Origin of the sequence: Rhodococcus sp. AG1013, assembly GCF_003350365.1 — a bacterium.
In the GTDB taxonomy this organism is placed as follows: Bacteria; Actinomycetota; Actinomycetes; order Mycobacteriales; family Mycobacteriaceae; genus Prescottella.
The window spans coordinates 261904-318782 of the sequence record NZ_QQAT01000001.1; the positions used below are offsets into that span (position 1 = coordinate 261904).

General features: G+C 68.3%; 52 protein-coding genes and 3 pseudogenes (2 of these 55 only partly in view). 28 read left to right on the forward strand and 27 right to left on the reverse strand.

From position 1 onward, the window contains the following. The 4 genes from DEU38_RS01295 to DEU38_RS01305 form a co-directional block, all read right to left on the reverse strand. Positions 1–552 carry the 5' portion of an alpha/beta hydrolase family protein gene (locus DEU38_RS01295; protein ID WP_258557591.1) on the reverse strand. Its footprint begins 399 nt before the window's first position, so 552 of the gene's 951 nt are visible here — the first part of the coding sequence; the start codon lies at positions 550–552; the stop codon falls past the left edge of the window. A gap of 568 nt (positions 553–1120) precedes the next feature. Further along, positions 1121–1318 carry a hypothetical protein gene (locus DEU38_RS27980; protein ID WP_147283441.1) on the reverse strand — a complete coding sequence of 66 codons (198 nt, stop codon included), beginning with the start codon at positions 1316–1318 and terminating at the stop codon, positions 1121–1123. A gap of 123 nt (positions 1319–1441) precedes the next feature. After that, on the reverse strand, positions 1442–2950 hold the full coding sequence (locus tag DEU38_RS01300; RefSeq protein WP_114718312.1) for a wax ester/triacylglycerol synthase domain-containing protein: 1509 nt from the start codon (positions 2948–2950) through the stop codon (positions 1442–1444). A gap of 111 nt (positions 2951–3061) precedes the next feature. After that, entirely contained in the window at positions 3062–3730 is a 669-nt protein-coding gene (locus tag DEU38_RS01305) for a hemolysin III family protein (protein ID WP_114718313.1), read from the reverse strand. Between the two features lie 180 nt (positions 3731–3910). Between DEU38_RS01305 and DEU38_RS01310 the strand changes: the two genes are divergently transcribed. Next, entirely contained in the window at positions 3911–4678 is a 768-nt protein-coding gene (locus DEU38_RS01310) for an isoprenyl transferase (protein WP_114718314.1), read from the forward strand. 7 nt (positions 4679–4685) lie between these two features. Here DEU38_RS01310 and DEU38_RS01315 read toward each other — a convergent pair whose 3' ends face one another. Continuing rightward, positions 4686–5351, reverse strand: coding sequence for a TetR/AcrR family transcriptional regulator (locus DEU38_RS01315; protein WP_258557592.1), 666 nt, complete (start codon positions 5349–5351; stop codon positions 4686–4688). 147 nt (positions 5352–5498) lie between these two features. Here DEU38_RS01315 and DEU38_RS01320 point away from each other — a divergent pair, with 147 nt between their 5' ends. Both DEU38_RS01320 and DEU38_RS01325 read left to right on the forward strand, forming a co-directional pair. Beyond that, positions 5499–6833: an NAD(P)/FAD-dependent oxidoreductase gene (locus DEU38_RS01320; protein WP_114718316.1), complete on the forward strand. Its 1335-nt coding sequence runs from the start codon at positions 5499–5501 to the stop codon at positions 6831–6833. Then, positions 6830–7969, forward strand: coding sequence for a serine hydrolase (locus tag DEU38_RS01325; RefSeq protein WP_114718317.1), 1140 nt, complete (start codon positions 6830–6832; stop codon positions 7967–7969). The genes DEU38_RS01320 and DEU38_RS01325 overlap by 4 nt, the downstream gene beginning before the upstream one ends. A gap of 50 nt (positions 7970–8019) precedes the next feature. Here the strand turns inward: DEU38_RS01325 and coaA are convergent, their stop codons facing one another. Further along, positions 8020–8952, reverse strand: coding sequence for a type I pantothenate kinase (gene coaA / locus DEU38_RS01330; protein ID WP_114718318.1), 933 nt, complete (start codon positions 8950–8952; stop codon positions 8020–8022). Between the two features lie 150 nt (positions 8953–9102). Here coaA and DEU38_RS01335 point away from each other — a divergent pair, with 150 nt between their 5' ends. The 4 genes from DEU38_RS01335 to kstD all read left to right on the forward strand — a co-directional run bounded on the left by DEU38_RS01335 (position 9103) and on the right by kstD (position 15262). Then, entirely contained in the window at positions 9103–10371 is a 1269-nt protein-coding gene (locus DEU38_RS01335) for a DUF885 domain-containing protein (RefSeq protein WP_114718319.1), read from the forward strand. Between the two features lie 42 nt (positions 10372–10413). Then, positions 10414–11724, forward strand: coding sequence for a serine hydroxymethyltransferase (gene glyA, locus DEU38_RS01340; protein WP_114718320.1), 1311 nt, complete (start codon positions 10414–10416; stop codon positions 11722–11724). Positions 11725–12026: 302 nt separating this feature from the next. After that, positions 12027–13337, forward strand: a complete 1311-nt coding sequence (locus DEU38_RS01345; RefSeq protein WP_114718321.1) for a PhoH family protein — start codon at positions 12027–12029, stop codon at positions 13335–13337. 221 nt (positions 13338–13558) lie between these two features. Continuing rightward, the gene (gene kstD, locus DEU38_RS01350; protein ID WP_114718322.1) at positions 13559–15262 is read left to right on the forward strand and encodes a 3-oxosteroid 1-dehydrogenase; all 1704 of its coding nucleotides are present in this window, start codon (positions 13559–13561) and stop codon (positions 15260–15262) included. Here the strand turns inward: kstD and DEU38_RS01355 are convergent. The 6 genes and pseudogenes from DEU38_RS01355 to glpX all read right to left on the reverse strand — a co-directional run bounded on the left by DEU38_RS01355 (position 15249) and on the right by glpX (position 20979). Further along, positions 15249–15662 (reverse strand): carboxymuconolactone decarboxylase family protein, encoded by a 414-nt coding sequence (locus tag DEU38_RS01355; RefSeq protein WP_114718323.1) that lies wholly within the window; start codon positions 15660–15662, stop codon positions 15249–15251. The two genes, kstD and DEU38_RS01355, sit on opposite strands and share 14 nt — an antisense overlap. A gap of 142 nt (positions 15663–15804) precedes the next feature. Continuing rightward, positions 15805–16920 (reverse strand): hypothetical protein, encoded by a 1116-nt coding sequence (locus tag DEU38_RS28940; RefSeq protein WP_114718324.1) that lies wholly within the window; start codon positions 16918–16920, stop codon positions 15805–15807. 201 nt (positions 16921–17121) lie between these two features. Next, complete coding sequence (locus DEU38_RS01365) at positions 17122–17547, reverse strand: limonene-1,2-epoxide hydrolase family protein (RefSeq protein ID WP_114718325.1); 426 nt, start codon at positions 17545–17547, stop codon at positions 17122–17124. Beyond that, positions 17544–18221: pseudogene (locus DEU38_RS01370) on the reverse strand (serine hydrolase); the annotation flags it as partial. The pseudogene DEU38_RS01370 and the gene DEU38_RS01365, both read right to left, overlap by 4 nt. Before the next feature lie 210 nt (positions 18222–18431). Further along, positions 18432–19841 (reverse strand): class II fumarate hydratase, encoded by a 1410-nt coding sequence (locus DEU38_RS01375; protein WP_114718327.1) that lies wholly within the window; start codon positions 19839–19841, stop codon positions 18432–18434. A 97-nt stretch (positions 19842–19938) separates the two neighbouring features. Continuing rightward, the gene (gene glpX / locus DEU38_RS01380; RefSeq protein WP_114718328.1) at positions 19939–20979 is read right to left on the reverse strand and encodes a class II fructose-bisphosphatase; all 1041 of its coding nucleotides are present in this window, start codon (positions 20977–20979) and stop codon (positions 19939–19941) included. Between the two features lie 182 nt (positions 20980–21161). On the opposite strand from glpX, the gene DEU38_RS01385 reads away from it, so the two are divergent. After that, on the forward strand, positions 21162–21731 hold the full coding sequence (locus tag DEU38_RS01385; RefSeq protein ID WP_114718555.1) for a DUF4245 domain-containing protein: 570 nt from the start codon (positions 21162–21164) through the stop codon (positions 21729–21731). Positions 21732–21762: 31 nt separating this feature from the next. On the opposite strand, the gene DEU38_RS01390 is transcribed toward DEU38_RS01385, so the two are convergent. From DEU38_RS01390 to DEU38_RS01400, 3 genes are read right to left on the reverse strand one after another with little or no spacing between them, the layout of a single operon-like run. Further along, positions 21763–21996, reverse strand: coding sequence for an exodeoxyribonuclease VII small subunit (locus DEU38_RS01390; protein WP_114718329.1), 234 nt, complete (start codon positions 21994–21996; stop codon positions 21763–21765). Between the two features lie 6 nt (positions 21997–22002). Further along, positions 22003–23265: an exodeoxyribonuclease VII large subunit gene (gene xseA, locus DEU38_RS01395; RefSeq protein WP_114718330.1), complete on the reverse strand. Its 1263-nt coding sequence runs from the start codon at positions 23263–23265 to the stop codon at positions 22003–22005. Further along, on the reverse strand, positions 23262–23876 hold the full coding sequence (locus DEU38_RS01400) for a lipid droplet-associated protein (RefSeq protein ID WP_114718331.1): 615 nt from the start codon (positions 23874–23876) through the stop codon (positions 23262–23264). Before DEU38_RS01400 ends, xseA begins: the two co-directional genes overlap by 4 nt. Before the next feature lie 110 nt (positions 23877–23986). On the opposite strand from DEU38_RS01400, the gene DEU38_RS01405 reads away from it, so the two are divergent. Continuing rightward, positions 23987–24991 carry a 4-hydroxy-3-methylbut-2-enyl diphosphate reductase gene (locus DEU38_RS01405; protein WP_114718332.1) on the forward strand — a complete coding sequence of 335 codons (1005 nt, stop codon included), beginning with the start codon at positions 23987–23989 and terminating at the stop codon, positions 24989–24991. Positions 24992–25058: 67 nt separating this feature from the next. Here the strand turns inward: DEU38_RS01405 and DEU38_RS01410 are convergent, their stop codons facing one another. Then, positions 25059–26000 carry a DUF6542 domain-containing protein gene (locus DEU38_RS01410; protein ID WP_114718333.1) on the reverse strand — a complete coding sequence of 314 codons (942 nt, stop codon included), beginning with the start codon at positions 25998–26000 and terminating at the stop codon, positions 25059–25061. A gap of 173 nt (positions 26001–26173) precedes the next feature. Here DEU38_RS01410 and DEU38_RS01415 point away from each other — a divergent pair, with 173 nt between their 5' ends. Together DEU38_RS01415 and DEU38_RS01420 are read left to right on the forward strand one after the other, a co-directional pair. After that, positions 26174–27370 (forward strand): exonuclease SbcCD subunit D, encoded by a 1197-nt coding sequence (locus tag DEU38_RS01415; RefSeq protein ID WP_114718334.1) that lies wholly within the window; start codon positions 26174–26176, stop codon positions 27368–27370. Beyond that, positions 27367–30348, forward strand: a complete 2982-nt coding sequence (locus DEU38_RS01420; protein WP_114718335.1) for an AAA family ATPase — start codon at positions 27367–27369, stop codon at positions 30346–30348. The genes DEU38_RS01415 and DEU38_RS01420 overlap by 4 nt, the downstream gene beginning before the upstream one ends. Here the strand turns inward: DEU38_RS01420 and DEU38_RS01425 are convergent. Continuing rightward, on the reverse strand, positions 30345–31556 hold the full coding sequence (locus DEU38_RS01425; RefSeq protein ID WP_254622960.1) for an AI-2E family transporter: 1212 nt from the start codon (positions 31554–31556) through the stop codon (positions 30345–30347). The genes DEU38_RS01420 and DEU38_RS01425 overlap by 4 nt on opposite strands. A gap of 183 nt (positions 31557–31739) precedes the next feature. On the opposite strand from DEU38_RS01425, the gene DEU38_RS01430 reads away from it, so the two are divergent. After that, entirely contained in the window at positions 31740–32207 is a 468-nt protein-coding gene (locus DEU38_RS01430) for a hypothetical protein (RefSeq protein ID WP_309473061.1), read from the forward strand. Between the two features lie 9 nt (positions 32208–32216). On the opposite strand, the gene DEU38_RS01435 is transcribed toward DEU38_RS01430, so the two are convergent. Next, a complete protein-coding gene (locus tag DEU38_RS01435) occupies positions 32217–33794 on the reverse strand; it encodes an FMN-binding glutamate synthase family protein (protein WP_114718557.1) in 1578 nt (525 codons plus the stop codon). A gap of 97 nt (positions 33795–33891) precedes the next feature. Here DEU38_RS01435 and DEU38_RS01440 point away from each other — a divergent pair, with 97 nt between their 5' ends. From DEU38_RS01440 to DEU38_RS01450, 3 genes are all read left to right on the forward strand, one after another. Continuing rightward, positions 33892–34323, forward strand: a complete 432-nt coding sequence (locus DEU38_RS01440) for a MarR family winged helix-turn-helix transcriptional regulator (RefSeq protein ID WP_114718336.1) — start codon at positions 33892–33894, stop codon at positions 34321–34323. A gap of 76 nt (positions 34324–34399) precedes the next feature. After that, the gene (locus DEU38_RS01445) at positions 34400–34855 is read left to right on the forward strand and encodes a MarR family winged helix-turn-helix transcriptional regulator (RefSeq protein WP_114718337.1); all 456 of its coding nucleotides are present in this window, start codon (positions 34400–34402) and stop codon (positions 34853–34855) included. A 71-nt stretch (positions 34856–34926) separates the two neighbouring features. After that, complete coding sequence (locus DEU38_RS01450) at positions 34927–36603, forward strand: MDR family MFS transporter (protein ID WP_114718338.1); 1677 nt, start codon at positions 34927–34929, stop codon at positions 36601–36603. Positions 36604–36616: 13 nt separating this feature from the next. On the opposite strand, the gene DEU38_RS01455 is transcribed toward DEU38_RS01450, so the two are convergent. Then, positions 36617–37366, reverse strand: a complete 750-nt coding sequence (locus tag DEU38_RS01455) for a hypothetical protein (RefSeq protein ID WP_258557593.1) — start codon at positions 37364–37366, stop codon at positions 36617–36619. A 33-nt stretch (positions 37367–37399) separates the two neighbouring features. On the opposite strand from DEU38_RS01455, the gene DEU38_RS01460 reads away from it, so the two are divergent. The 5 genes from DEU38_RS01460 to DEU38_RS01480 all read left to right on the forward strand — a co-directional run bounded on the left by DEU38_RS01460 (position 37400) and on the right by DEU38_RS01480 (position 42193). Then, the gene (locus DEU38_RS01460) at positions 37400–37987 is read left to right on the forward strand and encodes a bifunctional 2-polyprenyl-6-hydroxyphenol methylase/3-demethylubiquinol 3-O-methyltransferase UbiG (protein ID WP_114718339.1); all 588 of its coding nucleotides are present in this window, start codon (positions 37400–37402) and stop codon (positions 37985–37987) included. Between the two features lie 63 nt (positions 37988–38050). Continuing rightward, complete coding sequence (locus tag DEU38_RS01465) at positions 38051–38458, forward strand: CD225/dispanin family protein (RefSeq protein ID WP_114718340.1); 408 nt, start codon at positions 38051–38053, stop codon at positions 38456–38458. Positions 38459–38529: 71 nt separating this feature from the next. Continuing rightward, complete coding sequence (ychF, locus tag DEU38_RS01470) at positions 38530–39609, forward strand: redox-regulated ATPase YchF (protein WP_114718341.1); 1080 nt, start codon at positions 38530–38532, stop codon at positions 39607–39609. A gap of 295 nt (positions 39610–39904) precedes the next feature. Continuing rightward, the gene (locus DEU38_RS01475; RefSeq protein ID WP_114718342.1) at positions 39905–40792 is read left to right on the forward strand and encodes a diiron oxygenase; all 888 of its coding nucleotides are present in this window, start codon (positions 39905–39907) and stop codon (positions 40790–40792) included. Positions 40793–40804: 12 nt separating this feature from the next. Continuing rightward, the gene (locus DEU38_RS01480; protein ID WP_114718343.1) at positions 40805–42193 is read left to right on the forward strand and encodes an FAD-dependent oxidoreductase; all 1389 of its coding nucleotides are present in this window, start codon (positions 40805–40807) and stop codon (positions 42191–42193) included. A 75-nt stretch (positions 42194–42268) separates the two neighbouring features. On the opposite strand, the pseudogene DEU38_RS28945 reads toward DEU38_RS01480, so the two are convergent. After that, positions 42269–42436, reverse strand: a pseudogene (locus tag DEU38_RS28945) (pseudouridine synthase); the annotation flags it as partial. A 144-nt stretch (positions 42437–42580) separates the two neighbouring features. Here DEU38_RS28945 and DEU38_RS01490 point away from each other — a divergent pair. Next, complete coding sequence (locus tag DEU38_RS01490) at positions 42581–43567, forward strand: glycoside hydrolase family 43 protein (protein ID WP_114718344.1); 987 nt, start codon at positions 42581–42583, stop codon at positions 43565–43567. A gap of 1111 nt (positions 43568–44678) precedes the next feature. On the opposite strand, the gene DEU38_RS01505 is transcribed toward DEU38_RS01490, so the two are convergent. The 4 genes and pseudogenes from DEU38_RS01505 to DEU38_RS01520 all read right to left on the reverse strand — a co-directional run bounded on the left by DEU38_RS01505 (position 44679) and on the right by DEU38_RS01520 (position 48457). Beyond that, positions 44679–45170, reverse strand: a complete 492-nt coding sequence (locus tag DEU38_RS01505; RefSeq protein ID WP_114718346.1) for a hypothetical protein — start codon at positions 45168–45170, stop codon at positions 44679–44681. 198 nt (positions 45171–45368) lie between these two features. After that, positions 45369–46328, reverse strand: coding sequence for a pseudouridine synthase (locus DEU38_RS01510; protein ID WP_114718347.1), 960 nt, complete (start codon positions 46326–46328; stop codon positions 45369–45371). 136 nt (positions 46329–46464) lie between these two features. Next, positions 46465–46935, reverse strand: coding sequence for a hypothetical protein (locus tag DEU38_RS01515; protein ID WP_114718348.1), 471 nt, complete (start codon positions 46933–46935; stop codon positions 46465–46467). A gap of 89 nt (positions 46936–47024) precedes the next feature. Next, positions 47025–48457: pseudogene (locus DEU38_RS01520) on the reverse strand (PLP-dependent aminotransferase family protein). Between the two features lie 80 nt (positions 48458–48537). Here DEU38_RS01520 and DEU38_RS01525 point away from each other — a divergent pair. Further along, a complete protein-coding gene (locus DEU38_RS01525) occupies positions 48538–49173 on the forward strand; it encodes a pyridoxamine 5'-phosphate oxidase family protein (protein ID WP_114718349.1) in 636 nt (211 codons plus the stop codon). Between the two features lie 202 nt (positions 49174–49375). Further along, positions 49376–49750 (forward strand): hypothetical protein, encoded by a 375-nt coding sequence (locus tag DEU38_RS01530; protein ID WP_114718350.1) that lies wholly within the window; start codon positions 49376–49378, stop codon positions 49748–49750. A gap of 123 nt (positions 49751–49873) precedes the next feature. Here the strand turns inward: DEU38_RS01530 and DEU38_RS01535 are convergent, their stop codons facing one another. Beyond that, a complete protein-coding gene (locus DEU38_RS01535; protein WP_114718351.1) occupies positions 49874–50143 on the reverse strand; it encodes a GlsB/YeaQ/YmgE family stress response membrane protein in 270 nt (89 codons plus the stop codon). Between the two features lie 389 nt (positions 50144–50532). On the opposite strand from DEU38_RS01535, the gene DEU38_RS01540 reads away from it, so the two are divergent. The 4 genes from DEU38_RS01540 to DEU38_RS01555 are packed head-to-tail and all read left to right on the forward strand — an operon-like array spanning position 50533 to position 54180. Beyond that, positions 50533–51543 carry an ABC transporter substrate-binding protein gene (locus DEU38_RS01540; protein WP_114718352.1) on the forward strand — a complete coding sequence of 337 codons (1011 nt, stop codon included), beginning with the start codon at positions 50533–50535 and terminating at the stop codon, positions 51541–51543. Beyond that, positions 51540–52379: an ABC transporter permease gene (locus DEU38_RS01545; protein WP_114718353.1), complete on the forward strand. Its 840-nt coding sequence runs from the start codon at positions 51540–51542 to the stop codon at positions 52377–52379. The genes DEU38_RS01540 and DEU38_RS01545 overlap by 4 nt, the downstream gene beginning before the upstream one ends. Next, on the forward strand, positions 52352–53086 hold the full coding sequence (locus DEU38_RS01550) for an ABC transporter ATP-binding protein (RefSeq protein ID WP_114718354.1): 735 nt from the start codon (positions 52352–52354) through the stop codon (positions 53084–53086). The genes DEU38_RS01545 and DEU38_RS01550 overlap by 28 nt, the downstream gene beginning before the upstream one ends. After that, on the forward strand, positions 53083–54180 hold the full coding sequence (locus DEU38_RS01555) for an LLM class flavin-dependent oxidoreductase (RefSeq protein WP_114718355.1): 1098 nt from the start codon (positions 53083–53085) through the stop codon (positions 54178–54180). Before DEU38_RS01550 ends, DEU38_RS01555 begins: the two co-directional genes overlap by 4 nt. Before the next feature lie 62 nt (positions 54181–54242). Here the strand turns inward: DEU38_RS01555 and DEU38_RS01560 are convergent, their stop codons facing one another. Both DEU38_RS01560 and DEU38_RS01565 read right to left on the reverse strand, forming a co-directional pair. After that, the gene (locus DEU38_RS01560) at positions 54243–54914 is read right to left on the reverse strand and encodes a hypothetical protein (protein ID WP_114718356.1); all 672 of its coding nucleotides are present in this window, start codon (positions 54912–54914) and stop codon (positions 54243–54245) included. Between the two features lie 71 nt (positions 54915–54985). After that, a complete protein-coding gene (locus DEU38_RS01565) occupies positions 54986–55903 on the reverse strand; it encodes a carboxymuconolactone decarboxylase family protein (protein ID WP_114718357.1) in 918 nt (305 codons plus the stop codon). A gap of 165 nt (positions 55904–56068) precedes the next feature. Here DEU38_RS01565 and DEU38_RS01570 point away from each other — a divergent pair, with 165 nt between their 5' ends. Continuing rightward, a protein-coding gene (locus DEU38_RS01570) for an RtcB family protein (protein ID WP_174909003.1) crosses the window boundary here: on the forward strand, positions 56069–56879 show its 5' portion. Its footprint extends 386 nt past the window's final position; the window shows 811 of its 1197 coding nt (coding positions 1–811); the start codon lies at positions 56069–56071; its stop codon lies beyond the right edge, outside the window.

Consider the following 56879-nt stretch of genomic DNA (forward strand, 5'->3'; position numbering starts at 1 on the left):
GGTGACGTAGCAGCCGCTGTAGCCGACGACTCCGTCGTACACCTGTGGTTCGCGTGCGGCCAGCATCACGGCTCCCTGTGCCCCGGAGGAGATTCCGCCGATGACGTTGCGGCCGTTGGTGTCGAGTTGGGCATCGATGAGTGGGGGCAGTTCCTTCGACAGGAACGTCTCCCACTGGGTCCGCCCGAACTTCGGGTGGTCCTGGGTCCAGTCGGTGAAGAGAGTTCCGGTACCGCCGACCGGTAGGACGACATTGACGTTCTTGTCGGCGAAGAAGTCCTCCGCGTTGCCCCTGGTTCGATCGAGCCAGTTGCTGCTCTCGACCTGGCCGGAGTTGCCGTCGAGGAGGTAGAGCGCACCGCGGGGTTGACTCCGATCGGCGGGCAGCAGCACGTTGACCGGCACTTCGCGGCGCATAGCCGGAGACGCGACCTGCAGAAGTAGTAGTCGATCGTCCACCGTCGTGATGCTGGTGATCGACGGTTGCGCGTCCGCGGCTACCTGGACGTATTCCGGTACGACCGTCCCGATCTCGGGTTCGGCTGCTGCCACTGAAGGAAGCGCCGTGAGGAGTCCTACAGTCAGCAGTCCCGCGGACAGTGCTCGAATATTCTTCCGCTGCATACTTGTTCGATCTCCCCAGCTCGACGCGTTCAGATGCCTGGTGGCCGTGCGATCATCGGTCACGAGTGCATGCAAGTTCTCATCGCAGTATCCCTCCACGAGTGGGAGGCTGCGGGACGGAGGTCGGTGCGGCTCGGGTCCTGCAGGCGATTGCTTCCCCGTGGGTCCGTCGCCATGCATTTCCGGTGCCGTACAGACACAATCGGGGCCCGCGCACACAGCGCGAGCCCCGATGAGGTGCCCAGGGCACCAGTGTCTTACTGCTTCGGCAGTCCGTCGGGGTAGCCGCTCAGCGTGAAGAGGGACCCGATGCCCTTCATGATCTGCGCGCTCAGGCTCCCGGTCACATTTCCGAGTACTTCGTAGATGGATCCCATGACTCTCCTTAGATCAGACGATTCCGAGCGATTGTCAAAGCTGGATCGAGGCGGGCCGTATCACTCGATGCTGCCCGCCGCGGCTAGTAATCGCGGGGTTGGTAGGCCCGGTTCAGCTATTAGCCCTTGGCCGGAGGCGCCGAGAAGCTGTCGATCGAGCCGAAGCCGATGGTGACGAGGTCACCCAGCGAGCCGAGGGCATCGGTGATGCTGGTCTGAGCGGAGCCGAGGAATGCGGGAAGCAGGCCATCGGCCGCGAGGGAGTTGAGCCCACCGTTTCCCAAGATCGCTCCCATAAGTCCTTCGAGTGAACCCATTTGTGCCTCCTGAAGACGTTATGTGTTGCCCGGTACCGAATCCCGCACGCAATTCGGATCGCACACCGGTTTTCCGTGTATCACGAGCGGATTGCCTGTGATCAAACGAACGGTAACAACGTGTCACGGGATGGCGGGTCGGTTTCGAGAAAGTTTTCGGGAATCGGAGGAAGGTCCTTCGGTCTCTGGGAGCGTTGCGCGCTCGACCAGTGCGCGGAACGACTCGGTGAGGAGGGCCTTGTAACGATCGGTGTCCGGCATCATCGCGGTGTCGGTGCAGAACGAGATCTCGATCTCGTCGCCGTGGTGCGACACGATCAGATGTCTCAGTCCGACCTTGTCGATGATTCCGAGAATGCCGAAGCTCTTGACGAGAGGCGCACCGCGCAGGACCATGTCGTTACCGGTCCATGGGATGTTGCTGACCATCGTGTTGATGGTTTCGACGGTTCCCTCGGGCTGTTTGCGTAGACCCATCAGGCTTATGACGAGCTTCAGGAGCCAGGCCGGCGATGTGTCGATCCTGGACGCGGCTTCCTGGACATCCGGGTTCCGGTGCCGCTCCTTCTCGGCGCGGACCGATGCGTTGATGGCTCGGAGTCGTTGCACCGGGTCGTCGATATCGGTGTGGAGATCCACCGCCATCAGCGCGAGATGGTTCGCACGGTTCCCGTCCGGATGGTCGGCCACGCCGGGGCGAGTGCCTCGCAGCGACATCGGCACCAGCGTCGATAGAGAACTCGGCGGGGTTTCGCCCTTCTCGGCCAGGTAGGCGGCGAGAGCGCCGGAAATCGTAGCCAGGAGAACGTCGTTGAAGGTGACGCCCTCGACCGCTGCCTGCACGGCGCGGATGTCCTCGGGCGGGAAGCTCACGACGTCGAACGTGAGGTCAGGGGTGATGGCCGTGTTGAAGCGGGTTGCGGGTCGCCGTGGCGGTGCCGGGGCGATCGTGCCGGCCTCGACCTGTTCGGTGACTCGGCGCGCCGCCTCGCCCGACGTCGTGAGCCCCTGGCGGAAGTCGCGCCACTGCTGGGGGAGCCGGCCGATGGCCTTGACGAATTCTGCGGGCGTGAACCAGTTCACCGACGTCGTCGGAACGGGCGGGTGAGTCTCCGAGCGACCGAAGATGCGCAACGCCAGGTCGCGGGCGGCCAGGCCGTCCCCGGAACTGTGATGGCAGCGCAGGACCGCGACGGTCATCCGGTCGGGCAGTCCGTCGATGCCAGTAACACCGGTGAGGAAATGCAGCTTCCACGGCGGCCTGGTGAGGTCGAGTGATTTGCCCGAGAATCGGGCGATGTGGTGTCGCAGGGCATCCCATCCCGGCCCGTCGACCGGCTCGACGATCACGTGCTGTGCGAGATCGAGGGTGGGGTCCGGAACCCAGAATGGATAGTCCAGCGCCAGAGGAATGTGCCGCAGACGTCGGGTGAAGACTCCGCTGTAGCCAAGGCGCGGGCGCATCCACTCGATAGCCTCGGCCTGTGTGATCGGCGCGGCCTCGCCGGTGGTGTCGAACAAATAGATACCCGTCGAGTTCGAGATGTGGTTCTCGCCCTCGTGGTAGACGAAGTCGGCATCCTGCGGTGCCAGCCGGGTGATGCCACCCACTTCTCGCTCGGTCGTCGTCACAACGGTCCCTCCCAGGTCAGATCCGCCCAGGGTAAGCAGGTGAACCCGGATCTCGGGGCGTTTCGGGGACCTTCCGCGCATTCTCCGCAAAGGGGAATCTGGGCAACCCCTCTACCCGAACACGACCAGGCAGACCGCGACGAAGTGGCACAGCGCCGCGACCGCGGTGGCGGCGTGGAAGAACTCGTGATGGCCGAACGTCTGCGGCCACGGGTTGGGCCACTTGGTGGCATAGAGGATGGCGCCGACGCTGTAGAGGACGCCGCCGATCGCGAGCAGGACCAGGGGCAGAACGCCGGCCTCGTGGACGAGATCTCCGGCCACGGGGACGATGGCCCAGCCCAGCAAGAGGTAGAGCGGGACTCCGACCCAGCGAGGGGCGGTGGGCCACAGTATCTTCAGCGCGATCCCGGCGAGGGCGCCGCACCACACGACCGTCAGGAGGATCGCGCCGGTGCGCGGCGGGAGTGCCAGCAGGCCGAACGGGGTGTAACTGCCCGCGATGAACAGGAAGATCATCGAGTGGTCGGCACGCTTCATCCATGTGCGGGCGCGCACGGTGTGCCAGTGGATGCGGTGGTAGGTGGTGCTCACCGCGAACAGGCCGCACACGGTGACGCTGTAGATCAGTGTGGCGAGGCCGGCACGCGGCGATTCCTTGGCATAGGCGAACGAGACCAGCACGGCGCTCGCCAGGATCGCGACCACCAACGACCACGCGTGGATCCAGCCACGCATGCGTGGCTTGACCGGCAGGTCGTCCAGTCCGAGTGCCGTCATGTGGTGCCCCTGTCGTTGTTCCGCCTGGTGGAACCGTCCGAGCCACCAAACCTACGCAACCGTAACCTACGGAAGGGTAACTACTGTAGCGGTGGCGAACGTCTCCGAGGCGACACTGTGACCGCCGTCGCGGGTGCGCGGGGTTCGCGGCGTAGTCTTTCTTCTCGTGGTGATGTCCAGGTGAAGTTGCGCGGCCTGCTGTACAGCATCTACGAGCGACGGCTCCTGCGCCGTCTCGACGGTTTACAGCATCCGCGCCATGTGGCGGTGATGTGCGACGGCAATCGCCGGTGGGCGCGGGAGAACGGATTCACCGACGTCAGTCACGGGCACCGGATGGGTGCGCGCAAGATCGCCGAACTGCTGCGCTGGTGCGACGCGGCCGATATCGAGATGGCCACCATCTACCTGCTGTCCACCGAGAACCTGCGTCGCGAACCCGAGGAACTCGACACGCTGCTCGAGATCATCACCGACGTCGTCGAGGAGATCTCCGCTCCGGGCCAGAACTGGAGCGTCAAGATCGTCGGCACCCTCGACCTGCTCCCGGAAGCGCAGGCCCGTCGGTTGCGGGAAGCGGCGGAGAGCACCCGCGGGCGCACCGGCACACACGTCAATGTCGCGGTCGGGTACGGCGGCCGGCAGGAGATCGCCGACGCGGTGCAGTCGTTGCTCCGCGAGAAACTCCATGAGGGACTGGCCGGGGACGACCTCGTCAAGGCGATGAGCGTCGAGGGCATCGACAGTCACCTCTACACGTCGGGTCAGCCCGATCCCGATCTGGTGATCCGGACGTCGGGGGAACAGCGGCTGTCGGGATTCCTGTTGTGGCAGAGCGCCTACTCCGAGATTTGGTTCACCGAGGCCTACTGGCCCGAGTTCCGGCGCGTCGACTTCCTGCGTGCGCTGCGCGATTACGCCGCCCGGCATCGCCGGTTCGGCGCCTGACCGACCGCTACCGCGCCGGCGGCGTCATCGCCGGCGCGGTAGCGGTCGGCGGCGTCATCGCCGGGAACCAGACGTCGGTGAGGATTTCCGCGGCCTGATCGCGGGGAACCTCGATGGTGCCCTGCACTGCCCATCGCGTGAAGAACCGTTCGAGTTGGGTGACGAGTAGTTCGATCCGCAGCCGGGCTTCCTGTTTGCGATCGTCTCCCCACCGCGCCAAGTACGACGGCATCGCGTCCGGAAGTGCCGAGATCGCATCGCGCGCCGCCTCGCGGAACTCCGGTTCGAGCACCAGTGCCTCGTCCCAAGCCGGCAGGATCGCGCGGTTGCGGTCGAACCAGTCGATCGCCCGACCGACCCAGTGTGCGAACTCGTCGCGAGATCCGCTGTCGAGAACCTCGTCGAGGTCGGCGTAGACCGACGCCGCACGCGGCTCCATCGATTCGGAGCCGATCTTGCGCAGGACGTCGGTTTTTCCGGTGAAGTGCAGGTAGAAGGTGGCGCGGCTGCAGCCGGCCGCGGACGTGATGTCGTCGATCTTCACGGCCGCGTAGCCGCGCGCCGAGAACAGTTCGCGCGCGCAGTCCAGTAGCCGGAGTCGGGTGATCCGTTTCTGTTCGTCGCGCTGTGTCGGCCTTCTGTCGGCCTCGGTCCTGACCTCGATCTCGTTCACCTCACACCTCCGGTCGCATCGTACGGACCCGTTCCACATCGGCCCGTGGAAGCTGTCGCTTGACAGTGTGTCAGTGAATCCGGTTCTATGACGCAGATCACGTTCTGTCAGGTTTGAGATCAGATCAAGCGCGGGAGAGGAACGTCCATGCCCCAACTGCCCAAGGTGTGCATCATCGGTGCCGGCTGCTCGGGATTCACCACCGCGAAGCGCCTCAAGGATCACGGCATTCCCTACGACTGCTTCGAGGCCTCCGACGACATCGGCGGCAACTGGTACTACAAGAATCCGACGGGCATGTCGTCGTGCTACGAGAGCCTGCACATCGACACCTCGTCGACGCGGCTGCAGTTCGAGGACTTCCCGGTGCCGGCGGATTGGCCGCACTTTCCGCACCACTCGCTGATGCACGGCTACTTCCGTGACTACATCGACAAGTTCGGTCTGCGCGAGACCATCACGTTCAACACGATGGTCGAGAAGGCCGTCCGCAACGCGGACGGGACCTGGGCGGTCACGCTGGATACCGGCGAGACCCGCAACTACGACGCGCTCGTCGTCGCGAACGGTCACCACTGGGATCCGCGGATGCCGGAGTACCCCGGCAAGTTCGACGGCCGGATCATCCACAGCCACGACTACCTCAATGCGTTCGACCCGATCGACATGCGCGGCAAGAACATCGTCGTGGTCGGGATGGGCAACTCGGCCCTCGACATCGCCTCCGAACTCTCGCACCGGTCGATCGGCAAGCACGTCTGGGTCTCCGCGCGCCGCGGAGTGTGGGTCCTCACGAAGTACCGCGAGGGCAAGCCGGCCGACAAGATGATGATGCCGCCGTGGATGCCGAAGAAGCTGGGCCTGAAGATTGCCCGGCGCAAGATCAAGAAGTCGCTGGGACGGATGCAGGACTACGGCCTGCCCGAGCCCGATCACGAGCCCCTCGGTGCGCACCCGTCGGTGAGCATCGACTTCCTCGCGAAGGCCGGATCCGGTGACCTGACATGTGTTCCGGCGATCGAGTCGCTCGACGGCGACCACGTCCGCCTGGTCGACGGCCGCAGGATTCCCGCCGACGTGATCGTGTGTGCCACCGGGTACAACATGAGCTTCCCGTTCTTCGACGACCCGTCGCTGCAACCCGATGCGCAGCACCGGTTCCCGCTGTTCAAACGGATCATGCAGCCCGGTGTCGACAACCTGTTCTTCATGGGTCTGGCGCAGGCGTCGCCCACGATCGTCAATCTCGCCGAGCAGCAGAGCAAGCTCGTCGCTGGTGTGCTCGACGGCAGCTATGCGCCGCCGGCCGTCGACGAGATGCGCCGGATCATCGGGGTCGACGACGCCGCGAGCCTGGCGCAGTACTACGAGACGCCCCGCCACACCATTCAGGTGGACTTCGCGCGCTATGTCCGGGATCTCAAGAAGGAGATGGTTGCCGGGGAGAAGCGGGCGCAGAGTGTGCCGGTGGGGGCGCGGTGACGCCCGCCGAGGGGTTCGCGGATCCTAGCTACGCCGGGCTGCGAGAGCTGTTGCAGCGCAATCTCGACGACGGTATCGATGCGGGCGCGTCGGTATGCGTGGTGCGTGACGGCGAGATCGTCGTGGATCTGTGGGGTGGCGTCGCCGACGTCGATACCGACGCCCCCTGGGTCAAGGACACTGTCGTCAACACGTACTCGCTGACGAAGACCATGACCACGCTTGCGGCCCTGCTGCTCGTCGACCGCGGCCTGCTCGACCTCGATGCACCGGTCGCTCGGTACTGGCCGGAGTTCGCCGCGAACGGCAAGGACGGTGTCCTGGTGCGACACGTCCTCGGGCACACCTCGGGAGTGAGCGGTTGGCAGCAGCCGGTGACGATCGCCGACATCTGCGACGACGTTCTTGCCGAGAACCTGCTCGCCGAGCAGGCGCCGTGGTGGGAGCCCGGGTCCGCGTCGGGTTACCACGCGACCAACTACGGGCACCTCGTCGGCGGACTGGTCCGCCGGATCGCCGGGCGCAGTCTCGGCGAGTTCTTCGCAACCGAGATCGCGGAGGTCTGCGGTGCCGACTACCTGATCGGCACACCCGCCGACGTGGATGCACGGGTCGCGCCCCTGATTGCGCCGCCGCCCACCGGATTCGACTACGGCGCACTGCCGGCCGACAGTGTCTTCGTCAAGACGATGACCAATCCGGCGATTCCGATCCCGGAGACGTCGAGCAGACAGTGGCGTGGCGCTCAGATCGGCGGCGTCAACGGTCACGGCAACGCCCGGTCGGTGGCCCGTGTCCAGTCGGTCGTCTCGCACGGCGGGCGGGCCGTCTCCGGCGTGGAGGTCTTGCGACCCGAGGCCGTCGAGCGGGTCTTCGACGTCCAGGCCGACGGCGTCGACCAGGTGCTCGGGGCCGCGCTGCGGTTCGGGCTCGGGTACGCGCTGCCCGCTCCCGCGATCCATCCCTCGATCCCCGACGGGCGGGTGTGCTGGTGGACGGGTTACGGCGGATCGATCGTCGTCAACGATCTGGACCGTCGGATGACCTTCGCGTACGTGATGAACAAGATGACGCCGCAACTCCTCGGTGCGCCGCGCACCGAGGAATACGTCGCCCAGGCGTACGCGGCGCTGTGACCTCGGGTGTCCTTTGCGCCGCACGGGGGACGCAAAGGACACCCGGACCCTCAGAGCTTGCGCAGGCGCAGGCGGTTGATGGTGTGATCGGCGTCCTTGCGGAGCACCAGCGTGGCACGCGGACGTGTCGGGAGGATGTTCTCGACCAGGTTGGGCCGGTTGATCGAGTTCCAGATGTCCTCGGCCGCCAGGGTCGCGTGCTCGTCGGACAGCGCCGCGTAGTGGTGGAAGTGCGCGTTGGGGTCGGCGAACGACGTCTTGCGCAGCGCCAGAAAACGTTTGATGTACCAGGCCTCGATGTCCTCGATGCGGGCATCGACGTAGATCGAGAAGTCGAACAGATCCGAGACCATCAGCCGGGGACCGGTCTGCAGCACGTTGAGGCCCTCGATGATGAGGATGTCGGGCTGGCGGATGAGGTGGTACTGGCCCGGGATGACGTCGTACGAGGTGTGTGAATAGACCGGGGCGGCAACTTCTTCCGCGCCGGACTTGACCTCGGTGACGAACCGCAACAACTTGCGGCGGTCGTAGCTCTCGGGGAAACCCTTGCGGTGCATGATGCCGCGGCGGGTGAGTTCGGCGGTGGGGTAGAGGAACCCGTCGGTGGTGACGAGGTCGACCCGCGGGTGATGTTCCCAGCGGGCGAGTAGTGCCTGCAGGACGCGGGCGGTGGTCGACTTGCCGACCGCGACGCTGCCGGCGACACCGATGACGAACGGCACCTGACGGTCGGGGTGCTTCTCGCCGAGGAAGGTTGCGGTGGCGGCGAACAGACGCTGCCTCGCGGCGACCTGCAGGTGGATCAGACGAGCGAGCGGGAGGTAGACCTCGGCGACCTCGTCGAGGTCGATCTGTTCACCGAGACCGCGCAGCCCGACGAGCTCTTCCTCGGTGAGCACGAGCGGCGTCGACTTACGCAGCTTGCGCCACTGCTTGCGGTCGAACTCGACGTAGGGGCTGGACTCGCTCACCCGTGCCATCGGTGCATCTCTCGAGAGAGCGGCTTCGACTGCGATCGGTGCATGCGCGTGCTGGGGGGAGGCAGGTGCATGAGGCAAATTGTGCTCGCAGCCACACACCGCCGATGCGCCGGGTCCACTTCACAGCGAAAACGACTAGTGTCAGCCGCCATGGAGCTCGACACACTGGTGCGTGAATACCTCCTGCTGGGTCTACGTTTCGACCGCCTGGAGGAGGGTTTCGTCGACGCCTACACAGGTGATCCGGCGTTGCGCCGTCAGGTGGACAACGAGCCGCGGCCGGACCCGCGCACACTCGTCGGTAGTGCACGCGCGCTGCGGGCCGAACTGCCTTCCGCGGGACTGACCGACGAGCGAACGAGGTTCCTCGACGCGCACCTGACAGCGCTGGAGTGCTCGGCGCGCAAGTTCGCCGCCGACGACATCGGCTTCGTCGACGAGGTCGCCGCGTACTTCGACGTGCGGATCGCGCCCGGCGACGAGGAGCGCTATCGCGACGCGCACCGCCGGATGGATGCCGTCCTGCCCGGTCCGGGCACCCTCGCCGAACGCATGGAGGCGAACCGCGCGGCCGATCGGATCCCGCCGGATCGGTTGCAGGACTGCGTCGAGGCGTTCAACAGCGCGCTGCGCGACCGCGTCCGCGCCGAGTATGCGCTGCCCGAGCACGAGCAGGTCGACTACGAGGTGGTCGGCGACAAGCCGTGGTCCGGGTTCAACTACTACCTCGGCGGCTACCGCTCCACGGTCGCGATCAACTCCGATCTCGACCAGCACATGTCGAACCTGCCGCGCCTCATCGCCCACGAGTCCTATCCCGGTCACCACACCGAGCACTGCCGCAAGGAGGCCGGGCTGGTCGGGGCGGGCCAGCTCGAGCAGACCCTGTTCGTCGTCAACACCCCGCAGTGCCTGATGGCCGAGGGCCTGGCGGACCTGGCGCTGGAGTCGATCGTCGGGGCGGGATGGGGGACGTGGGCGCAGGAGATCTACGCAGACCTGGGTCTGCGGTTCGACGGCGAGCGGGCGGAAGAACTCGCGGCCGCGTCGAGCGGGCTGCTGTCGGTGCGACAGGACGCCGCGCTGCTGCTCCACGATCGTGGGGCGAGTGCCGACGACGTCGCGGCGTTCCTGCAGCGGTGGACGCTGTCGAGTCCCGAGCGGGCACGGCAGAGCCTGCGGTTCCTGTCGTCGCCGCTGTGGCGCGCGTACATCAGCACGTATGTCGAGGGATATCGCCTGCTCGGCGGCTGGCTGGCGCAGGCTCCGGTCGGTCCCGAACGGTCTGAGCGGTTCCGCCGACTGCTCGACGAACCCCTCACTCCGGGTGCGCTGCGCGACGACACTCCGGGTGCGCTGCGCGACGACGTCGTGAGCGCTGACGGAGCCGCCTCGATGCTCGGCCGAGGTCGTCCTTAGACTGGTAGTGATACTTCCGCAATCCAGCCTGGAGATTCGCTGATGACTGCTGTGCCTGCCACCGACGTGAACACCGCGTCCCTCGCCGAACTGGACCCCGAGGTCGCCACCGCGATGGCGGGTGAGTTGTCGCGTCAGCGTGACACTCTCGAGATGATCGCGTCGGAGAACTTCGTTCCCCGCGCGGTGCTCGAGGCCCAGGGCAGCGTGCTCACCAACAAGTACGCCGAGGGCTACCCGGGACGCCGCTACTACGGCGGCTGCGAGTTCGTCGACGTGGTCGAGGACCTGGCCCGCAACCGCGCCAAGGACGTCTTCGGTGCCGAGTTCGCGAACGTGCAGCCGCACGCCGGTGCGCAGGCCAACGCCGCCGTGCTGATGGCGTTGATGAACCCGGGCGAGAAGCTGATGGGCATGGACCTGGCCCACGGCGGTCACCTCACCCACGGCATGAAGCTGAACTTCTCCGGCAAGCTGTACGAGGTCGCGTCGTACGGCGTCCGTGAGGACACCCACGTCGTCGACATGGACCAGGTCCGCGAGACCGCGCTCGCCGAGCGTCCTCAGGTACTCATCGCCGGCTGGTCCGCGTACCCGCGTCACCTGGACTTCGCGGCGTTCCGGTCGATCGCCGACGAGATCGGCGCCAAGCTGTGGGTCGACATGGCGCACTTCGCCGGTCTGGTCGCCGCGGGTCTGCACCCGTCGCCCGTCCCGCACGCCGACGTCGTCTCCACCACCGTCCACAAGACCCTCGGTGGGCCCCGTTCGGGCATGATCCTGGCGAAGAAGGAGTGGGCGAAGAAGCTCAACTCGGCGGTGTTCCCGGGCCAGCAGGGCGGCCCGCTGATGCACGCGATCGCCGCGAAGGCCGTCGCGATGAAGATCGCCGGCACCGACGAGTTCAAGGCGCGTCAGGAGCGCACCCTGGCCGGTTCGAAGATCCTCGCCGAGCGTCTCGGTGGCGCCGACGTCGCCGGCAACGGCATCTCGGTCCTCACCGGTGGCACCGACGTGCACCTGGTCCTGGTCGACCTGCGGCACTCGCAGCTCGACGGCCAGCAGGGTGAGGATCTGCTCCACGAGATCGGTATCACCGTCAACCGCAACGCGGTGCCGTTCGATCCGCGTCCGCCGATGAACCCGTCGGGCCTGCGGATCGGTACCCCGGCGCTGGCCACCCGTGGCTTCGGTGATGCGGAGTTCACCGAGGTCGCCGACATCATCGCGACCGCGCTCGCCAATGGCGCCGACGCCGATGTCCCGGCCCTGCGCGCCCGCGTCTCCAAGCTGGCGCAGGACTTCCCGCTGTACGACGGCCTCGAGAACTGGGGCCTGCTGCCCAAGGCCTGATCCCTCGGATCGCAGAACGGCCCGCACCCTCCTCGGGTGCGGGCCGTTTCGGCGTCATGGCGAGTCTTAACGCGGCGTTCACTCGACACGCCGCGCGCGAGCGTCGCGCTCCTCCTGGACAGGCGTAGCGTCCCGGATAACAGGCAGCAGGGGTAGCTGACTGTACGGGAGGTCCTGATCGTGGCTGATGCAGTCAGTGCGAGAGGGCCGGCGCCCGGCCCTCGTGTCGATTGACACTCGGGTTCGGACCGGTCCAGCGAACACGTTTGCGCGGGTGCCACGCAGACAACGAGGAGCCTCACGTGACCGCAATCAGCTCCGTCCGCACCTACGTCCTCGACACCTCGGTCCTGCTCTCGGACCCGTGGGCTGTCAGTAGATTCGCCGAACACGAGGTGGTCCTACCGCTGGTCGTGATCAGCGAACTCGAGGACAAGCGTCACCATCACGAGCTGGGATGGTTCGCCCGCGAAGCACTGCGGATGCTCGACGACCTTCGTCTCGAGTTCGGTCGGCTCGACCGTCCGGTGCCCATCGGCTCCGAGAACGGCACCCTTCAGGTGGAGCTCAACCACACCGATCCGTCGGTACTTCCTGTCGGATTCCGCACGGACAGTAACGATTCCAGGATCCTCGCCTGTGCCCTCAACCTCGCCGCCGAGGGCCGGGACGTGGTGCTGGTCAGCAAGGACATCCCGCTGCGTGTGAAGGCCGGCGCCGTGGGTCTGCCCGCCGACGAGTTCCGCGCGCACGACGTCGTCCCGTCCGGTTGGACCGGGATGACCGAGTTGGATGTCGAGTCCGGCGTCATCGATCAGCTGTTCTCCGAGGGGATCGTTGATCTGGACGAGGCCCGGGAGTTGCCGTGCCACACGGGTATCCGACTGCTGGGCGAACGGTCGAGCGCGCTGGGGCGGGTCACCGCGGACAAGCGGGTGCAACTGGTGCGGGGCGAGCGGGAGGCGTTCGGCCTCCACGGCCGCTCCGCGGAGCAACGCGTCGCACTCGATCTGCTGCTCGACGAGAGCGTCGGCATCGTTTCGCTCGGCGGCAAGGCAGGCACCGGCAAGTCCGCGCTGGCGCTGACGGCGGGGCTCGAGGCGGTGCTCGAACGGCGCAGTCACCGCAAGGTCGTCGTGTTCCGGCCGCTGTACGCGGTCGGCGGCCAGGAACTCGGCTACCTGCCCGGCAGCGAGAGCGAGAAGATGGGGCCGTGGGCGCAGGCCGTCTTCGATACCCTCGACGGCCTCGCGAGCCCCGAGGTGATGGAAGAGGTGCTCAGCCGTGGCATGCTGGAAGTGTTGCCGCTCACGCACATTCGTGGCCGCTCGCTGCACGATTCGTTCGTGATCGTCGACGAGGCGCAGTCGCTCGAACGCAACGTCCTGCTCACCGTGCTGTCCCGGCTCGGCAGCGGTTCGCGAGTGGTGCTCACCCACGACGTCGCCCAGCGTGACAACCTGCGTGTCGGCCGACACGACGGCGTCGCGGCGGTCATCGAGAAGCTCAAGGGACACCCGCTGTTCGCGCACGTCACCCTCACCCGCAGTGAGCGTTCGCCCATCGCGGCCCTGGTGACGGAGATGCTCGAGGAGTTCGGTCCCACCGCCTGACCCCGACCGGCCGAATGTCACACACGTTCAGCTGGATTGAACGTGTGTGACATTCGGCCACGGCGCCCGGGCCGGAGTGGTAGTCAATATCAGTCCGTGAGTCCGGATCGCCGAAGGGATAAGGCCAGTTCAGGCTAGGTTTCTGCGCCAAATCGTTGATCAATAGTGAAACGTGTTCTAGATTTTGGGCACTCTATTTCACACTCGGATCAGGAGCGGTCATGGCAGCGCAGACGGAACGGGACGAACAGTTCGACGTGGTCGTGGTGGGTGCCGGCGGGGCCGGTATGTCCGCTGCGATCACGGCCGCCGCACAGGGCCTGAAGGTCGTCATCGTCGAGAAGTCCGAGTACTGGGGCGGCTCGACGTCGCGTTCGGGCGGCGGCGTGTGGATCCCCGGCAACTCCGTGCTGAAGCGGGAGGCGCCCGCCGACGACGTCGAGGCCGCCCGCACCTACCTGCACAGCATCATCGGGCCCGGAGTGGATCCGGCCCGGATCGACACCTACATCGACCGTGGCCCCGAAGCCCTGCAGTTCCTCATCGACCACTCGGCGCTGAATCTCGAGTGGGTGAAGAACTATTCGGACTACTACCCGGAGGCGCCGGGCGGCCTGTCGACCGGGCGGTCCTGCGAGCCGAAGCCGTTCGATGCCGCCAAGCTGGGGTCCGACCTCGGCACCCTGCACCCGACGTACAGCAAGGCTCCGCTGAACGTCGTAGTGAAGCAGTCGGATTACCGGTGGCTCAGCACCGGACTGCGGCACTGGCGCGGGCCGGTTCGGATGGTCCGGGTGGGCATGCGAACCTTCGTGGCCAAGGCGCGCCGGCAGAAGCTCATCGGCATGGGCGGCGCACTGATGGCCGAGTTGCTGCTGGGGGTGCGTGAGGCCGGAATTCCGTTGCGCCTGAACACCGGACTGGTCGACCTGGTCGTCGAGGACGGGAAGGTCACCGGTGTGGTGGTCGAGTCCGGCGGTCGGACATCCACGCTGCGCGCCGAGCACGGTGTCGTGCTGGCCTGCGGCGGATTCGACGCCAACGACGAGATGCGCAAGAAGTATCAGCGGGCGCCGATCGGTGCGGACTGGACCATCGGCGCCCCGTCCAACACCGGCGACGGCATCAATGCGGGTCTGAAGGTCGGCGCCGCAATCGATTTCATGGACGACGCATGGTGGGCCCCGTCCATTCCGCTGCCGCGGGGACCGTGGTTCGCGCTCGCGGAGCGGTCGCTGCCGCGCAGCATCATGGTCAACGACCGCGGCGAGCGCTTCATGAACGAGTCACTGCCCTACGTCGAGGCGACGCACCGCATGTACGGAGGCGAGTTCGGTCAGGGTGACGGTCCGGGCGAGAACCTGCCCTGCTGGCTGATCTTCGACCAGACCTACCGCGACCGCTACCTGTTCGCCGGGGTGACCGCGCGCAGTCCGCTGCCGCGCAAGTGGCTCGAGAGCGGGGCGATCGTCAAGGCGTCCACCGTCGAGGCGCTGGCCGAGAAGATCGGGATCCCGGCCGGCACGCTCGCCGCGACGGTCCGACAGTTCAACGGCTTCGCCCGCACCGGCGTCGACGAGGACTTCCACCGCGGCGAGAGCAAGTACGAGCACTACTACGGCGACATCACCAACAAGCCCAATCCCAGTCTCGGTGAGCTCACCAAGGCGCCGTTCTATGCCGCGCAGATGGTGCCCGGCGACCTGGGTACCAAGGGTGGCATCGTCACCGACGTCGCGGGACGGGCCCTGCGTGAGGACGGCTCGGTGATCGACGGGCTGTACGCGGCCGGTAACACCAGTGCGCCGGTGATGGGGCACACGTACGCCGGACCGGGCGCCACCATCGGCCCCGCACTGGTGTTCGGTTACCTTGCGGCCCTGGATATTGCGGCGAAGGCGGGCCGGTCCGTCAGTCCTCGCTGAGCGGCCCCAGTTCGGCCTCGAGGACCTCCTGCACGACGCGCATCGCGGCCAGTCCGGCGGGGGCGCCGCAGTAGGCGCTCGCGTGGATGACGGCCTCGACGATCTCGTTGCGGGTCAGCCCGTTCCGCAGCGCGCCGCGCACGTGGCCGCGCAGTTCGTTCTCGGCGCGCAGCGCGATGAGCATGCCGAGGTTGATCAGGCTGCGGCTGCGGCGGTCCAGGCCCGGCCGCGTCCACACCGAACCCCACACGTGTTCGGTGATGAATTCCTGGATGTCCTCCGAGTCCGTGCCGCGGGTGCGCTCGAAGGCCCGTTCGACGAAGTCGGCGCCCATCACCTCGGTGCGGACGTCGAGTCCGGCCTGGAATGCGGGGGAGGTGTTCTGGTGCTGTTCGGTCATCGCCGTCGGCTTCCTGTGTGGGGTCTGGCAGCACGCATCGCCGGTACCGCACGGACTGCGAGCCTACTAGGTCTGCCGTCGCGCCGGCCGTGTGTGCTCAGCGGGTACGGCCCGCCGAGCGCACACGGCCGCCGCCACGTTGTCAGCTGGTGCTCGGCGTGAATCCGCTTCCGACGACGCCGCGGGGGTTGAGATCCGCGAGGATGTTCTTCGCCGACGTGTTCACCCACGGCATCAGCACGGTCCCGTCAGTGGCCGTGATGATGCCGACCCACTGTCCCGTCCCGCGTAGAGCCACCGGGCCGCCCGAATCGCCGGGAACGAATGCCGCGCCCGAGCGGAACAGTCCGCCGTCCATGGCTGCGCCGACTACGCCGGAACTAGGGGCGCTGGCCTGGAACAGAAGATCGTCCGCCCACCCCGTGAATCGTTCTTCGATGGTGCGGCGGTCCGAGGACGACCCGAAGTTCTCCACGTACTGTGGGTTCGTCGGCACGGCGACCGCGCCACTGGCATCCCGGAAGATCGAGTCGATCTTGAACTTGGTGTCCCCGGTGGTGCTCATCACCTCATGGCCGTTTTTGTCCTTGACCTGACTGGTCAACCGCATGCGCGGCGCGAACTCGATGACCATGTAGTCGGTCGTGCTGTCGGGATCGGTGTGGTCCACTGCGGGAGTCTCCGCGCCGGTGACGGGGTCCTTCAGGACACACTTCGCGCCGTTCGGAAAGACGTCGATCGGATCGGTATCGCAGGTGTTGTCGTCCACCCAGCGGATCCAGCCGATCGGTTCTGCGCCGTTCGCGGTGCGGGTGTTGAACACCGGATGGTTGTTCTCGAGGTTCTCGACGCCGCGGGTCGCGCCCGGGTGCTTGGGATTGAGGTCCCAGAGCGCGGTGCCGGGGTTGCAGTGCCCTGCGGTGATGCCGACGTTACGTCCCGCGGAATCGGTGCCGACGACCCCGAGCGTGCAAACTCCCGATGTCCCCTTCCTGCCGTCGCCGAGGTCGCTGCCCAAGTACCCCTCCTGGCCGTCGAAGTTGATCCGCATCCCCGGGAATGCCTCGTCCAGGTTCACCTCGGAAGGTCCGTCGCTGCCAGTCCCGAGGGAGCGGAGACTGCCGGTCCCGATGTTCCCGAGACTGTCGGTCCCGACAGACCCGAGGCTGCCGGTCTGGGCTGACGCGACCCCGGTCAGGGCCGTCAGTACCGCTGCCGACGCGACTGCGCCGGTGAGAAGTCGAGCAATCCTTGCCAACGAACACTCCTTCGGACGGTTGGAATCGGCGCGTGAAGCCGCGCCCGGCGGAGGATATCGACGCGATTGCCGACTTCGAGCGTTAATCGGAAATTTGGCCGAAGATGTTCAGGATTCAGGGGTTGTCCGAATCTGCATGCACTACGCCGGAACTCGGCGGTCGAGCAGGTGCCGTTCGCGGGAGGGCTGCACTTCGGACCGCTACCGCCGAAGGAGGGAGCGGGCCGTCGCCGTCACGGTGCCGACGGCGAGGTTGCCCCAGCTGAAGCGGTCCCGCCAGAGCGCGATCCGGCCGTCGCGCATCTCGAACGTTCCGCACACCCAGAACGTGGACCGCAGCGGCCCGATGTAGAGCGTGTCGGTGCGGTCGCTGAGCACGGTGTCGCCGTCGCTCGCGACGTGGTGCATCACGGCGTCGAATCGGCACGCCGGGCGATTCGCGAACGCGAGCGCCCGGGTCACCGCGGGCAGGCCGCGCAGCGTCGGCAGTGTCCGGTTCTGCCAGACGATGTCGTCCGTGAGGTGTGCGACGGCGCGGTCCACGTCCATGTCGGCGAGTGCCGAGAAGAAGTCCTCGACCACTCGGACGGCAGCGTCGCGGCGGTCGGCGTCCGATGTCGTGTTCATGGTGCACTCCTGGTGAAGGTGCCGAGGTGGTCGGTGTCGAAGGACTCGAGCACGACGGTGTTCCCGGTGAAGGTGGCCTTGGAGATCGATCCTTCCGGGGCGTCGAACTCGGAGAACTTCTCCTTGTACAGCGCCGTCCAGTCCTCCCGGATCTCGCCGAACTGCACCAGATCCGCGAATTCGGCGGTGAGAGTCTCCGGTACGCCGACCGGCGCCGCGTTGGTGAGGGCGGCGATCTCGACGTCGGCGGAGGGGATCGCGACGAAGTTCGTGGCGGCGCCCAGCGAGAAGGCCCCGGAGTGGCTGAGCGTGACCCGTCCGGCGGGGCTCGTGCCGACGTTGAACCCGAACCCGTAGAAGCCGGCGCGCGCGTCCGGGCCGGTGGGCGGCGACGAGACGCTCTGCGGGGAGATCGCCGGCAGCAGCGCCTCGGCGGGAATCAGTTGCCTCCCGTCGACCTGCCCGTCGGCCAGCAGCATCTTCAGCCACGCGGTGAGATCGGTGACCGACGAGCTGACGCCGCCGGCCGGGGACTGGGCGTCGGGCTCGCGCACCGCCTGCGCGGCGTCCTTGCCGTCGACCTTCATGTGTCCCACGGCCGCTGTGAGTCCGAAGTTGGTGTAGGCGTAGGAATCCCGGAACGGTTCGAGCGGCAGCAGTCGTAGTCGCTCGAGGCTGCGCGACGGCGTCGGCCACCGAGGCCTCGGACAGCGGAGGCGCCGCCGTATTCTCGTTCGGGGCGGAACTGCATGCGGTCGCCAGCACCGACACACGACCGCGACCGCGAGTGCACCGCGACGGAATACGCGCATGGTGGGCCCTTCTCTCCAGTCGGATGGTAGGCCGGTGTGCCGTGCACCGCAGGGGAATCCGCGGGCCTCGGTCTACTCGGTGGGCTCCACCTTCGTCATGGCGAGTACATCGAGCCGCCGATCCAGTTCGGCCTCCGTCAGCCCGTCGCCGATCAGTCCGCGGTCGATCACCGTCTGGCGGATGGTCTTCTTCTCCCCGAGCGCCTGCTTGGCGACCGCGGCCGCCTCCTCGTAGCCGATCGCCGAGTTGAGTGGGGTGACGATCGACGGCGACGACTCCGCGAGCGTACGCAGGTGCTCCTCGTTCGCCTCCAACCCCACGATGCAGCGGTCGGCGAACAGCCGGGAGACGTTGGCCAGCAGCCGGAACGACTCGAGCAGGTTGCGGGCCATCACCGGGATGTAGACGTTGAGCTCGAACGCGCCCGCGGCGCCGCCCCACGCAACGGTGGCGTCGTTGCCGACGACCTGGGCCGCGACCTGCGTGACCGCCTCGGGCAGAACGGGATTGACCTTGCCGGGCATGATCGAACTGCCGGGCTGCAGGTCGGGCAGCCGGATCTCACCGAGACCGGTGAGCGGCCCCGACCCCATCCAGCGGATGTCGTTGGCGATCTTCGTCAGGGACACCGCGACGGTGCGCAGCGCGCCGGACGCCTCGACCAGGCCGTCGCGGGCGGCCTGCGCCTCGAAACTGTTGCGGGCCGGGGTCAGGGCGTCCAGCCCGGTGCTGCGGACGAGTTCGGCGACGACGCGCGGGCCGAACCCGTCGGGCGCATTGAGCCCGGTGCCGACGGCGGTGCCGCCGATGGGCAGTTCACCCAGGCGGGGGAGCGTCGCGAGCACTCGCTCGATTCCTGCCTCGATCTGGTGGGCATAGCCACCGAACTCCTGACCCAGGGTGACCGGGACGGCGTCCATCAGATGCGTACGGCCGGACTTGACCACCGTCTTCCACTGGGTGGCCTTGTCGAACAGGGCGAGCCGCAGGTGATCCAGCGCGGGCACGAGGTCCTTGACGGCGGCCTCGGTGGCGGCGACGTGCGTGGCGGTGGGGAAGGTGTCGTTGGACGACTGCGACATGTTGACGTCGTCGTTGGGGTGCACGGTCACGCCGGCGTTCGCGGCGAGGCTCGCGATGACCTCGTTGGCGTTCATGTTGGAGCTGGTGCCCGAGCCGGTCTGGAACACGTCGATCGGGAACTGGTCGTCATGGCGACCGTCGGCGATCTCGGCGGCAGCGGCGATGATCGCGTCCGCCTTCTGCGGTTCGAGTAGCCCGAGATCCTTGTTGACCTGTGCGCAGGCGGCCTTGAGGAGCCCCATCGCGCGGATCTGTGCGCGTTCGAGGCCGCGGCCGGAGATCGGGAAGTTCTCGACGGCCCGTTGCGTCTGCGCGCGCCACAGCGCGTCGACCGGGACGCGGACCTCGCCCATCGTGTCGTGCTCGATGCGGAACTGGGGATCGGTGCTGTCGGTCATGGACCCAGCTTGCCACCGCCACAACGGCCGAAGGGTCCCTTCGTGCGCTCGCAGCGCACGAAGGGACCCTTCAGCTGGTGTATTGCCGGAGAACCCGTCAGAACGACGGCGGGATGGCTCCGTCGACACCCTGGAAATCGATGGCCGAGTACTCGCTCAGCTTCTCGAGGCGGTGGTAGGCGTCGATCATGCGGACCGTGCCCGACTTCGAGCGCATGACGATCGACTGGGTCGACGCGCCGCCGCCGTAGTAGCGGACGCCGCGCAGCAGGTCACCGTCGGTGACACCGGTCGCGCAGAAGAAGACGTTCTCGCCGGAGACGAGGTCCTCGGTGACGAGCACGCGGTCCAGGTCGTGGCCGGCGTCGATCGCCTTCTGGCGCTCCTCGTCGTCCTTCGGGGCCAGCTTGCCCTGCAGGACACCGCCCATGCAGCGCATTGCGGCCGCGGCGATGATGCCCTCCGGGGTGCCGCCGATGCCGACGAGCATGTCCGTGCCGGACTCGGGGCGGGCCGCGGCGATGGCGCCGGCGACATCGCCGTCGGAGATCAGGCGGATGCGCGCACCGGTGTCGCGGACCGACTGGATCAGCTCGGCGTGGCGCGGACGATCCAGGATGCACACCGTGACGTCGGAGACCGACGCCTTCTTGATCTTGGCGACGCGCTTGATGTTCTCGGCGATCGGATCGCTGATGTCGATGACGTCGGCGGCCTCGGGGCCGACCGCGATCTTCTCCATGTAGAACACGGCGGACGGGTCGAACATCGCGCCGCGCTCGGCGACCGCGAGCACGGAGATCGCGTTCGGCATGCCCTTCGACATCAGCGTCGTGCCGTCGACCGGGTCGACCGCGAAGTCGCAGTCCGGGCCGTCACCGTTGCCAACGTGCTCGCCGTTGTACAGCATCGGCGCTTCGTCCTTCTCGCCCTCACCGATGACGACGACGCCGTTCATCGAGACAGAGGAGACGAGTTCACGCATCGCGTCGACGGCGGCGCCGTCGCCACCCTCCTTGTCGCCACGTCCGACCCACCGGCCGGCTGCCAGGGCGCCCGCCTCGGTGACGCGCACCAACTCGAGTGCGAGGTTGCGGTCGGGGGCCTCGCGGCGACTCGATGGGGTGCTGGCCGTCATGGGCAGTGCCTCCTGCTGCAGTCACGGTCGGCGCGATGTGGTGGCCGACACGATGGGACGGCCGACCGCAGTGCGGCCGTGCCGTCGATTCGGTGGACGAATCTCGAGATGATTCTTTCAGAACCCCCACGATGAGTGGGCTGCTGGGCCACCTCGACGGCGGAACAGGAATACTGGACACCGTGCCAGAGAAGAAGCCCCGCATTCTGCAGAACGGCCACGACATGGCGTGGTCGCTCATCCCGCTCGTCCTGGCGTGTCTGCTGATCGCGGCAATCGCGAGCCAGTGCTCGTTCAGCCCGGGTGGCCCCAAGCCGGGTCCGATCCCCAGCTTCGACGCCGACGCCGCGTTCAAGTACGACTCCCGCGAGCTCGGGTTCCCGATCCGGCAGCCGGAGATCCCCGAGGGCTGGACCCCGAACTCGGGCAGCCGGAGCATCGTCTCCGGTGACGGTGGCGGCGACTCGAGCAACATCGGGTTCATCACCGAGGTCGGCCGCTACATCCAGCTGACCCAGAGTGATGCCACCGTCGAGGCACTGGTCCCGTTCATCGCCGGGGAGCCGCGCATCCAGACCGGCACCGAGCAGATCGGCGGCCGCACGTGGGACGTGTTCGACGACGGTGACTCCGAGGCGATCTGGATCTCCGACTTCGGAGACGCCCGCGTGCTTGTCACCGGGCCGGCCCCGGCGGAAGACTTCACACAGCTCGCGACCGCGATCAGCGGCGTCGAGCCGTTGCAGCGCTAGGACCGCGGCTCGCGGCAGACACCGCCGTCGGCTAGTCGTCGTCTGTCGCGTCTGCCGCGTTGTCGGAGTGGGCGAGCGCGTCCTCGACCCGCTTGCGGGCACCGGCGAGATGCTCCTCGCAGCGCTTCGCCAGCGCCTCGCCGCGCTCCCACAGCGCCAGCGATTCGTCCAGGTCGAGGCCACCCAGCTCGAGGGTCTTCACGACGACGACCAGTTCGTCCCGGGCCGCCTCGTAGCCGAGTTCGGCGACATCAGAGTTGCTCATGGTTGCTCAGGACTCTCTTCCCATCACGGCGGCACGGACGGCGCCGTCTGCCAATCTGACTCGAATCTGCGTTCCCGGCGGCGCGTCGTCCACCGACCGCAGCACCTCGGGTTCGGCGTCCCCCAACACCCGCTGGACCACCGCGTAGCCCCGCGCGAGGGTCGCGGCCGGCCCGAGGGTCGTCAGTCGGGCCTGGAGATGTTCGACGGTGGTCGACTCGGTGGCGATCGCGCGCGTCACGTCCCGGCGCGCGGCGTCACGCAACCGTTCGACTTCCTCGGCCCGACGGTCGACGGCCTGCAGCGGGTCGGCGAGTACCGGGCGGCTGCGGAGTTGCGCGACCAGATGAGACTCGCGCTGCACCCAGTTCCGCAGTGCGGCGGCGCTCCGCTGCCGCAGATCGGACACCAGTGCCTGCTCGGCGACGGCGTCCGGCACGACCCGCTTGGCGGCGTCGGTGGGCGTGGCCGCCCGCAGATCGGCGACGTGGTCACTGAGCGGGCTGTCCGGTTCGTGGCCGATCGCGCTCACCACCGGGGTGGTGCACTTGACGATCGCGCGGCACAGCGTCTCGTCCGAGAACGGCAGCAGATCCTCGACGCTGCCGCCGCCGCGGGCGAGGATGATCACGTCCACGCGTGGGTCGCGGTCCAGTTCCTCGAGCGCTTCGATGATCTGCGGCACCGCGGTGGGGCCCTGCACGGCGGTGTTGCGAACCTCGAACCGCACGGCCGGCCAGCGGCGCTCGGCAACGCTGAGCACGTCCCGTTCGGCAGCGCTGGCCCGTCCGGTGACGAGGCCGATCGTGCCGGGCAGGAACGGCAGCGGACGCTTGAGCCGCGGGTCGAACAGGCCCTCTGCGGCCAGCAGCGCGCGCAGCCGCTCGATCCGGGCCAGCAGTTCGCCGATGCCGACCGCGCGGATCTCCGTCACCCGCAGCGAGACGCTGCCGCGGCCGGTGTAGAACGACAGCTTGCCGAACATCACCACCCGGCTGCCCTCGGTGAGCGGTACGGGGGCGTCCCGCAGCAGTTGCGGCGAGCACGTCACCGACAACGACATGTCGACCGACGGATCGCGCAGGACGAGAAACGCGGTCCGTGTCCCCGGCCTGGCGTTGATCTGGGTGATCTGACCTTCGACCCACACACTGCCGAGTCGATCGATCCACTGCGCGACCTTGGTGGAGACGGTCCGGACCGGCCAGGGCTGTTCGGCCGTGCTGGTCGACGGGCCGCTGGCGGCGGAGGCGGGGCGCGCGGAAGTCACTTGGCTTTGGCGGAGGTGATGCGGTTGGCGAGCATGGTCTGGAACGGCGCCCGGGCCGCGGTGCGCTCCTCGTACTCGAGCAGCGTCGTCAGATCCTCCACCGACAGCGACCGCAGGCGAGAGCGCAGTTGGGCGAGCGTGAGCGCCGCGTAGTCGAGTTCCTCGGCGATCTCCGGAACCGGGATCTCGTCGGAATCGTCGGTCGTCTTCTCCGGGGTCGTCTTCGCGGTGGGGGCCGCCGGGTTCGACGCCGGTTCCCCCGCGTCGCCGTTGTCGGCGGGCGTCATCGAGTACAGCGCGAACCTGCCCGGTGCCGCGGGCCGGTCGTCGTCGACATCGACTTCACCGTCGGTGTCGAAGTCGGAGGTGTGGTCCTCGTCGAACACCGCCCACGACGGTTCCTCCTCGGCTCGGTTGAGCAGGCAGAACGCCTGGTCGCCCTTGATCGCGAGCGCAGTCATGGACTGCTGCATCCGCATCGTCGTCTGCAGGACCTGGCTGACCGCGGTCATCGGCAGTGTCACGGCCGTGGACGGCAGCTTGAGCGCCTCTTCGTAGGCCGTGATGGCCATTCCGGCGGCGACGCGCGCCACGAACGGGGGACGGATCATGCAAACAGCCTGCCTCACGATGGCGCTATTTGGTAGCTGACGGGACCGAACGTCGGCGAGTGGCCGTGTGCTGCGGGGGTGGGCGACGACCTGCCCCGTAGGCTGGGGTCATGTCTTCGGCAGTTCCTCTCAATCTGGGTATCGCACGATCTGCGGGTTCCGACGCGGCCGGTGCGGGCAAGCGGATCCTTCTCGCCGAGCCGCGTGGCTACTGCGCGGGCGTCGACCGCGCGGTCGAGACGGTCGAGAAGGCACTCGAGAAGCACGGTGCTCCGATCTACGTGCGCAAGGAGATCGTGCACAACCGGCACGTCGTGGACACGCTCGCGGAGCGGGGCGTCGTCTTCGTCGACGAGACCGACGAGGTGCCCGAGAACTCGGTACTCGTGTTCTCAGCACACGGGGTGTCCCCGGCCGTGCATGCGGCGGCCGCGGAGCGCAGCCTGCACACCATCGACGCGACGTGCCCGCTGGTGACCAAGGTGCACCAGGAGGCCAAGCGGTTCGCCCGCGACGACTACGACATCCTGCTGATCGGCCACGAGGGTCACGAGGAGGTCGAGGGCACCGCCGGTGAGGCACCCGAGCACGTGCAGATCGTCGACGGTCCCGACTCGGTGGACTCGATCACGGTTCGCGACGAGGACAAGGTGATCTGGCTGTCGCAGACGACGCTGTCGGTCGACGAGACCATGGAGACCGTCGAGCGCCTGCGGCAGAAGTTCCCGAAGCTGCAGGATCCGCCGAGCGACGACATCTGCTACGCCACCCAGAACCGTCAGGTCGCGGTCAAGGCGATGGCCCCCGAATGCGATCTGGTGATCGTCGTCGGCTCGCGGAACTCGTCGAACTCGGTGCGCCTGGTCGAGGTCGCGCTCGGTGCGGGCGCCCGGGCCGCGTATCTGGTGGATTACGCCCGTGAGGTGGACCTCGCCTGGCTCGACGGGGTCCGCACGGTCGGCATCACGTCGGGTGCCTCGGTACCGGAGATCCTGGTCCGAGGCGTCATCGACCTGCTCGCCGAGCACGGTTTCGACGACGTACAGCCGGTGACCACCGCCAACGAGACGCTCGTGTTCGCCTTGCCGCGTGAGCTGCGGGCCGCCCGCGCATAGCGGCCACCCAGCGAACGAAGACCGCCCCTGGACGAGGTTTCGTCCCAGGGCGGTTTTTCGGTTTCGGCTACTGATCGATCGGGGGTTCGCGGCGCTGGCGGTAGCGGACCTGCGGCATCGGGTGCGCGGGGGCATCTGCCACCGGGCGGGCCGTGCGGACCGGGATCGGATCGCGATCGAGGGGCTCGCGGTTCCTGGCGATCGGCTCGTCGTACACATTGTCGCGACGCGCGTTCTCCCTGCGTGCCGTGTCGCGATAGACCGGCTCCCGGCGGATCGGCTCGTGACGAATCGGCTCGCGGGGAACGGGGTCGTGATACCCGTCGCGTCCGCGACGCTGGTCGGGGCCCGCGTAGGTGCCGTTGTACGACGGCGCATGCGCCGTGGCGGGGTCGTGGGACGGGCGCGAGACGCGAGGATCACGGATGGGTTCGCGGTCGGGCTCACGGGCATCACGGCGGGGGCGCGAACGGCGGGCGGCGGGGGCCTGCTCGTCGCGGCGATCCGTGCGCGCCTCGGTGCGGGCGGGACGGGCGGACGTCCGCCGACCACGGGAACGAGCGGGTGCACTCTTGCTCTGCTGGACGAGGAACGTCCGGGCGCCGGCGATCAGCGCCACCACGACAGTGGCGGCCAGCATCAACGGGAAGCGGTTGACCAGTGGAATCGCGACGTTGAACGCGAGGTCCTTGAGTCCGGTGCCGGCATTGTCGGTGAGCACCTGCTGACCGATCGGCACCGCGACGAACAGGAGCAGCGGCGGCTGCACGACCGCGGTGAACAATCCCCGCTGGCGGACGGCGAGGACCGCCAGCACACACCCGAGGAAGTACATCGTCGAGAAGGTCGAGGTCAGCTCGTTGCCCGACATACCGTCGAATGCGAAGCCGAGGAAGGTCAACCCAGCGGCGACTGCGACAGCTCCCCAGGCGGGTATGCCGGGAATGGTGGGGAGGGCCGATCTCTGGTCGAGCGGCACCCCGGATCTAGCACGTTGGGTTGCGGACACACTTCGACAGTAGTCGCTAACGGTCGGGTTGATTCGTTGGCGGGACCGTCGGAAGCCGAGAAATCGGCCGATGCGAAGGCTGCCGGCCGGCGCTCGAGCATCCTCGTGACACAGCCGAGACTGCCACGTCCACATCGGCGTGGTGTCGGCGGTGTGCTCTACCGTCTTGCGGCATGAGGATCCTGCACACGTCCGACTGGCACATCGGTCGCACGTTCCACGGCGTCGACCTGCTCGACGACCAGGCGCGGGTGCTCGATGCGATCGCGGAGACGGTCACCGCGCGCGATGTCGACGTCGTGGTCGTCCCCGGTGACGTGTACGACCGTTCGATCCCGAGTGCGGACGCGGTCAAGGTCTGCAACCGGGGCTTCGAGGCGATCCGGGCAGCCGGTGCGGTGATTGTCGCCACATCGGGTAATCACGACTCGCCGGTGCGCCTCGGCGCGGGTGCGGCGTTCGCGGCGGCCGGTGGCCTGCACCTCCTGACCCGGGTGGGGGAGTTGGATACCCCGGTGCTGCTCGACGACGAGCACGGCCCGGTCGCGTTCTACGGCATCCCCTACCTCGAGCCCGAGATCACACGCGCGGAGCTCGACGCGCCCCACGCGCGTTCGCACGCCGACATCCTCGACGTCGCGATGGCCCGCGTCCGCGCGGATCTCGATACGCGCAGAGCGGATGCGTCGGGGCTGCGCTCGGTGCTGCTCGCGCACGCCTTCGTCGTCGGCGGCGAGGCGACCGGCTCGGAGCGCTCGATCTCGGTCGGTGGCGTCGAGACGGTGTCGGCGTCCGCGTTCGACGGTGTCGACTATGTCGCACTCGGGCACCTGCACTCGCCGCAGACGCTGGCCGAGCACGTCCGCTACAGCGGCTCGCCGCTGCCGTACTCGTTCGGGGAGCGCTCGCACCGCAAGTCGGTGTGGTTGGTCGACGTCGACGCGGACGGGCTCGCCGCGGTGGAGCGGATCGATCTGCCGGTCGTGCGGGGGCTCAGCCAGCTGGTCGGAACGCTCGACGAACTGCTCAGTGACGCGGCGTTCGCATCCGCGGAGGAGCACTACGTGTCCGCGGTGCTCACCGATCCGCTCCGGCCGGTCGACGCGATGCGCGCCCTGCAGACCCGGTTCCCGTATGCCGTGCACATGGAATGGCAACGCCCCGAAGGAAATCCGGAGCTCAAGTACCGTGACCGGGTGCGCGGGCGCTCGGACCTGGAGGTGGCGCAGAGCTTCGTCTCCGATGTCCGCAGCGGCGCGACGGTGGGGGAGGTGCGCCTGCTCGAGCAGGCGCTGCGCAGTTCCACTGCGCCGGAGGAGTCGGTGTCCGGCGGCGCCCCGCGCGCCGACGCGATGGAGGTCTCGGCGTGAGGCTGCACAACCTGGAGGTGAGCGCGTTCGGGCCGTTCGCCCGGACCGTCGAGGTCGACTTCGACGAGCTCGGCTCGGACGGACTGTTCCTGCTGCACGGCCAGACGGGCGCGGGCAAGACGACGATCCTCGACGCGGTGGCGTTCGCGCTGTACGGCACGGTGCCCGGCGCCCGCAAGGACGGCAAGCGACTGCTGTCGGACCATGCGCCGGAGGGCTCGGTGCCGACCGTCCGGCTCGAGGCGACCATCGGGGGACGCCGGCTACGCCTCACCCGCTCGCCCGAGTACCAGCGAGCCAAGAAGCGCGGCGCGGGGACCATCACGGAGAACGCGAAGGCGACGCTCGAGTGGCTGGACGGCAACGGCGAGAACCTGTCCCGGATCCCCGACATCGCGCGGGAGGTCGAGCGGCTGCTGGGGATGACCTCGGATCAGTTCTTCCAGGTGGTGCTGCTGCCCCAGGGGGAGTTCGCGAAGTTCCTGCGGGCCGACAACGAGGACCGCGGCAAGCTGCTCGAGAAACTGTTCGACACCATTCGGTTCAAGTCCGTCGAGCAGTGGTTCGTGGACCGGCGGCGGGCCAGCGCGGCCCGGGTCGAGGAGCACCGCAAGCAGGTGGACCTGCTGCTGGCGCGGGTCTCGACCGCCGCGGGCATCGAGGTGGGCACCGAAGGCGACCCACTGAGCTGGTCGAGGAAACTGCTGGAGCAGGCGGCCGAGACGGTCGACCTGGCGTCGGTGGAACTCGCACGTACCCGCACGGTCGAGGAGAAGGCGCGCGCTGCCGCCGCCGAGTCACGTCGCGTGCACGACCTCCAGCTTCGACGGGCCCGCGCGAATGCCGAACTGGCGCAGCTCGAGTCGGGTGCAGCCGAGCGTGACGAACTCGCCGCCGAGGTCGACCGCGCACGTCGCGCCGCCGCCGTTGGTGCCGTCGCCGTGGATGCCGAGTCCGCCGCGCGGGACGCCGAGACCGCGGTCTCGCGCGCCCGTGCCCTCGCCGACGGCCTGAGCGCATCCGCGGACGGTGCCGGTCTGGTCGCCCCGCTGTCGTGGCCGCAGACCGAGACGGACCGGGACACGATCCGGGCGCAGGCGCGGGACTGGACCGCGGAGGTGGTCCGCCTGGACGCCCTGCTCGCGGAGGCCCGGACCGCCGATCAGCTCGGTCGCGATCTGGAGGCGATGCGTGGCCGCGGCGCCGAGCTGTCCCGCCGCGCGCAGGAGCTGGCGAGCGCCCGCGTGCAGTGGCCGGAGGAACTGCGCGCGGCGGAGGAGGCGGTGCGGTCCGCCGAGCATGCGCAGGCGGCATTGCCGGCCCTGGAGGAGACCTGCGCCCGCGCCGCGGACGCCGCGGCCGCGGCGACCGAGTTGATGTCGACCCGCGCCTCCCTGGGCGAACGACGCCAGGGCGCCGCGAACGCCAGGACCCGCCACCAGGACGCTCGGGACCGATTGCTCGACCTGCGGGAGCGGCGCATCGCCGGCATGGCTGCCGAGCTCGCCGCGGAACTGGTCGACGGCGACAAGTGTGCGGTCTGCGGCTCGGTCGAGCATCCCGAGCCCGCGCGTCCCGGCGACTCCACCGTCACCAAGGCCGACGAGGACGCCGCACGGGTCGCCGAACAGAAGGCCGCCTCCGCATTCGAGGCGGAGACCGAGCGGGTCACCCAGCTCGAACGGACCGCGGATCTGCTGATCCAGCGTGGCGGCGACGGGGACCGTGACGCGCTGCGGCAGGCGCATGCTGTCGCGACCGCCGACGTCGAGCGCGCGCGGGACGCAGCGGCCAGGCTCGCGCGGGCGACCGGTGCGGTAGACGAACTGCGTTCCCGCGGTGTGCAGTTGGAAGAACAGTCGCGCGCGGTGGACAACGAGCGCACCGCGCTCGAGACGCGCATCGAGTCCGCCGACGAACAGGTCCGCCGGATGCGCGACCGGATGGTGGAGGCTGCCGGGACCGATCGGAGCGTGCCGGCCCGGCGGGAGCGGTTTGATGTCCTCGCGACCCGGGCCGCCGAATTGCTCGACGCCCGCGATCGCGCCGCCACGCTCGACACCGCCGCACGTGAACTGTCGGACCGGGCACAAACGGCAGCGGCCGACGCCGGCTTCGCCTCGCTGGCCGAGGCGCTTGCGGCGGTGCGGCCCGCGGCGCGGATCGAGCAGATCGATGCGGTCCTGACCGCGGCCCGGGACCGGCTCGTCGCCGCCAACGCGGTGCTGTCCGAACCCGACGTCCAGGCGATCGCGGCCCTCGACCCGGTGGACCCGTCGGTGCCGGAAGCGACGGCGCGCGAGGCCGCGACGGCGGTGGAGGTTGCCGCCACGGTGGTGGCCGAGGCGGAGACCCGCCGCACCAACGTCGAGCGGTTGACGACCCAACTCGCGGCCGCGATGAAGGGCCTGGGGCCGGTGCTGGCGCAGCACGACGAGCTGGCCGGACTGGCCGACGTCGTCGAGGGGCGCGGCCAGAACTCGCGCAAGATGTCGCTGCGGTCGTACGTCCTGGCCTCTCGGCTCGAGGAGGTCGCGGTGTCGGCGTCGGTGCGGCTGCGCCGGATGTCGGCCGGACGCTACGAGTTCGTGCACTCCGACGAGGCCGGTTCGCGTGGCCGCCGCGGCGGGCTGGGCCTGGACATCCGTGACGACTACACCGGCGTCGTCCGCTCGGCGAAGACGCTCTCTGGTGGCGAGTCGTTCCTCGCGTCGCTGTCGCTGGCACTCGGTCTCGCCGACGTCGTGGCCGCCGAGTCCGGCGGTGTGGTGCTCGACACGATGTTCATCGACGAGGGCTTCGGCACCCTCGACGCCGACACCCTCGACCTGGTGATGGGTGTGCTCGACGAACTACGCGAGGGCGGCCGCGTGGTCGGCATCGTCAGCCACGTGGACGAGATGCGGCAGCGGATCCCGAGCCGGCTGCACGTGGTGCGGGGCCGGACCGGGTCCACCGTCGAGATGATCGCCGGCTAACTCTGCGCGGACTCCGCTGTCGGCCCCGAGGAGTTCCCGCTCGGGAGTGCCGGTTGGAGCGGGCTCGGTTCCTCCGGCGCCGGCTCCGGGTTCGCGGTGGCGGTGCCGTCGGCGGTCGCCTCGGCGGCGTCGAGCAGCGCGTCGTCCTCGAGGCGGTGGTCGATCTGCTCACCGAGGTACCGGATGACCACCGCGCCGACGGCCGCGACGGGCACGGCGAGGAATGCGCCGACGATGCCGAACAGCGAGCTGCCGGCCGCGACCGCCAGCAGCACGATCACGGCGTGCAGCTTCATGCTCTTGCTCTGCAGCACCGGCTGCAGCACGTTCCCCTCGATCTGCTGGACCGCGATGATGATGGCGAGCACGATCAGCGCGGTGGTCACGCCGTTGGCCACGAGCGCGACCAGGACGGCGAGTGCGCCGGCGACGAAGGCACCGACGATCGGGATGAAGCCGCCGATGAACGTGAGGATCGCGAGAACCGGGGCGAGCGGCACACCGAGGATCAGCAGTCCCGCGCCGATGAAGACGGCGTCGATGAGGCTCACGAGGGCCTGGGTGCGGATGAAGCCGCCGAGGGTGTCCCACATCCGGCCGAGGACTTCTTCGAGATGCCGTCCCGCCCGGCCACCGCCCACGCTGTGCAGCCACGGGATGAATCGCGGGCCGTCCTTGACGAAGAAGAACGCCAGCACCAGGACCAGGCCGAGCGTGACGATCATCGATCCGGCGGTGGTGACGCCGCTGAACACGCCCGAGGCGATCGCGGTGCCGCTCTCTTGCACCTTGGCCGTGATGGCGTGGACCGCGGTGTCGATCTGTTCGTCCTGCAGGTTGATCGGCGGACCCTTGAGCCAGTCCTGAACCTGCTGGATGCCCTGGGTCGCCTTGTTCGCGAGTTCCGGGGCCTGGTCTACCACCGACGGCACGACCAGAGCCACGACGCCGCCGAAGAGGCCGAAGAAGACGAGCAGCGTGATCGCTGCCGCGCCGGCCGGGGGCACGCCGCGCTTGGTGAGGGCACGGGTGGGCGGCCACAGCACGGTGCAGACGACGATCGCGAGCAGCACGGGCAGGACGATCACCCACAGCTTCTGCAGGATCCAGCCCAGCACCAGCGCTCCGACGGCGATCGCGGCGATGCACAGCGACCACTTCGCCAGCCACAATCCGCCGGCCCCGATCACCTCGCCACGATCACGCATGCGCGGGCGCGCGGTGGGCTGGGCGGTCTTCTTGGCGCTCACAGGTCGAGGGTCCTTCCGGCGGACGGTGATGGTCGACGTTGAATCTACGCATTTCTCCCGGAGTGGGCTCGAGTAATCGATCCGGTCACGACGCGGTGAAACCCGGAGTTCGCCGCCGGAACCGTCCGTAGGATCCGGCGCATGGGGAGAATCTGGAAAACCACGGGCAAGACCACAGCCACGATTGTCGCCGCAACCACAGCCGTGTTCGTGATCACCGCGTGCAGCAACGACGGCGGCACATCCCAGGAAACCAAGGAGAAGATCAGCTCCGCCGCCACGTCGGAGCCTGGACCGGGCGAGGCGCTGCGCTCGAGCATCGAGTCGACCGCGTCGAGCGCGGTATCGGGCATCAGCGGTGCCTGGGACCAGGCGAAGCTGACCGCGTTCACCGCCACGTTCCGGACGGCCTACCCGAACCTGTCGAGCGACCGCGACGACGAGTCGATCGAGTCGATCGTCAAGGAGACGTGTACGGCCATCGACTCGGGCGCGAGCGACCAGGATCTGGTGGCGAAGGTCACCGAGGTCGCGACCAACGACGGCACCGTCCCGACCGAGGATCAGGCCAACCGGATCCTGCAGATCGTCCGGCCCGCCTGCCCGTAGACCCGCCGATCAGAACCGGGACGGGTCAGCGGTGCGCCAGTCGCGCCGCCAGGACTCGCGGGCGTGGTCGAGCAGTTCCTTCGGCTCGAGCCAGTCGTAGAGCTCGTCGTACGTGCGGGTGGTGACGCCGTCGACCCGGCGGTGCAGCATCGACGGGTCCAGCTCGTCGAAGCCGTCGAGGCCCATCGACGCGACCATCTGCTGGGCGCTGGCGACGGTCGCCTTCTGGAACCGATAGACCCGCGCCGTCTTGTCGGGCACGTCGAGAGCCTGTGCCCGGGCCGGATCCTGGGTGGCGACGCCGACCGGACACCGGTTGGTGTGGCAGCTCTGCGCCTGGATGCAACCGACCGCGAACATCATCGCGCGGGCCGCGAGGGTGAAGTCCGCTCCCTGGATGATGCGCTTGACGATGTCGGATCCGCTGGCGACCTTCCCGGAGGCGCCGATCTTGATGCGGTCGCGCAGGCCGACGCCGACGAGCGCGTTGTGCACCAGCATGAGCCCCTCGGTGAGCGGCATGCCCATGTTGTCCTCGAACTCGACGGGGCCGGCGCCGGTGCCGCCCTCGGAGCCGTCGACGATCACGAAGTCCGGCGTGACGCCGCGCGCGAGCATGGCCTTGCAGATCGCGAGGAACTCGACGCGCGATCCCACGCAGAGTTTGAAGCCGACGGGCTTGCCGCCGGAGAGCGTGCGCAGACGCACGACGAAGTCGATCAGCTCGTGCGGTGTGCCGAACTCGCGATGCGCGGGCGGTGAGATCACCGTCTGCCCGATCGGGACGCCGCGGGCCTCGGAGATCTCGGCGGTCACCTTGGTGCCGGGCAGGACACCGCCGAGACCGGGCTTGGCGCCCTGCGAGAGCTTGATCGAGATCGCCTTGACCTGGTCGTCGGCGGCCTTGGCGGCGAACTGTTCGGGATCGAATCGGCCGTCGGGGGTGCGGCATCCGAAGTAGCCGGACGCGATCTCCCAGATCAGATCGCCGCCGTGCTTGCGGTGGTGGCGGCTGATGCTGCCTTCGCCGGTGTCGTGCGCGAACCCGCCGCGTGCGGCGCCGGCGTTGAGTGCCTCGATAGCGTTCGCCGACAGCGACCCGAAGCTCATCGCCGAAACGTTGAGCAGCGCGATGTCGTACGGGCGGCCGCAGTCGGGGCCGCCGATGCGCACCGAGGGCGTGGCCGCGGGTGCGGTCCGGGCGCGCAGCGAGTGCGTCATGAATTCGTAGCCGATCGCGTGCACGTCCCGCTCGGTGCCGAACGGCTCCTCGTCCAACGTGCCCTTCGCGCGCTGGTACACCAGATCTCGCGTCTCGCGGTCGAACGGTGTTCCGCCGGTGGGCGTTTCGATGAAGTACTGCTGAACTTCGGGGCGGATGTGTTCCATGAGGAAGCGCATGTGGCCGAGGATGGGGTAGTTGCGCAGCACATTGTGGCGCCGCTGCAACAGATCCCACGTCCCGACGAGCGCGAGTGCAACCACCGAAATCGTGGCGACGAGCCACCATGGCGAGAAGACTGTGGACGCGACTGCCGCGGCCGCACCGAGGACCCAGACACCGACGACGATCGACCAACGGACCATGCGGCGATGGTAGGCGCCGGACGCGCGCCGTACCCTGTCGGGCGTTGCGGTCGGTGTGTCCACCGGCACCGGTCGACACGAAGGGATGCCCACGAACATGAGCACGGATCCGATCACCGAGCTGGAGGCCGAGCTGGTCGACATGTGGCGGCGTGGACGGATTCAATCACGTGCGCAGGCCCGTGCGATCCATCCGAAACTCGACCCGGCCTGCTATCCGCTGCTCGTGATCCTCACCCGCGCCGACGCGGTCCCGATGTCGGATCTGGTCGCCGAGCTCGGGGTCGAGAAGTCGACGCTGACCCGTCAGATCGACGCTCTCGTCCGCCTCGGCCTGGCCGAGCGCCGTCCGGATCCGCAGGATGCCCGCGCCCGGCTGGTCGCGCTCACCGATCCCGGGCGCGGCAGGCTCACCGAATCGCGGGAGGCCGTCATCGCGCGGTGGCGCGAGCGGCTGTCGCGATGGGATCCCGAGGACGTCCGTCAGCTCGCGACGCTGCTGCGGCGCCTGGGCGACTGCTCCGACTGAAGCACCACTCGAATATTAGTTGCGCGATACAACCATTACCTCTATAGTTGTACTACTCAACTAATTGGGAGGGGTCATGGTCGCTACGGATACGGCGGACGCGCTGCTCGACAGTCTGCGCGATCTCGTGCGTCGTGGTCGTGAGGTCTCCGCCTCGCTGGCCCGCGAATCCGACGGCGACATGCTCACCGAGCCGATGGGGGCGGTGCTGTCGCACGTCGCCACCGGTCAGGGGAGACGCTGCAACGTGCTCGCCGAGCGGATGCGGATCACTCCCTCGACGTTGAGTCGGCACATCGCCCATGCGGAGGATCTCGGCTACCTGATGCGAGTTCCCGATCCCGCCGATCGCCGGGCCACCCTGCCCGCGTTGACCGACGAGGGGGAAGCGGTTCTACGTCGGCACCGCGAACGGCAGAGGGAATGGCTGCTGGCCTCGATCTCGGACTGGACCGACGGCGAGGCGCAACAGCTCGTGGACGGGCTCACGCGTTTGCGTATGTCGGTCCCGGACGCGATCTCGACACTTTGACGTCGAGTTATTCAATTCACTTTTTACGCAACTGTTTTCGGGGTCACTCGAACAACTCGTGAGGTTTCTGCATGAGCACATCTGCTACCCGGGACACCGGGACATTCGATCCGTCATCCGATTCGCCGATGACCCACAAGCAGCGCATCCAGGCGCTCGTGGGCCTGCTGCTCGGCATGTTCGTCGCCTTCCTGTCGTCGACGATCGTCTCGAACGCGCTGCCGACGATCATCACCGATCTGCACGGCACGCAGGACCAGTACACCTGGGTCGTCACCGCGACGCTGCTGGCCTCCACGGCCACCACCCCGATCTGGGGCAAGTTCTCCGACCTGGTCAGCAAGAAGCTCCTGGTCCAGCTGGCGATCGCGATCTTCACGATCGGGTCGATGCTGGCCGGTCTGTCGCAGTCCGTCGGCATGCTCATCGGATTCCGTGTGATCCAGGGCATCGGACTCGGCGGTCTCCAGGCACTGGTCGTCATCGTGATCGCGAGCATGTTCAGCCCGCGTGAGCGTGGCCGCTACCAGGGCCCGATCGCTGCCGTGATGTCCGTCGCGACGGTCGCCGGGCCGCTGATCGGCGGCGTCATCGTCGACACCAGCTGGCTGGGCTGGCGCTGGACGTTCTTCGTCGGCGTCCCGCTCGCGGTGATCGCGTTGGTCTTCGTCCAGCGCACCCTCAACCTGCCCGTGGTCCGCAAGGACGTCAGCATCGACTACCTCGGTGCGGTGCTGATCGCGTCGGGCGTGAGCACCCTGCTGATCTGGGTGACGCTGGCAGGCAAGAACTTCGACTGGGCGTCGGGAGTGTCGTACGGCCTCGTCGCGCTCGGTGTGGTGCTGCTCGGGCTCGCGGTCTTCGCCGAGTCCAAGGCGAAGGATCCGATCATCCCGCTGCGGCTGTTCCGTGACCGCACCACAGCCCTCGCAACCCTCGCGAGCGTCGCGGTCGGCATCGCCCTCTTCGGTGGCGCGGTGTTCCTGGGCCAGTACTTCCAGATCGCGCGCGGCTACTCGCCGACGGCGGCCGGTCTGCTGACGCTGCCGATGGTCATCGGTTCGATGGTCTCGTCCGCGGTGTCGGGTTCGCTCATCACCAAGTTCGGCCGCTGGAAGGGCTTCATCGTCGGCGGCTCGATCATGATGACGGTCGGCTTCTTCCTGCTCTCGACGATCGACCACCAGACCAACATGGTGCTGCTGGGCAGCTTCCTGTTCGTGTTGGGCGTCGGCATGGGCATGACGATGCAGAACCTGGTGCTGGCGGTGCAGAACACCGTGAGCCCGGAGGATCTCGGTTCGGCCAGTTCGACCGTCGGGTTCTTCCGCTCGCTCGGTGGCGCGGCCGGCGTCTCCGTCCTCGGCGCGGTGCTGTCGAGCCATGTCGCCGACCTCACCACCAAGGGCCTGGCGGCGGTCGGCATCGACGTCGGTGCGGGCGGCGGCTCCGGAGCGGGGCTGTCGAACCTCAACGAGCTGCCCGGTCCCGTCGCGGACATCGTTCGCGGCTCCTACGGTGACGCAACCGCGCGGATCTTCCTGATCTCCGGCATCGTCTCGCTGCTCAGCCTCGCCGCGGTCCTGTTCATCAAGGAGGTCGCGCTGCGCACCTTCAGCGCCGACGACCAGCGCCGGGCCGAGGCGGACGGCGACGACATCGACGCCGAGCTCGCCGAGATCGTCCAGGGCGACCCCGTCCTGGTGGACCCGCTCCCTGTGAAGCCCGGCGACCCCGGAAAGCAGTAGGAGCAGGTCCGACTCACCCAGAGGGTGGCGTGGGCAGTGGATTCACCGAATCGCTGTCCCACGTCACCCTTTGTGTGTCGAGGACCGGCAGCGCCTCGACGTCGGGGCACTCCAGGACCGCACGGATGCACGCGGCGCTGCCGCCGACGTAGGTGCTCATGAGGTCCACGTCGGTCGCGACGCACCACGCCCGGTCATCGGGCCACCACAGGCTCGCGCCGTGGCCGAAGGACGAGAACCGTACGTCGGCCGCGGCGAGCGGTCCCCGGAACACGATCATCGGTCGAGCCGACATGACGAGCCGTTCGATTCCGGGCGGGACGTCCAGCGCGTTGAGGATCTCGCACAGCGCGAACCAGCACGCGTCCGGCGAGTTGGTGAAGCCGGCGAGCACCGCTGCCAGCGCGTGGGCCTGCGGCGCCGGAAACGATCCGATATCGGGGTCGTCGTCCCACAGGCCGGGCTGGCCGTCCAGATCCCAGGACCCGACGATCGACCCCCACTCCATCACCGGATGCGCGACGGTGCCGTTCGCCGCCGCGACGTCCTGCCACCGCACCGGGATTTGGTCGTCGTACCCCGGTCCGGTGTGGAGGGTGGCGGGGTGGAAGATTCGCGCGTACGCCTCGAACACCGGTGGCACCAGTGAGCCGACGTCGTACTCGAAGTTCCGGACGGCGTCCGTGATCCAACGACCCGAGTCGGCGTCGGTGCACATCGTCAGCCCGCGGACTCGCCAGTCGCCGTCGTCGAGGTCGGTCATCGGGCCAGGATCACACGGAATAGGCTCGTCGGCATGGCCGACACCCGCTGGCAGCGTGAACGATCCGCGTCCGACTCCCGTCAGTACATCGAGCGCTTCGCGCAGCTCGAGGCCGAGGGCACGGACCTGCACGGGGAAGCCCGTGCCGTCGATGCGATGCTGCCGCGTGGCTCGCGTGTGCTCGACGCCGGTTGCGGCACAGGGCGACTCGGTGCCGAACTGGCGAGGCGAGGACACCGCGTGACGGCCGTCGACCTGGATCCGATCCTCGTGGCGGAGGCGCGGAAGCATTCGGAACTCACCGTGCACGAGGCCGATCTGGCGACGCTCGACCTGCCGGGGGAGCGGTTCGACGCCGTCGTCGCGGCCGGCAACGTGCTGATCTTCGTCGCCCGCGGTACCGAGCGCCGGGTGGTCCAGCGGCTCGCCGACCACCTCGTGCCCGGCGGCATCCTCGTGACGGGCTTCGCGACCGACTACGAGTACACGGTGGACGAGTTCGACGCCGACCTCGCCGCCGCGGGCCTGGTCCGGGAGCACCGCTTCGCGACGTGGGATCTGCGGCCGTGGCGCGACGGCGCCGGTTGGGCCGTAACCGTCGCCCGCAAACCTGGGGACTGACCGACTCGTCGGTTTCGGTTACGGTCTCTGCCGACACAACGTCGTCAGACCCAGGGGGATCCCATGTCCGAACCGACCTACAACCCGGGCCCGAGCTCGCAGTTCGGGGGCGCGCCGGGCTACCCGCAGCAGCCGTACCCGTCCGCGCCGCAGTATCCGGTGCCGCCGGTCCCCGGCCAGTACGGCGGGCAGCCGCCGCTGCCGCCGTCGAACGCCGGTTGGGCCGTCGCGGCGCTCATCTTCTTCTGGCCGGTCGCGTTCTCGGCGTTCGGACACCTGCACGACATCTTCCCGAAGTGGTCGATGGGCGACTACCAGGGCGCGCAGTACGCGTCGGACCGCGTCAAGGCGCTCGGCAAGATCGCGCTGTGCATCGCCGCCGGCCTCATCGTGCTGTACGTGATCTTCATCATCATCCTGATCGCGGTCACCGCGAACGACGTCAGCTCCGGCTACTCGTACAACTACTGACCCACCCGGTGGTCGGCCGAAGCGTGGCCGACCACCGCCGCGGCGCCGGGACGCCGTAGAATCCCTATACCGTGAGCCTTACCCTCGGAATCGTCGGCCTCCCCAACGTCGGCAAGTCGACCCTTTTCAACGCGCTGACCAACAACGACGTGCTGGCCGCGAACTACCCGTTCGCCACCATCGAGCCCAACGTCGGCCTGGTCGAGCTGCCGGACGAGCGGCTGAAGAAGCTGACCGAGATCTTCGGTTCCGAGCGCATCCTGCCCGCCACCGTGTCGTTCGTCGACATCGCCGGCATCGTCAAGGGCGCCTCCGAGGGAGCGGGCCTGGGCAACAAGTTCCTGGCCAACATCCGCGAGGCCGACGCCATCTGCCAGGTGGTCCGCGTCTTCGCCGACGACGACGTCGTCCACGTCGACGGTCGTGTCGATCCGGCGTCGGACATCGAGGTGATCGAGACCGAGCTCGTCATCGCCGACATGCAGACCTTGGAGAAGGCGCTCCCGCGTCTGGACAAGGAAGCGCGCAAGAACAAGGAACTCAAGGCGCAGCACGACGAGGCGCTCAAGGCTCAGGCGTTCCTCGACGAGGGCAAGACGCTGTTCAGCGTCAAGGACAAGCTCGACTTCTCGCTGCTGCGTGAGCTGAGCCTGCTCACCACCAAGCCTTTCCTGTACGTCTTCAACGCCGACGAGGCCGTCCTCACCGACGAGGCCAGGGTCGCCGAGCTGCGCGCCTCCGTCGCGCCCGCCGACGCCGTATTCCTCGACGCCAAGGTGGAGCAGGAACTGCTCGAGCTGGACGAGGAAGATCGCCAGGAGATGCTCGACTCCATCGGTCAGTCCGAGCCCGGCCTGCACGCCCTCGCCCGCACCGGCTTCCACACCCTCGGCCTGCAGACCTACCTCACCGCCGGTCCCAAGGAAGCGCGCGCCTGGACCATCCACAAGGGCGACACCGCCCCGCAGGCCGCCGGCGTCATCCACACAGACTTCGAGCGCGGCTTCATCAAGGCCGAGATCGTGTCGTTCGACGACCTCGTCGAGACCGGGTCCATGAACGCCGCCAAGGCCGCCGGCAAGGTGCGCATGGAAGGCAAGGACTACGTCATGCAGGACGGCGACGTCGTGGAGTTCCGCTTCAACGTCTAGATCCACTGGTCAGAGGCTTGATTTCACTCCTCGGTACGCACTAGAACCCGCAGGGCTCGGAACATTTCGTTCCGCGGCCCTGCGGGTTCTGTCGTCTGCATCGGCCACGTACGCCTTCGATGTGTGTGAGCCGGGTTACGCTCGGCCGGCGGGTGTCGACGGTGAAGAGCCGTCGGTGTTCGAAGGACCGCTCCGCCGCGACAGCGCGCCGAACGTGTGGTTCCATGCCCGTGCGCGAGGAAGCCTGGGAACCCCCGTGTCCACACCGGCACGGTGATCGGAGGAGTCGGACACGATGGCAGGTTCCGAAAGCGACGCGATATTCGAGACCCTGTTGGAATCTGCCAAGCGACTGTCGTTCGATTCGAGGAGTCCGTTCGTGTACCGGCCCGAACCCGGCGACGACGAACGCCACGGCATGACGCCGCAGTGGTCACCGCTCTACGGAACCCCGCTGTGGGACGGCATGTCCGAGGAGGAGCGCGTCCGGCTGACCAGGAGCGAGGTCGCGCAGTTCCTGGGCATCGGCATCTGGCTCGAAGTGGGTTTGCAGGTGGCTTTGCTGAGGGCGAGCCACAGCGCGGATCCGGGACGCCCGGACATCAAGTTCCTCTTCAACGAATGCGCGGACGAGAACCTACATTCGTTGATGTTCGCCAACGCCATCGAGAGCATCGGATCCCACTTCTATCCGCGCGACCGGATGCTGGACTTCTTCGGTTGGCTGTTCCGCCACGTCGTGTGGGACGAAGTCGCGTACGGAATCGTCCTCGCCGGCGAGGAGATCTTCGACGTCATGCAACGTGACTGGATGAACAGTGACGACGTCGCGGCACCCATCCGCCGGTCCGCCTACATTCACGTCGTCGAAGAGTCCCGGCACATGGCGTTCGCGCGTCGGAAGATCCGCGATCGATTGGTCGGACGCTCCCGCTTCCGGCGATTTGTCAGCACCATGATCATCGCGGCAGGAATGCACCTCATCGCGAGAAGCCTGATCAATCGCCGGGTGTACGACGAGCTCGGCCTCGACTGGGATGTCGTGAAGGCGAACATCGACGGCAACGAACACCATCGGATGATGTTCCGGAGGGCAGCGGAACCGTTCGTGGAGTTCCTGAGCAGAGAAGGGCTGCTGAATTCCGGCGCTCGATGGATCTATCGAAAGTCGAACCTTCTCTGACTAGGAGTTGTCGTGGCCCACGTCATCCTGGGACATTGCTGTAAGGACGCCTCGTGTGTGCGGGTGTGCCCGCAGAACTGCATCCATCCCGCCCCCGGCGAGGACGGCTACGCGTTCACCGAGACGCTCTACATCGACCCCGACTCGTGTATCGACTGCACCGCATGCGTCGAGGCATGTCCGGCCTCGGCCATCAAATCCGAGCACGCGCTGACCTCGACCGAACTCCCGTACGCCGCCCGCAACAGGGAGTACTTCGTGCAGACCCCCGCCGCACCGCGCTCCCGCCCGCACGCGGTCTTCGAGCTGCCACTGGCCGGCCCGCGCGACCGACTCGAGGTTGCCATCGTGGGATCGGGTGCTGCCGCGATGTACACCGTCCGCGAACTCCTGCAGCGATCGTCGTCGATCCGTGTCACCGTCTACGAGCAGTACGACACGGTCGGGGGCCTGTTGCGTCGGGGTGTGTCCCCGGACCATGTCGGCGTGCGCGAGATGATCCGACTGTTCGACGTGCCCTTCGGCGACGACCGCGTCACGATCGTTCCCGGAACCGAAGTCGGCGTGGATATCTCGATCGAAGAGCTTCGGCGGGGATTCGATGCCGTGATCCTCGCCTGCGGGGCCTCGCAGCCGCGTCAGATCGGCTCCTCCGGTGCCGGTGACGAGATCCACCAGGCCATCGACATTCTGGTTGCCGAGAACTGCGGCACATCCCCGCCGCCCGCACCTGCCGGACCCCGATGCGTCGTGATCGGCGCGGGCAACGTCGCCTTCGACGTCGTCCGCTGGGTCGCGAAGACCCGCGACCGGGTGGCCGCGAGCGAACAGCTCCGCGAACTGGTGATCCTGTCGCGGTCGGCCCCGGACGGCGCCGCCTTCACTCCGTCGGCGTTCTACGAGCTTCTCGACCTCGAGCCCACCGAGGTCCTGATCGACCGCGCCGGCAGCGCACCCCGCGCCGCCGCGGACAGCCCGCTGCTGCACGCGTTGTCGCACCTGCCCTCAACCGATGTCCGCGCCGTGCCCGCCGCGGCGACCGGCGCTGCGGGGCCCCTGCGCATCGTCCTGTCGTTCGGACAGGAAGTGGCCGACCTGGCGAAGACCGAGCACAGCGCCGTCGCGGTCACTACGACCGCCGGCCGGACCTTCCACACCAACTCGGCGATCTGCGCCACCGGATTCACCACCAAACCGATCGACGGCGTCCCGCTCGGCACCCGCGGTGTCGTGCCCAACCGTCGCGGACAGGTGATCTCCCACGAGAGCGGCGATCCCCTCGAGGGGCTGTACGTCGTCGGCTGGGCGAAGCGAGGCGCGTCCGGCGGCGTCGGCGACAACCGCACCTGCGCGGCCGAAACCGTCACACAACTCGCCGCGGACCTTCGCTCACGGGTGTGACGTAACCGCGACGTCAATCTCCGAACTCGACGAGCGCCTCACTCAACGTCCGTCAGGTGACGAACCACCGCGGCACCAACTGTCGCCGAGGATTCCGACGCCGGACGCTGCCAGGTACACGCGAAGCTGGTGCATTCGTCCGGCGTGCGGGCGCAGGATCGTGTGCAGCACAGCACGTCCCGAGGCGCTCACGCCGGTGCCACACACCTCGATCAGCGTCTCGGAGCTGGGTTCGCGGGAGTCGACGTGCAGGATGTCCTCGTGGAATGGCGCCGGTTTCCTCCTATGTGGGCCACTCGCTCGTGTTCGGCAGAGCGGCGTCGCCGCGTCGTCGGTAACGATCTGCTAAGGCCTGTGGCCGAAGCTGGGCGTGGTGCGCCTGCTGTCATGGATGCTGCAGAGGTGACATTCGCCAAGCGAAGCTGTTCCGCCCTATGGGTGGTGATGCTGTGTGTCGCAGGCTTGTTGGTCGCGGCGTCGGGGAGCAGCGGGGCCGCACCGCCGCCGGGTTGGCGATACACGATGGTGGCGTTCAGTAACACCAGTGACCACGACATGGATGTGTTCGAGTCGGGGGACGGCTCCCAGTTCCAGCTCGTCCAACCGTCGGCGTATCGGCCCCCGTCAGGACTTGTGCGTGACCCGAGCATCTTCCGGAACGCGGACGGGCTGTACTACGTCACGTACACGACGGGCGGCGGGGCGAGTATCGGCTTCGCGCGCAGCAGTGACCGCGTCAACTGGACGCACATGGGCAACCTTCCGGTCCCGTTCTGCTGCGCCCTCATGCCGGGGACGGGAGACGGCACGGGTTCGGCGAGCCCGCCCGGCTCCTCCGGGTCGGCGGGGTCGGCCGACGGGCCGTCGCTGTCGCCGTTCGTCAGCAAGGCGTGGGCGCCTGAATGGTTCGTGGACGGCGACCGCGTCAACGTCATCCTGTCGATGTCGACCGGTGGGGGATTCGTGCCGTATCTGATGACGGCGCTGGAACCCTCGCTCCGGCAATGGAGCCTGCCCGTTCCTCTCGCCGGGATCGGAGCCGACCACATCGACACCACCGTGGTCAAGGTTGGATCGACATATCATGCGTTCACCAAGAACGAGACGACCAAGGTCATCGAGCACGCGGTCGCCTCGTCGGTGACCGGTCCCTACTCTTTCGTCCCACCCGGAAACTGGGGCACGCTGGTGGAGGGCCCAGCCGTCGTCCAGCTGCCGAACGGTGCCTGGAGGATCTACCTCGACGCCTACACCGAAGGAAAGTATCTTTATTCCGACAGCACGGATGGTCTGAGTACCTGGTCGCCCGTGCAAGAGCTTCCAGGTTCTTCCGGGAAGGTGCGCCACTTCAGTGTGATGCGAGAGCCGGTATGACACCGACCCGATGACAGGCGCTCCGGGTCCTCCACCGGCAGATCGCGGTAGTACCAGGTGAACTGGTGCGCACCCGATGCCGTGCCGCGGCGGGGGGCCGCTCCGACCGACGATCCCGGCATCGCGGCGGTGGCAGCGTCGATCGGACCGGACGGGTCGATACCCGAGATCCGATCGGCCTCGCCCGTCAACGATGTAGCGAGTGAACGCAATGCGTCGGTATCGACACCCAGCTGATCTCCCAAGGAAATTCTCCCCGTCCTTCTGCCCCGAGCGGCGGTACCGGCCGCGGCCCGGTCCGGGGCTCGCAGCGGAGCCCTGTGTGGTTTGACGCACGCAGGCGGTGAACGGTTCTCTCACGATTGCTGCGGGTTGGTGCCCCCTGTTCGGTCGTGGTCCGACGGAAAGGAGACAGTCGGTTTGCGCGGGGGATGACCACGCAACTCTAGGGAACACTGATGGTTCCGAATCCTGGGTTGACCTGAACCTGGAAGCCTCCCGGGGCGACGACCGAGTCGGTGTCGGCTGTTGCGGTCAGGGTGCCGCTGCCGGTCCGCGGCGACGGGGCGGCTGTAGTCGACGGGCGTTCGGCGAAGCGCCGTGGTTCCGGTAGCGCCCGTGGTCAGATTCAGCCACCTCGCCGACACGTCGGGGCAGGCGTAGGCCGTGCCGAAACTCTCGCGGAGAAGGTTGCCTCGCCGAGTCCACTGGTGGTTGCCGACGGCGTGACGGTCGTCAGCGTTGGTAGGCAAACCCAGGCAGTGAGTGTGCATGCTGTGCCGAACCTGGCCGGAACCTGGAACTCCGTTGTCGTCGCTGGGGGCGGCTGCGGTTCGGCCGACGCCATGGCCGGGGTGCCGAGCGCACCGAGGACGGCCATCGATGCGACGGCACCGGCGACGACCGGTCTAGGAAGCCGGACACAGCGCAAGGCGTGAACCTCCGAAGCGGAACCTGTCCCGACCTGCCGCGGTGTCAGAGTAGCTCGGGAACAGCCTGTGGCGGAACGGATGCCGTGGATTCCCGGTACGTCCGTTGCCTGGTGTCCTCACGGCGGCCGGCTGCGAGCCGGCCGCCTGAGCTGTTCGCGTTTCTGCGATCAGGAGCCGGTCTATTCGTTCGCGAGTGATCCGTTGATGATGGAACCGGTGGCGAGGGAACCGCCGAGCGACCCTGCCGCAGAACCGACCTCGAGAGACCCGACCAGAGGGTCGACCAGGGAGCCGACGTCGAGCGAGCCGAACAGGGAATGGAGAAAGCCGCCGTCCAGCTGGGTATCTTGCGTCCACTCGCCGCACCCGGAGGTGATGAACACGTCGTCGGTTTCTTCGATCTTCACCGTGGTCGGGCCCTTGGTCTTACCGGACGCGATCGGTTCCATGCGGAGCGTTTTCATGGTTCCGCGTACCCAGGTGCAGGTCTGGCCCCCGTCGACGAGTGCGCCTTCGGTGGAGTAGATGCCGGGTCGGATGTCCTTGTTCACGTAATACATCCCAGTCCCTTCGGGGATGGTCTTGGATGCTGCGGAGGCGATTCCCGTGCCTCCGAGGATGATTCCGACCGATGCTGCTGCGACGACGCCGGCAGCGATGGACTTGCGCATTCCGTCTTCTTCCTGAGGTTCCGTGGTGGGTCCCGGCGACTGTAGTGGGCAGTGCCGACCTGTCGGGCGGTTTTGAACACATGTCCTGACGACGCGCTCGCCGAGCGGTGCGCCGCTGGCTCTGCTCGGTCCGACGCAGGTCGGACGCGAATGGTTCCATCACGATTGCTGCGGGTTGGTGACAGACGGTGCCGCGTGTCAACGCCCCGACGCGGGCGCCTCATCCAACGTCCGGCGGGTGACGAACCGCCGCGGCAGCCCCGACAGCGGATCGGTGAATTCCAGTTCCCGGGCGAGCAGTTGGAGTGGGAGGGCATGATCGTCCGGCGCCTCGGGCAGCAGTTCGGGATACCAACTGTCGCCCAGGATCCCTATGCCGAGCGCTGCCAGATGCACCCGCAATTGGTGCATCCTTCCGGTGTGCGGGCGCAGGATCGTGTGCAGCACAGCGCGTCCGGAGGCGCTCGAGCCGGCGCCACGTACCTCGATCAGCGTCTCGGAGTTGGGCTCGCGGGAGTCGTCGACGACGACCCGTAGCTCGCCGCGCCGCGCCTCGATGTGGCTGCGGTAGACGACGGGAACGGCGCGCCCGGCGAGCGCCGGTGCGTCCGGGTCCCACCCTGGCGGTAGCGCCGACACCGCCTCGTAGACCTTCACGACCCGCCGCTTCTCGAACAGTGACTGGTAGGCGCCGCGCGTCGCGGGGCGCGCCGAGAACATCACCAGGCCGGCGGTCGCGCGGTCGAGTCGATGAATCGGCGTCAGGTCCGGGTTGTCGAGGCGGGTCCGCAACCGGACGAGCGCGGACTCGCGCAGGTAGCGCCCGCCCGGGGTGGTCGGGAGGAAGTGCGGCTTGTCGATCACGACGAGGTCGTCGTCGACGTGCAGGATCTCCTCGTCGAACGGCACCGGTTCCTCCACCGGAAGATCGCGGTAGTACCAGACGAACCGATGCGCGCTCAGCGTCGTTCCGCGACCGATCGGACGGCCGTCGGCGCCCACGATCTCGCCGGCGTCGAACCTCCGGAACAGGTCGTCGGCGTCCAGGTGGTCGAACCTCGCGACGACGTATTCCGCGATCGTCGCCCACGGCCCGGACGTCGGGACGCGCAGCCGCGTCGGTCCGACCCCGTTCTTGACAGGTAGCGGGGAGGGCATCGGCACCCGCTCATCATCCCACCGGCTGATCGCTCGGCCGCGCCGCGGGTCGCGACGAGGCACTCACAACGGGCGGTTGCTGCGACAACGGCCGAGAGACGACCGCAGTAACCGCCCGTCGTCGTTGCCGCGTGTCTCAGTGCGCCGGGCGGGGGGATGCGGGAGGGCCCTGGTGTCCTCCTCCGAACGGGTGTTTCCAGCTGCGCTCGCCATCGGTGTGGGCGCTGTCGGGGGCGGCGGGGGCTTCCGCGGTGGTGTCCGCCGCGGCGTGACGGGCGGTGGTTGTCTGCGTCCCGGTGGCGGCGAGTTGGTCGCGTTCCTGGGTGAGTGCCGCCTCGTTGCGGCGCGATTGCTCCAACTCGTTGCGTGCGGCCCGTCCTCGTCTGGAGGCGCGCCGGGCACCCGTGAGTACGAGGCCGAGCCCCAGGAAGCCGACCGCCCCGACGACGATTCCACAGAGGAACAGGGCGCCGGTGGATCCGGTCACGTGGTAGCCGAGCACCGAGAAGTCGTCGGTCAAGGCGTGCTCGACGCCCCCGTTGGAGAGGACGCCGGCAACACCGACGACCACTGCCGCGATGAGAATGATCAGGCCGATGACGATCATGGCAACTCCAGGTGGGCGAGAAGGGTCCGTCCGGGTGGGAGTACCCGTTCCGGGCTCGCCTCACACCTGGACTGCTCAGTTCGGTTGCGTCAGCCGACGTGCTGCCGCACGATGTCCGCGATGGCCGTAGCGACCCTGTCCGCCTGGGTTTCCGGAAGGCACGCGTAACCGCAGACCAGGCCACGGGGACCGTCCGGGTCGGCGCGCAACGACGAGAGCGGCGGCAGGGTGATGCCGCGACCGCGGAGGGCCGACGCGATCGCGGTGTCGTCGGTGTCGTCGGGGAGCATGAGCACCAGGTGCAGTCCCGCCTCGACGCCGACCAGTCGGGCATCGGTGCAGTGGCGCTTCAGCGCGCCGACCAGCGCGCCCCGGCGGGCGGCGTAGGTGCGGGACGCCCTGGCGAGGTGTCGGGTCAGGGCGCCCGACTCGATGAACCGGGCGAACGCGAGTCCGGTTACGGTACAGACGCTCTCGCCGCTGAACGCGAGCGCCTCGGCGACCGGCTCGCGAAGCCCCCGCGGCGGCAGCAGCCAGGTCAGGCGCAGCGAGGGCGTGAGCACCTTCGAGGCCGTACCGATGTAGGCGACGCAGTCGCGTCCACCGTCCAGGCTGCGCAGTGCGGGCAGGGCGGACACGTCGTAGCGGAACTCGCCGTCGTAGTCGTCCTCGATGAGCAGCCTGCCGGCCTCGGTTGCCCACGCGACGAGTCGGGCGCGCCGAGGAGCGGGGAGACGCGCACCGATCGGATACTGATGCGCAGGAGTGCAGTACACGGCCGCGTCGGAGTCGCGCAGTGATCCGGGATCGAGGCCGTCGGCGTCGACATCGACGGAACGCGTTCGGGCGCCGGACATCTGGAGCACCCGGCGTGCCTCGACATAGCCGGGTTCCTCGAAGGCGACGTCACGTCCGGCGAGACCGGCCGCCGCGGTGACGGCGCGCAGTGCGGAAGTCACGCCCGGCACGATGATCAAATCGTCTGGCTCCGAGACGATTCCGCGGGTGCGGCGCAGGTGCCCGGACAGGGCGAGCCGGAGCTCGGCGTGCCCGTCGGGGCCCGCCGGCGCGGACGCGACGGGTGCCGCGGCGGCCGCCCGCCACGCGCGGCGCCAGTCGGTGGTCGAGATCAGGGCGGTGTCGGGGTGGCCCGGGGTGAGATTCCATATCGGCGGGGTCTGCCGTGGCGCGCGAGGCGGCGCGGTCGCCGGCGTAGCCGTGGGGACGTGCGGCGCGGCGCCCGCGGAGGCCGCGGTGTCGGCGCCGTCGGCAATCCGGGTGCCGGAACCCGGCCGCGCTACGACGTAGCCGGCCGCCGCGAGTTCGTCGTACGCGTCGACGACGGAAGCCCTGGCCACGGCGAGTTCCGCGGCGAGTGTGCGGGTCGACGGGAGCGCGTCCCCGGGCTGAGCCTGCCGAGCCGGATCTGCTCGACGATCGCCTCCGCAATGCGATGTCGCAGTGGGGAGGTGCTGACGGGCAGTCGCAACGCAAGGTGCATGTCGGGGGAGATGCGGGACACGACGGTCAGGATAGTGGTCTGCCTGTTCGATGCAGTTCTGGACCTACTGGGTAGTCCGGAAATCGTGGACGATTCGTTGCATGGATCGGATCAGGAGATACCCAGAACTCGCCGGCGACCACCGGCGCGATCTCGACGCGGTGCTCGACGCTGCAGCGGTCGGCACCCTCGCGACGGCCGTGGACGGACTGCCGTGGGTTGTGCCCATGCTCTACGCACGCGACGGTGACCGCATCGTGTTGCACGGATCGACGGGTGCCGGGGCGCTGCGGCAGGTCGCGGCGGGTGCGCCTGCCGCGTTCTCCGTCACGATGCTCGACGGGATCGTGGTGGCGGACACCCTGTTCGACTCCACGGCCAACTACCGGCCGGCCGTGGTCCGCGGGTGCCTCACCGACTTCAGTGGAGACGATGCGGTGCACGCCCTGGACCTGATGTCCGACTCGCTGATCCCCGGTCGCAGTTCGGAGGTGCGGACTCACACGAAGAAGGAACTCGCGGCGACCCTGGCGATGGCCCTGCCCATCGAACCCGGATGCTGGACGGTGAGGGTGCGGGACGCGCCACCGCCCGAACCGTCCATGGATTCCGTCGGATGGGCGGGCGTGGTTCCGCTGCGGACGTCGGCGTGCGAACCGATCCCGGCACCGTGGGTGGGCGCGGACATGCCGGCACCCGAGTCGGTCCGGCGTCTGGTCGCGAACGGGAGCCCCTAGGCGCTCGATCGGGCGGTTGTCGGAACAGACGTCGAGTGACGATCCCGACAACCGCCCGTTCGGCGTCGAATCCGGGCGGTGGTCGCGCCCGCACGGCGTATGCTCGCGCAGCACAGGACGGGTCGGCGGCGCAGGCTCCATCGCGTGGCTGGCCCGATGTGCGATGTGAGGGGACTCGATAGAAACCGTCACGAATCCTTCTGTGGTTGAAGACGGCCCGGGCCGGGTCCTGGTGCGCAGCGAGTTCGCCCCGTTGCATACGGTGGCGGTGTCCCGATCGCAGTTCGGTGCCCCGGACGCGATGATCGAAGGCTGTCTGCGCTTGCCGCACCGCCGGCTCGAGGTGCTGGCCAGCCGAGAGATCCTCGCGGACAGGGCGCTCGGAGGCCGCTGCATCTATGTGGGCGCTACCGCAGCCGGCCGTGCCGGACGGTGCGGCCGACGACCTCGGAGCAGGGCCGTTCCTTGGGGGGCGATCGCGGGATATGGCGTCACCGTCGAGTACGTCGACTTCGCGGTTACCCGCAGCTTCGGCGGGGCGTTCCGGTGCACGACGCAGGTGCTTCACCGGGAATGAACTACCGACCCGAGGCGTCTCCCCGATAACCCAGAGCTCGAGCCGCTTCCAGACGCTCAACGGGTGGTTACTGCGACAACGGCCGAGAGCCGATCGCAGTAACCATCCGTTCTCCGCTGTGAGTCAGTTGGCCGACGACGCGGCCCGGGTCTTCCACCACGACCAGGCGGCCGTGACGATGATGGCGCCGGCGAGGGAGCCGATGATGCCGCTGGGGCGCAGTGCGAGTCCGTCACCGGCGAGGAGGCTGATGACCAGGCCGCCTACCAACGAACCGCCGAGGCCGGCGGCGCAGGCCAGAGCCCAGTCGATTCCGTTCCTGGATCTGCCCATGATGAGCTGGGCGACGACGCCGACAAGCAACCCGAACAGGATGATCCCGATGATCAGCATGGCGGGAGTATAGGCAGCCATATCCGGCGGATTCTCTGTTTTGTCGCAAAGACACGGTCTCCCGATGGCAACAATCGCGGCGGGTATCGAACTGGAGTGATTCAAACTCTTGAACCGCCTGCACAGGCGGGGGCCGGCCGTCGGTGACCGCCCGGGAGCCGTTGACGACCGCAGCGGTGGGGCACAGGATTCGCGGCATGACATTCAGCGTCGACACCCGGGCACACCGGCACGCCGTTCCGGCCTGCTGCGTGGCCGCCCCCTGTCCGCGCTCCTGTTGATGTCGCCGGCCCTCGGGAACTAGGGGCCGTCACTCTGCTCGCCCGCCGGTCGTCCACGACCGCTCGGGATCGTCTGTGCACTCCCCACGTACGTATCGGAGGTTTTCCATGCGTCGTTCGACGCGTCTACGCTTCTCCCTGACCGCCGCCGCGGTCATCGCATCCCTCGCTCTGACCGCCTGCAGCAGTTCCAGTGCCTCGGAACCGTCTGCCACGGCCGGAAACCCGCGGTCCGATGTCACCCTCCGGATCGGTGACCAGGTCAAGAGCACGCAGTCGCTCCTCGAGGCGGCCGGCGAGCTGGACGGCCTCGACTACGGCATCGAGTGGTCCACGTTCGAGGCGGGACCGCCGCTACTGGAAGCGCTGGGCGCCAACAAGATCGACGCCGGTGGCACGGGCGACGTGCCGCCGGTGTTCGCCCAGGCCACCGGGAATTCCGGCCGTATCGTCGCGGTGCAAGCGCGGACCGGCGCCAACGACTTCCTGCTGGTGCCCGCGAACTCGACCGCGTCGTCCATCGCCGACCTGAAGGGCAAGAAGATCGCGGTCACGCAGGGCTCGAGCTCGCACGGCCTCGTCCTCGGCCTGCTCGAGCAGGCGAACCTGCCGGTATCGGACTTTCAGTTCCAGTTCCTCAGCCCCGCAGATGCATTGAGCGCGTTCGCCTCCGGCCAGGTCGACGCATGGGCGGTGTGGAACCCCTACGCGACCATCGGCACGAACACCGCCGGCGCCAAGGTGATCACCGACGGCAGTGAGGTCACCACCGGCCAGTCCTACTTCTCGGCCGCGTCGGAGGCCTTGGCGGACCCGGCGAAGTCGGCGGCGCTGGCCGACTTCTTCCAGCGGTTGTCCCGCGCCCAGGTGTGGGCCGACGCGCACCCGGAGGCGTGGGTGCCGATCTTCGCGAAGCTGACCAAGCTCCCGCAGGACGTTGCGGCGGCGTCGTTCGACACGTCGAAGGGCTCCTACGTTCCGATCGACGACCAGCGCATCGCGAAGCAGCAGAAGCTGATCGACCTGTTCGCCTCGGCGGGACTGCTGAAGCAGGCTCCCGTCGCCGGTGAGTACTTCGACGCCCGGTTCAACCCGCAGATCGAGGAGGGCGGGAAATGACCGCGGTCCTGACGCAGAATGTCGTGACCGTCGCCGCAGCGGATACCGCCGCGCCGACGCCGCCGCGCCGACGCCGTTCGTGGACGCCGCTGCTGCGACTGATCTCCCCGCTGGTACTGCTGGTGCTGTGGCAGGTACTCAGCAGCGCCGGAGTGGTGTCGGACAAGACGATTGCCTCGCCGGCGCAGGTGATCTCGGCGGCCGCCGAACTGTGGTCGGACGGCAGCCTGCAGGACGCACTCGCCGTGTCGGTGCAGCGGGTGCTCCTCGGTGTCGTGCTCGGGGTTGCGCTCGCCGTCGTGCTCGGCGTGCTCGCCGGGTTCTCCCGGATCGTCGAACTCGCCATCGATCCGCCCATCCAGATGCTGCGGACGGTGCCGTTCCTCGGGCTGGTCCCGCTGTTCATCATCTGGTTCGGGATCGGCGAGGAGCCCAAGGTGCTCCTGGTGGCGCTCGGGGTGATGTTCCCGCTGTATCTCAACCTGTTCGCCGGCATCCGGAGCATCGACGGCAAGCTGATCGAGGCCGCGGAGACGCTGGGGCTCAGCAGGTTCCAACTCGCGGTCCATGTGGTTCTGCCCGGGTCACTGCCGCAGGCGCTCACCGGGCTGCGGCTGTCCCTCGGCGTCGCGTGGCTGGCGCTGATCGTCGCCGAACAGATCAACGCGGACGCCGGGCTCGGGTATCTCGTCAACAACGCCCGCATCTACTTCCGCATCGACATCGTCATCTTCGGCCTGCTCGTGTACGCGTTCCTCGGTCTCGCAACCGACGCGATCGTGCGGGCCCTCGAAGGGAGGCTCCTGACATGGCGCAAGACGTACCAGGGGGCGTGAGCGACGCCGTCGTCACCGCCCGCGGCGTGCGACGCATCTTCGGCTCCGACGTCGTCCTCGACGGCATCGACCTGACCCTGCGCCGCGGCGAGATGGTCGCGCTCGTCGGACGCAGCGGCTCGGGCAAGTCGACGCTGCTGAGGACCGTCGCCGGGCTCGACCACGGACACGACGGCAGCATCGACGTCGACGGTTCGGTGGCCGTCGCGTTCCAGGAGCCGCGGTTGCTTCCGTGGAAACGGGTGCACCGCAACGTCTCGCTCGGACTGCCGGGTGCCGACGGCAGGCAGCGCGCGGTCGATGCCCTCGCGGAGGTGAACCTCGCGCACCGTGTCGACGCGTGGCCGCTGACCCTCTCCGGCGGCGAGGCCCAGCGGGTGTCGTTGGCTCGGGCCCTCGTCCGCGAGCCCGAGCTGCTGCTCCTCGACGAACCGTTCGGTGCGCTGGACGCGCTGACCCGAATCACCGCCTACGAGTTACTGATCCGGTTGTGGAAGCGGCGCGGCTTCGCGGTCCTGCTCGTCACCCACGACGTGGAGGAGGCGGTGCTGCTCGCGGACCGGGTGCTCGTCCTCGACGGCGGCCGGATCGCCCACGACGTCGCGGTCTCGGCGCCCCGCCCTCGGCTGCGTGCCGACCCCGACGTGGTCGGCCTGCGCAGCACAGTTCTCACTCATCTCGGCGTTCTCGAAGGGATTCCCGCATGACTCTGCATTTCCATTGGTACCTGCCCACCTCCGGGGACGGGCGGGAGGTGATCGGCGCGCTCGACCCGCAGGAGGCCGCGGGGCGCGCGTCTGCGTTTCGTCCGCCGTCGCTCGACTACCTGTCCCTGGTCGCCAGGACTGCGGAGCAGTTGGGTTTCGAAGCGGTGCTCACGCCGACCGGCACGTGGTGCTCTGATGCGTGGATCACGACCGCGGCGCTCATCCGGGAGACCCGCACGCTCAAGTTCCTCGTCGCGTTCCGGCCCGGGTTGATCACCCCGACGCTGGCCGCGCAGCAGGCCGCGGCGTTCCAGCAGTTGTCCGGCGGTCGGTTGCTGCTCAACATCGTCACGGGCGGTGACGCAGAGGAGCAGCGCCGGTTCGGCGACTTCCTCACCAAGGCGGAGCGCTACCAGCGGACGGGGGAGTTCCTCGAGATCGTCCGCGGTGCGTGGAGTGGGACGCCGTTCGACTTCGCGGGTACCCACTACACAGTCGAGGGTGCGGCGGCACTCCCCACGCCGTCGCCGGCGCCGGGGATCTTCTTCGGTGGGGCCAGCGAGCCTGCCCTGGACGTCGCCGCCCGGCATGTCGACACCTACCTCACCTGGACCGAGCCGCCTACGAGGGTGGGCGCCCTGATCGACGACGTCCGCCGCCGCGCCGCACTGCACGGACGGACCCTGAGCTTCGGGATCCGCGCGCACGTCATCGCCCGCGACACCTCGGAGGAGGCGTGGGCCGAAGCACACAAGCTGGTCGAGCGAATGAATCCCGCGCAGATCGAGCTGGCACGGAACCGCCTGGCACAGAGCGAGTCCGAAGGCCAACGACGTCAGCTCGGCCTGAGCGCCGATCTGCGCAACCTCGAGGTGTACCCGGGGCTGTGGGCCGGGTACGGGCTGGTCCGCGGCGGCGCCGGAACCGCTCTCGTCGGCAGCCACGCGGAGGTGGCGTCGCTGATCCAGGAGTACGCGGCGGTGGGCGTCGAGCACTTCGTGCTGTCCGGTCAGCCGCACATCGAGGAGGCGTACTGGTTCGGTGAGGGGGTGCGTCCGATCCTGTCGCGGCAGGGGGTGCTGCAGGTCGCGTGATCGGTGCACGGCCGAGGACCGGGCGCCACTTCACGTGGCGCGCGGATCCGCGGACTCGGTGATCACACCATCTCGGGCACGTGCAGGTGGGCGATCGCGAGCTCGAACTCGCACACCTCCAGCACCTCGGCTCGGGCCTCACTCAGGGTTGCGTTCCGGATGGTCTCGCCCTGCTCGCGGCTGGCCGCCATCTGCTCGACGCTGTCGAAGGTCACCGAGGACACCGCGCGTCCGGCCGCATGGTCGGCCATCAGACTCGCGCTGCAGAACCCGTCGACCTCGCCCAGCGCGGGCAATGCCGCCAGCTTGTAGACGTCGACAGCGCGCGCCATCGTGCCCGGCTCCACCTTGAACCAGGCCGCGCGGACGCACGCGCCGTGGTGGGACGGATGATCGCGGTGCAGGACCTCGATGTCCCACCGCTCGACGTGCCAGGTGCCGTGGAAGACCTCGGCGGCCCGATCGCGAAGCTGCATGACGGGCCCCTCGCTCTGGCGGAGAGCGTCCTCGTCCATCCACGAACTGGTGGCGATGCAGCGCCCGGAGTCCCGGTCGACCAGCAGCGACAGTCCGGCGCAGCCTTCGATGTCGGCGAGTTCCGGCATCACGGTGTCGCGGACGTGCTTGATGCCGGCGTCGATGAACGAGGGATGCGCCTGGATAGTTGTAGAACGTGCGTACACGATCCACCTCTTTCTGCTCGAGGTGGCGCCCGGGGGCGCCACCGGCCCCATTCCTTACCCCACCTTCCTCCCGCGCGCGGGGCATGGCAATGGCCGGTCAGCGCCGTGCGGTAACCGGTCTCTCAGCCGGGCAGCGCCAGGCCGAAGTCCACCGAGCCGTCGGGGTTGACGTCGTAGATATCGACACCGTCGGCGATGTTGGCCTGATCGGTCCCCGTCGACACCGCGATCTTGTTGCAAGAGTTGCGCATCATGTCGAGCACCAACTCCACCGCCTCGGCGGGTGAGAAGTGTTCGCGCACAGCCGCGATCGCCTGCGGATCGAGATGGCCGGGCTGCCAGGTCAGCCCCTCGGCGAGGCCCAGCCCCGCCTTGTGGCGCGGGGACAGCCCGCCGCTGCGGTAGTCGTCGATCTCGGCGTAGACGGCTTCGTCGCCGCCCGCCAGCAGTGCGGTGCGGTTGCGCAGGGACTTGCACAGCCGGCAGTTGTGCTGGCGGGCCTGGTACAGGCGCACGACCTCGGTGGTCACCGGGTCGAGTTCGCGGAGCCGGGCGACGTCGACCAGCGTGCGCTGGATCAGCGGCCACGGTTCACCCTCGGTGGCCCACTCGATCGGGATGCCCCAGTCGGCGTCGGCGCCCTCGAACAGCGCGTCGAGTCCGGCGCGGACGCGCGGCACCCAGTCGGCGACGTAGAGCGACTGCACGAAGGTGCCGGTCCGGTCGCCGAGCGCCGACGCGAGCGCGCCCCGCATGGCGTCGTCGATCATGGACACGTCGGCGCTGAACTGCTCGGCGAACTCGAGCGGCACCTGGGTGGTCCCGTCGGCGTTCGCGGGTGCGGAGGTCACGGGCGGCGCGGGCAGCGGCGGGAGTGACAGCGTCCGCCCGCACACCTCGCGGGCCCGCGCGACGCCGGAGCCGTCGCCGATGGGTGGGACGAGGGCGACCAGACGGTCGAGCGTGGACGCAACCTCGGGAGCGTGGCGTCGCAGGGCGGTGGCTCCGTGATCGCGAGACCAGTCGTCGTGTCCTGTCATGCCTACCACCGTCCTGTGGATGCGCTCGCCGGTCCCGATCCATTGAACGCCGTCGCGCGGATATTCGCTTGCCCGGGCCCGAAATCGCTCTACGGTGGGACTACCAATCATTCGGACGACGCCGCGGGCGATCCCCGCGCGATCGTCCACGACCGGAGTAGGACAGTGACCCCCACCGAGCACGGCCACAACCTGTTGAACTTTGCCAGCCACGTCGACGACACCGCCCTTGCACAGGCGCGGGAAACCGCGTCCATGCCGTTCGTGTACCCGCACGTGGCGCTGATGCCGGACGCGCACAGCGGCAAGGGATCCGCGGTCGGAACGGTGATCCCGACCCGCGGTGCGGTGATCCCGGCGGCGGTCGGCGTCGATATCGGCTGCGGAATGATCGCTGCCCGAACCCAGTTCGACGCCGGTGACATCGAACGAGCCGGCGCCCGCGGCCGGACGCTCCATGCACTCCGCCTGCGGCTCGAGGATGCAATTCCGTTGTCCCCGGGCAACTACAACCTCACGGCATCCCTCGGGGAATGGTTCGCGGAGCCGAAGATCGCGGAACTCGAGGAGCGCGCGGCGAAGGACGGCGTGGACCTGTCGCACTCCCCGAAGTGGCGTGAGCAGTTGGGGTCCCTCGGTGGCGGCAACCACTTCATCGAGCTGTGCCTCGACGAACAGGATCGGGTGTGGATGTTCCTGCATTCCGGGAGCCGAGGAGTGGGCAACAAGATCGCACAGAAGCACATCGCGATCGCCCAGAAGCTGTGCCGGACATGGCACATCGAGCTGCCCAACCGGGACCTCGCCTACCTCGCGGAGGGTGCGCCCGAGTTCTGGGCGTACATCCGGGAACTGCGGTGGGCGCAGCGGTTCGCGCTCCTGAACCGGGCCGAGATGATGGACCGCTACAGCGCGGTACTGGGGGAGTGGATCGGTGAGGGGGTGGTCGAGGCTGAGCGGATAAACAGTCACCACA

Coding starts and splice junctions, on each gene's coding strand:
- DEU38_RS01555 (WP_114718355.1), top strand. CDS start 53,083: ATGACTCTGCATTTCCATTGGTACCTGCCCACCTCCGGGGACGGGCGG.
- DEU38_RS01440 (WP_114718336.1), top strand. CDS start 33,892: ATGAGCACGGATCCGATCACCGAGCTGGAGGCCGAGCTGGTCGACATG.
- DEU38_RS01510 (WP_114718347.1), bottom strand. CDS start 46,328: ATGCCCTCCCCGCTACCTGTCAAGAACGGGGTCGGACCGACGCGGCTG.
- kstD (WP_114718322.1), top strand. CDS start 13,559: ATGGCAGCGCAGACGGAACGGGACGAACAGTTCGACGTGGTCGTGGTG.
- DEU38_RS01505 (WP_114718346.1), bottom strand. CDS start 45,170: ATGCGCAAGTCCATCGCTGCCGGCGTCGTCGCAGCAGCATCGGTCGGA.
- DEU38_RS01515 (WP_114718348.1), bottom strand. CDS start 46,935: ATGATCGTCATCGGCCTGATCATTCTCATCGCGGCAGTGGTCGTCGGT.
- DEU38_RS01525 (WP_114718349.1), top strand. CDS start 48,538: ATGGATCGGATCAGGAGATACCCAGAACTCGCCGGCGACCACCGGCGC.
- DEU38_RS01565 (WP_114718357.1), bottom strand. CDS start 55,903: ATGACAGGACACGACGACTGGTCTCGCGATCACGGAGCCACCGCCCTG.
- DEU38_RS01560 (WP_114718356.1), bottom strand. CDS start 54,914: ATGGGGCCGGTGGCGCCCCCGGGCGCCACCTCGAGCAGAAAGAGGTGG.
- DEU38_RS01455 (WP_258557593.1), bottom strand. CDS start 37,366: ATGACCGACCTCGACGACGGCGACTGGCGAGTCCGCGGGCTGACGATG.
- DEU38_RS01450 (WP_114718338.1), top strand. CDS start 34,927: ATGAGCACATCTGCTACCCGGGACACCGGGACATTCGATCCGTCATCC.
- DEU38_RS01535 (WP_114718351.1), bottom strand. CDS start 50,143: ATGCTGATCATCGGGATCATCCTGTTCGGGTTGCTTGTCGGCGTCGTC.
- DEU38_RS01335 (WP_114718319.1), top strand. CDS start 9,103: ATGGAGCTCGACACACTGGTGCGTGAATACCTCCTGCTGGGTCTACGT.
- DEU38_RS01490 (WP_114718344.1), top strand. CDS start 42,581: ATGGATGCTGCAGAGGTGACATTCGCCAAGCGAAGCTGTTCCGCCCTA.
- DEU38_RS01465 (WP_114718340.1), top strand. CDS start 38,051: ATGTCCGAACCGACCTACAACCCGGGCCCGAGCTCGCAGTTCGGGGGC.
- coaA (WP_114718318.1), bottom strand. CDS start 8,952: ATGGCACGGGTGAGCGAGTCCAGCCCCTACGTCGAGTTCGACCGCAAG.
- DEU38_RS01355 (WP_114718323.1), bottom strand. CDS start 15,662: ATGACCGAACAGCACCAGAACACCTCCCCCGCATTCCAGGCCGGACTC.
- DEU38_RS01445 (WP_114718337.1), top strand. CDS start 34,400: ATGGTCGCTACGGATACGGCGGACGCGCTGCTCGACAGTCTGCGCGAT.
- DEU38_RS01475 (WP_114718342.1), top strand. CDS start 39,905: ATGGCAGGTTCCGAAAGCGACGCGATATTCGAGACCCTGTTGGAATCT.
- DEU38_RS01550 (WP_114718354.1), top strand. CDS start 52,352: ATGGCGCAAGACGTACCAGGGGGCGTGAGCGACGCCGTCGTCACCGCC.
- DEU38_RS27980 (WP_147283441.1), bottom strand. CDS start 1,318: ATGGGTTCACTCGAAGGACTTATGGGAGCGATCTTGGGAAACGGTGGG.
- DEU38_RS01430 (WP_309473061.1), top strand. CDS start 31,740: ATGGGGAGAATCTGGAAAACCACGGGCAAGACCACAGCCACGATTGTC.
- DEU38_RS01540 (WP_114718352.1), top strand. CDS start 50,533: ATGCGTCGTTCGACGCGTCTACGCTTCTCCCTGACCGCCGCCGCGGTC.
- DEU38_RS01415 (WP_114718334.1), top strand. CDS start 26,174: ATGAGGATCCTGCACACGTCCGACTGGCACATCGGTCGCACGTTCCAC.
- DEU38_RS01435 (WP_114718557.1), bottom strand. CDS start 33,794: ATGGTCCGTTGGTCGATCGTCGTCGGTGTCTGGGTCCTCGGTGCGGCC.
- DEU38_RS01390 (WP_114718329.1), bottom strand. CDS start 21,996: ATGAGCAACTCTGATGTCGCCGAACTCGGCTACGAGGCGGCCCGGGAC.
- DEU38_RS01305 (WP_114718313.1), bottom strand. CDS start 3,730: ATGACGGCACTCGGACTGGACGACCTGCCGGTCAAGCCACGCATGCGT.
- DEU38_RS01320 (WP_114718316.1), top strand. CDS start 5,499: ATGCCCCAACTGCCCAAGGTGTGCATCATCGGTGCCGGCTGCTCGGGA.
- DEU38_RS01400 (WP_114718331.1), bottom strand. CDS start 23,876: ATGATCCGTCCCCCGTTCGTGGCGCGCGTCGCCGCCGGAATGGCCATC.
- DEU38_RS01460 (WP_114718339.1), top strand. CDS start 37,400: ATGGCCGACACCCGCTGGCAGCGTGAACGATCCGCGTCCGACTCCCGT.
- glyA (WP_114718320.1), top strand. CDS start 10,414: ATGACTGCTGTGCCTGCCACCGACGTGAACACCGCGTCCCTCGCCGAA.
- DEU38_RS01545 (WP_114718353.1), top strand. CDS start 51,540: ATGACCGCGGTCCTGACGCAGAATGTCGTGACCGTCGCCGCAGCGGAT.
- DEU38_RS01425 (WP_254622960.1), bottom strand. CDS start 31,556: ATGCGTGATCGTGGCGAGGTGATCGGGGCCGGCGGATTGTGGCTGGCG.
- DEU38_RS01365 (WP_114718325.1), bottom strand. CDS start 17,547: ATGAACACGACATCGGACGCCGACCGCCGCGACGCTGCCGTCCGAGTG.
- DEU38_RS01375 (WP_114718327.1), bottom strand. CDS start 19,841: ATGACCGACAGCACCGATCCCCAGTTCCGCATCGAGCACGACACGATG.
- DEU38_RS01405 (WP_114718332.1), top strand. CDS start 23,987: ATGTCTTCGGCAGTTCCTCTCAATCTGGGTATCGCACGATCTGCGGGT.
- glpX (WP_114718328.1), bottom strand. CDS start 20,979: ATGACGGCCAGCACCCCATCGAGTCGCCGCGAGGCCCCCGACCGCAAC.